This window comes from Solibacillus sp. R5-41, assembly GCF_002736105.1.
GTDB lineage: Bacteria > Bacillota > Bacilli > Bacillales_A > Planococcaceae > Solibacillus.
Genome location: NZ_CP024123.1, coordinates 1,854,802 through 1,912,472, shown reverse-complemented (window position 1 = coordinate 1,912,472; position 57,671 = coordinate 1,854,802). Strand labels below are relative to the sequence as shown.

Here is a 57,671-nt window from a genome sequence, read left to right as displayed (position 1 = left end):
TGATAAGGGGAATTTATTCCAAGATTTTTCTAATTCTACATTATTAAATACTTCTTTAGGATTTCTTCCTTCGTAATATTGTATTTCACCGTTATCTGTTTCAATCGTATATAAAATTGAATATTTGTTATTTTCAACAATAAAATCTATTTCTTTAAGATGTTGAGATAAATAAGAAATAGTATTTCTTAACTCCATCCCTACATATTTATTCCATATAAATAAAATTCTTTCTACTCTCTTATCTAGATTTTTCTCTTGAAACAATTCGTACCAAAAATCAGGTACTTGACTATGATCAATTGTATTAATCTCATTACACAATACCAATTGCACATTCTTCCTATATTTTCTCAGAAATTCAATTTTATTATCCACCTTAATACCTCAATTTCTTTATCTTGTCTATTTTTTTCAGCTTTTCACAGTGCCTATCTTATAGGGGACAATTTAGCCCCTAATATCTCTCACCGTTCGAATGTTCATTTCTGTTATTTGCCCTTTGAAAAGACACCGAACGCGCTGTCCATCCTTTGTTTGATAGAGCTCGATTCTATCGAAACTGCAAGTCCCACCCCCAGCGAGTAGAATCATACCTATCAAATCTAGACCTTGTTCGAAGTCATCATCATCATCGTCGTCTTCAGTCGTTGTTGAGATAGAAACTGGCGCTTTAATCGAGCCATCCATTTCTACGATTTGACCTTGAATATCGGTGATGCCATCGAGTACAAGACTGCTCGATCCGCATGTGAAATGGAGTGAGTCACTTGTGATCATGGCGATCATTTTGCCCGAGAACGTGATGTCATCACTGGCTGTTAAAATGATTGGATGATTGCTGTGGACTTCAATGCCCGTCTCTTGATGTATTTTTAGGTAGATGAGTAAATAAAACAGCCAGTAATAGGGATGAACCGCTAACTGGCTGTCAATCAAAAATGTTATTGTTGCATTCTATATATTGAGCTAACTTAATCTGTGAAATTGTCACATGCCAAATTAAGACTCTCCTAAGGTTCCTTTTATTTATTATAAATAGACATGCAAGTACTAACCCTTTCTTAATCCAGTCAAATTGTACGACCTCTTAATCAGTCATCCATTGATGTGTATCTCATTTTCTTGAAATAATATTATTCTAACGAAAAAATAAATTTAATTATAATATTGTATATATTTCCCGCTTAGAGGAATATTTTCATTTTCAAGTATTTCAAACTGTAATAGTTTCGTTTTATTTACTAGTTCCTCAATGAATAAAGCATAATAATCACCAGTAGTTGGATAAGAAAATAAACCATATCCTTTTGATGAAATAATTTCGTTTACCTCTCTAATCTTGTCGGGTAAGAACTCATATTCAAATTCACCAAGCTGCTCAAGTTCTTCTTGTGAGGCAAGTTCAATACCATGGTTGAATTCGTAATCTAAGATGTAATTCACTATCTCATAGTCCTCTTCCCCCTTATAATCAAGATAGAGGAATCTCTTAGTTGACATCCCATATTCTAATATCCATGCATGAAAGTCTATTTTTTTGTCTAAGTCATCTAGAGCATTCTCCAAATGATCCGTCTTGTCAAAAATGATAGATACGATTTCTTGAAATTGCATTTTGTTTCCCTCCCATAAAAGGCTATTTTAGTTTTGAAAAAGTTCGCCATATCGATTCGGAATATAATCCGGATAATTCTTCCGATAAAAACCATCTATAAGTTTTAAGAGAGGATCCCATTCAGGGTATGGTTCGGGATCACTAATTATCATTTTTGCTTCAGGTGTTTTCATTAAGAAATCATCAAATTCTTCTGGAATAGGTAATCTGCGTTTTTTCCTTACGAAAAGTAAAAATAAAATTTCATAGGGGTAAAATCCGTATCCAAAGTCCCCAAATTCAATAGACTCTCCTAGCTCTGAGGCTAAAATCGAATGAAACACAGACATTTTATCAATTAAAGTTTTGATTTCATCTAGCTGAGGTGTTTCCCAGTGTTTTAATACTTCCGTATAAACATTTAATTCTTCCGGTATTAAGCCATGTTCTAAATCCATTTTTTTAAATTGTTCTTTCACAGCTTTATGAAGATTTTGGTTTGTTCCAAAAATGGTTTTGTTTCGAGACTGCAAATAAAGCTCTAATAAAAACCACGTATGTTTGTTCAAATCATTTGCATTCATCCAACGGCTATCAAAATGATCTACAATAAAATTAAATAATATATTCTCTTCCTTTTCCCATCCAAACATTGTGAAATGAATTAAGGTCATAATTGCTTCTCTAAAAGTGTATTTGACAAACATTTTAGGATATCTACTTTTATAAAGACTTTGTGCCATGCACTGATGGAAAATAACCATCATAATTTTTTTTAATTCATCTGATTTTTTCTCATGATTTACAAGTACATCTCTCTTCCATTTAGAAAAATTATGTGATTCTATTGAATCTAAATCTATTAATAAAATATGGTCCTTTTCAATATCATTCAACGTCACAATTTGAGAAATTCTATTAAAACTATCCATATACTCTTCTTCTACATCCTCAAACTTTATTCCCTCAACAAAATTTTTACAATATCTTTTATATGATAATTGCAGTTTTTTGGGATTCAACAATATATTCACCTCAATTAATCAAGTTGTTTATTCCAATCCAGGATTTTCTTCTTTTAATTCATCAAATTTCTCTCTAAAATCAGAGTATCTTGAGTCGTTACTATTAAGCATTTTCGAGAAGTAATCCTCACCACCCAGCTTTTGTTTATCAGAATAGGTAAAATTCGCAGAGTCTGAAGCTTTTGATTCTATCATTGTGGATTTGGCCGCTTTTTTCGCTGTTGATTTGACCGCTTTCTTTGCTACATTCGCGACACTTGGGATACTGCCGAGGAAACTAGCTGCCTTGCCTAAAAATCCTTTGCCTTTCCCTTTCTTCGCCATTAAGCACCACCTCCTGCAAGGGAATCATACCTATCATATGTATACCTTGTTCGAAGTCATCATCATTGTCTCCTGTGGATGGCGAAATGAGAATGGGTAAATTTAGACATCATAAGGAGAGTTGAGGTCTATTCTTGACCATTACTTTCGATTTTGACTATCCTGAAATAAAGTAATTTATTTATAATTATGGTTAAATTTAACTCATATCAATTGTACCTTCCATATAAAGGGTTTTCAAGAGGTATTACTATTCTATTATTAACAAATGGTTTATTCAACACTGCGTAACGTCTAAACTATAAAAATGAGCTTGAATATAATTTCAAGTTCATCAATAATAGGTTATTTTTATTACCCTTTCTATTTTTCTTAAACGCCCTTATACATTTTGGTGGAATCATCATCTATCAGGTGATCCGCACTCTATAATACCAAGCCCCTAAAAAAAATAGCGGCAGTCAGATTACCCAACTACCACCATTTTTTCATTCATTTAATTTACATCTTGAAGGGGAACTTCATAAATAGCGCTAATATCCACCTCATTTGGTACCAAAGCATAATAATTCTGATCATTATCTAATATAAATTGAACCAATTTCGTTTCTGTATTCCAATAATTTTTTTTATTTGAATCGTAATCTTCCAAATCATCTTTATAATCCAATTGCAATATGCAGCCTTTTTCAACCATCGCAAAAACAATTAAACTTCCTAAAAGATTTTTCCCCTCATTTTCTTCTTCATATTCCTTTAATAAGAACCAAATTTGCCCTAACCCAATCGTTTTTTTGTATTTTTCATAAAAACTACGATTATCCAGCTCGTTATAATCTTGTATCAATTCATTAACAAATGCGTGCCATATTGGTGGAATAATCTTTTCCAATAAGGGATTATTATCAATTCCTTCTATTACTTCATCTAGCTCCTCAATCTCTTGTTCATTGTTGTAGTCACTTAGGGAAATTGGCTTGAATTTCATAGAATTCTTGTAATGTGCCAAGTCATATGGATAGTGATTATTATTTATTAAGCTTGTATCATCAAGTTCTAGTATCTTTGTTATTGCTGCTGTTTCAAAGCTCCAAAACCCTACATACCCAGGTTCTTTATGTGCTTTTTTCCATTCATAGTCATAATGCCCTTTAAACCATTCTTTCTCCATATACGTTTGTAATCTTTTAGATGCTTCTTTCTTATCGGTTTGCGCAAGATCTATAATTTCCCTTGTTTTTGCGTACGGATTTTCTTTATCATACTCATTGGCTATTTTTGTATATCCGATATCACTAGCACATAATAAAAAATCAATCACTGCATCGTTTATTTCTTTTTTCTCAACTACCTTACTTATTCTTTCTATGTTCTTTTTATCCGTTTCTAAAAGGATTCCTAAGGAAATTGTCCACAGCAGACTTAAATAGCCAACTTCCCTAGTCCCTGTATGCTCTAAATCATCCAGGGCATTATGAAAATCCTCTTCGAATGTACCAATGTCATCCCCTAAAGAATATTTTGCCCTAATATCCTCCATCTCATATTTAAAAGTCCTTAAATATCTTGCCTCTATAATACTGTTATTGTCTATGGATTTTCTTTGAATACCATTTTTAGTATCCTCCTCCAGATTTCTAATATCCTGCCTTTTTTCAGCAATAAATTCTTTATGATATTCAATTCCTTCTCTACATTTTTCTTCTATACATAGATGATCCCTCATGATATATAATTCCTCCTTGCCAATTAAGGCCATTCTCCAATTATTTCACCCTTAGCATTTAACCTAAATGTTTTTACACTTCCACTACTATCGACCTTTGATAAGACTCCTTCAACCTCATTTTCATCCAATGCGTCCTCAATCTTATCTGCCAGTTTTTGGTCTCCGCCAACAGCTTTCAAAATTCTACTTTTTTCAGTTTTTGTACCTTTCAACCACTCATTTGACATTTGTGGTCCATCTCTAGGTGTCTTACTTAATTGTGAACTACCAAACTTAGCTTCATCAATAACATATTTAATATTGGAATCTGGATTTTTATTTTCATATAATCCGTCAATCCCTTTTACTATTTTATCATTTATGCTTGATGGTGCATCCCTTCCTATTGGCTTTAAGTCATACCCAGCTTCTTATAAACTTTCATTGTTTAATAGGTTATCAAATGATTTTATTTCTCCAAAATTACCCTTTTGTTTATTTGTAGCTGTTTTCGCATCAAAGTCAGCCACATTAGTTTTTTTACTCCCATTACCCGTACCCTATGTTGTAATCTTAAAAACTATAAATAAAAAAAGTCACCCGTTTATAACCTTATTAAACTACTTCCTTAGTCCCTCCGACATGTAAAATGTCATCTCGCCCGGTTATCTTACTTTTCATGCTATCCAGTATTAAACATAATGCCTTGATGGTACAACCATCATAAACTATTGATTTTCATTAGCATTTTTAATGTCGTCCAAAGCATAAATTTCTCACCAAAAACAAAAAGCACCTGTTGCCTTTAGTTGACAATCAAGTGCTTTAAGTTCATCTGTTTTTAAGTAGCATAAATTTTATAATTTTTATAGTAACGGTATGACACCTTTTTTTATCGTGCCAAGTATTTCATTAATACTTACGAGCTTGTATGAGTCGTTATTTTCATATACATTCCATGTGTTTATATACATCACCCAGTAAAATGTCATCTCGCCTATTCTCGCTCTTATTGCTTTACTATAAAAATAGCATCTCTTGATGGTTTAGCCTTCATGAGTTATTAATTCAAATTCAAGGATATTTTTAACTGTAAGCAAATTAAAAAGTAGTAGCTTGCATTGTACCTTTGTATTTCGCCACAAGCTTTGTCATTCTCGTGTGTAAATATAAATCGAGTAGTAAGTTAGTAGCTTCCTTAATTAAGTCACTGCAACCAATCTCGTATGTCTGCTTACCTTCACGGACTGTTGATTTTTTAGACAGAGCTCAAAAGGTAATGGAATACAACTTTAATAAACGATTAAATTACCTTCTGGCCATCCTCCATCCCAACCACAAGGAAAATTACCAGACTCATAGACTTTTAATAGTTCAAGGAAGAATACTGGTCTGTGGTTACATTTCGAGTAAGTAGATTCCATAATGGCATTTAAAATATCCCATTCCACACAATCAATAAACACTTTATCAAGTTCATTCTTTTCTCTATAGTTCTCTATTTTAGGTATTATCTCTTTTTCTACAAACATTCTGGCCTCTTTAACTATACTGTTCCACTTGGAGTATTGGTCACGATATTTATTGTGTAAAAAAACAGTTAATTCATTACGTGCTTCTAGGGTTGTTTTTTCCCAATTTGAGTCCTGATAGTTTCGCATAGCTTCTTTCCAATTATAAACCTTTGTATAACTAATCTGCATTTCATTTTGCAAGGTCTGTCCACAATTAGTCAACCAATTAATTTGTTTAATTCTATTAAGAATATCTTGGTCTATTTCCACTTTAATCCCTCACTTTAAAAATTATCTCTTCTTTTGATTAATTCTTCCTGGAATCCTCGGTACTGGCTCTCCACCTAACAGTCCATACTCTCCCTCTGTTTTACTGCTTCTTTGGCAATTTGCATAGCCTGTTCTTGAGTATATCCAGAGGCTTTTAATGAGTCAACCACTGCCTTAGTGTATTCAAGGTTCGTTGGAGTTTCACCATTTCTATCCCCACCCCTTCTAAATTGATTCCAGAACTGTTCAAGACTTTCATGAGCATTATAATGTGGTGAATCGACATCTTTAAAGGCATCTCCACCTAATTTTGTTGACGCACCTTCTTTAGTAGGTATCTTTTCTCTATATGCCGCATCTTGATTTAAGTGATGAGCTTGCCCAGTTATAGTTTTATTTTTTTCAAAACACCATACTTATCTACAACAATATTACCCGTACCCTATGTTGTAATCTTAAAATCCGCTAATAAAAAAACAATCATCTCCTGTAGCCCACCTGTGAAGTCATTTATTAATTTAGATAGATTTAATTCCTTAAATCCTATACCTATTATTTCATTAATTTTTGATAGCTGATTAAAGGTGCTTTCATCCCTGTACCGAAAACAGGTTCAGTCCCAGTTGACAATCAAGTGCACTAAGCTTGTATGTTTTTAAGTAGCTTAAATTTGTAAGATTTATATTAACAGTATGACACCTTTGTAAGTCATCACTACTACTGCATTTAACTTACGAGTTTGTACGGGGCCGTTAATTGATTCATAAGTATCCCCTGGATTAACCTTATTGTTTTTTACCAGTTATCAATTCCTTCTTGAAATATGTCTATTACATAGTCATCAAATGTATTATATCTTGGGTGTAAATCTGCCCCCCACCTTTCCCAACTATATATTCTGTCATCATTAATATCTGCACAATACATACATCTAGCAAATTCTCCCGAGTCCTCTAAAACAATTAAGTTCATACCCAACCCTAATTTTCTCCATCTCTCTGTTGCATCAACTACAGATGCTCCTAAATTACCCTGAACACCTTCAAACTCAACTCCACATATTCCTCCCGAACCATATTTTTTTATAAAATTGCGATAACTTCGAGGAAATTTAACTCTAAGTTTTTCTTCAGCCTTATTAATATATTCTTCTAATACTTCTCCAAAAAAATCATCTTCTTCACCATAATTTTCGATCATCTTAATAATTCTTTCATCCATAAATTAAACTCACTCCTATTATTCACTAGCACGCATTTTCCAATAGTTACTTCTAAAGTTATTATACATTTTTTCAAGTTCTGGATTATTTCTAAAACTCTTTCCATTTTCAACCAAACCATGTAGCGTCGAATCGTATTTATCATGAGTTAACTCCGCAATTTCAACCATCCCACCAGGTTCTTTTTGAATTAAATGGTGTAATTCAACTTTACTTTCTACCCCACCCTTCACAATATATGGAGAGTTACCCTTTTCCATTAATTTTCCATTCGACTTTCCTAGTGCCTTCGGATTATTAGGTACATAATTTTTATCAATCTCAATTTGGTACACTCTTCTGGATACATCTACTTCCTTTCCACCAACTTTAACTGTTCCTTTTACTTCTACAGCAGTATACTTGTCAGCTAGCCAATCTAACTCAATTTGTTCAGAAGATAATTTTCTAGATTTAAGCACCGCAACTTTACCCTTACCCTTATCAAGACTCTTCACATACTCCCCAAGTTGATCAATATCTTTCTGATTAACTTTTTGGATTTCCTTAGCCTTTTTAGTATCATTGGCTACTTCAAAAACCGTCTCCAAAACTTTTTCAAAATCTTTTAAGTTATCTAGTTTTTTTCCACCTTTTACTAACTTACCAGGGCCTACTAATGAAAATGTTGCCTCAAGGCTTTCTCTAGGTGTAGAGTTTAAATCCGTCATTTTGGCAAGGTCCTTACCAAGGAGCTCATTAAAGAGTGTATAACCTAAGATTCCAAATGGAGCCAATCCATCTATTGTGCCTGAACCATTACCACCTAGAACTTTTCGCATACCTTCATACGTAATTTGATCATCTGATGGAATAGGATTTTTGAGGTTTTCTTCAATTAATGCTTGTAGTTCGGCTTCACTTGTAATTTCCTCTTCGATTTCTGTCGACTCAGGGCGTTCACACGATAAGCCCTGGTAGGACGTTGTGTTCGTATTGACGCTTGCGACGAAAATATCCACCATAAACTGAATTTGTTCCGTAATAGATTGGAGGAGGCTTTCCACTAGCACTACTGCTTGTGTTTGCAGCATATCAAACTGCACGAGTTTTTCGATCGTTTCATCTTTGTATTTGATGGCCTCATCACTAGCTCTGACAACGCCTTCTTCTTGTAAGAAGGGGAGGGAGACGATATCCGAGACCGTTTGCATAATGGCATTGGCCTCATTGGTTAACTCGATCGTTGTTGTCTTTGCACGAATGAGCCCTTGTACTAGCTCATTTTCTAAAAGCTTTTCCGGCTGACAGGACGGTCGACCAATATAATCCGCATTTGGGTGTATGCATGGTACTTCAATTAATAGAAACGATTGTTAATAAATTATATAACTGATGAATTTAGCCTCATATTTGGTACTAGATTAAAAACCACCTTAAAAGGTTTTTAGCCCATTAAGGTGGTTATTATTAGATTGCTTTTAATACTTCATCTAGCTTAGATAGTACACTACCGTATATTCTTCTTACTTGTTCATGATTATTAATGATCGTCAAATTTCTTTACCAGTTAAATTATCAACAAATTTTATTTTTCCATTTTCAGAAACTAATTGTAAGTCACTACCTATTGGGAGCTCGTATATTCCTAGAATGGCCGGTTCAATATTTGCTACAGTATTAAAATCACATACTACTAAATTATCAGGATTATTAATGTAATCATCATCATCAATTTCTGAAAAAAATCTCCAACCATTATCCACAACATCCACAGATTTCTCTCTCAATATCCATTTCAATCTTCCTGTTTCATTTATTATATTTTTTGAAACAATACAAGCCCCAGCTTTTTTAATAAATTCAATAGGTTCTTTTTGATTCATATTTTTCCATCCTTTCAATTAAACTTGATCTATATGGGAATTTTCTAGCGTATTCAATAGCTGTAAATCCTGTACTATCTTTAGAGGTTAAATCTAAGTTTGGTTGAGAAAACCACAAATTATATAACTTTTCTAATTCTTCATCTGATTTATTTAATCGAATTATATAAATTAATGCAACTTGACCGTTTCCATCTTTCTCATTAATATTAACACCCTTTTCTATAAGTCTTTTACATAATCTATAAGTTTCTTCTATGTCATTTTTTCGTTGCCCTAGTAAAACATGCAACACAGTTTCATCTTCACTATTTTTACATAATACATCGATATTTTTATCTAATAAGAAATTACTAATCTCATAGCGTGAAGGTAAGTCAGTATTTGATAACGAAAAGAATATCAAACTTTTCCCATCAAATACTTTTTTTTCATCTTCATCTTTGTATGCTTTTAAAAATTCACTTGTATTTTTTAATTTTGCAATTAAATCAATTTTTATTGTCAGCACCCCTCTTAATTATTCTATTTTATGACTCCTATTAGTACTAGGTAATTCTGGACGATAGTTATCAGGATTATTATACCAATCACGAAGCTCTTTTGGTGTTAACTCTTCGTTTAAATATCTCTTATGCATCTCAGAATATTTGTGTTCTGGAAGATGCCCCATATCCCAAACATTTTTTCTAGGTTGACCAGGTTCCCACTCAATTACTTTTTCTGGATAGAGTGGATCTCGCACCAATCCATCTGGCCCTTTTGCTTTCTCAAAAGTTTTTTCTGGAACATTCTTCCTAAATGATGGTCTACTTTTAGGATCTAAATAAGGTCTGTTATCTATAACTTCAGTGATTTGTCCTTCACCTTTAATAGTAACAGATCCATTTTTCGCAATGACCTTTTTGGCACCATCCTCACCCGTACCCTTAGATATAAAACCAAGCCACACTAAAGAAATAGTGGCAGTCGGATTTTCCAACTGCCACCATTTTATCATTCATTCAATTTAACTTACTTCATATCTTGAAGGATAACTTCATACATAACTCTAACATCTACATTAATTGGTACCAAAGCATAATAATTCTGATCATTATCTAATATAAATTGAACCAATTTCGTTTCTGTATTCCAATAATTTTTTATATTTGAATCGTAATCTTCCAAATCTTCTTTATAATCCAATTGCAATATGCAGCCATTTTCAACCATCGCAAAAACAATTAAACTTCCTAAAAGATTTTTCCCCTCATTTTCTTCTTCATATTCCTTTAATAAGAACCAAATTTGCCCTAACCCGATCGTTTTTTTGTATTTTTCATAAAAACTACGATTATCCAGTTCGTTATAATCATGGATCAATTCATTGATAAATGCGTGCCACCTTGGTGGAATCACCTTTTCTAATACCGGATTATTTTCAATTCCTTCTATTATGTCAAGCTCCTCAATCTCTTGTTCATTGTCGTAGTCACTTAGGGAAATTGGCTTGAATTTCTTTGAATTCTTGTAATGTGCCAAGTCATAAGGATAATGATTGTTATTTACTAAGCTTGTATCATCCAGCTCAAGAATCTTTGCCAGTGCAGCCGTTTCAAAGCTCCAATATCCTACATATCCAGGCTCTTTATGTGAATTCTTCCAATCATAATCATAATGACCTTTAAACCATTCTTTCTCCATATACGTTTGTAACCTTTTAGATGCTTCTTTCTTATCCGTTTGCGCAAGATCTATAATTTCCCTTGTTTTTGCGTATGGATTTTCTTTATCATACTCATTGCTGATTTTCGTATATCCGATGTCACTAGCACATAGTAAAAAATCAATTACTGCATCATTTATTTCCTTTTTCTCAACTACCTTACTTAATCTTTCGATATTCTTTTTATCTGTTTCTAGTAAGATGCCTAAGGAAATTGTCCACAGTATATTAATATAACCTGCTTCTTTTTTTCCTGTCTGCTCTAAATTATCTATGGCATTTTGATAATCTTCTTCGATTGTACTAATGTCATCCCCTAAAGAATATTTTGCACTGATATCATCGATTTGATGAATAAAACTGTTTAAATATCTCGCTTCTATAATACTTAGATTATCTTTAGGTTTTCTTTGAATACCTTTTCTTTCATCTTCTTTCAAATTTTCTATCTCTATCTTCTTCTCAGCAATATATCTTTTATGATATTCAATCCCTTTTCTACATTTTTCTTCTATACATAAATGATCCCTCATTATTTTCGACTCCTTCTTGCCCCGTTATCAAGGCCAATCACCTATTATGTCACCATCTTTATCTATTCTAAACGTTCTAACATTACCATTACTATCAACTTTTAATAGTACTCTTGCTATTTTATCATCATCCAATGCGTCAGTAATCCTTCCTGCTAATTCCTCATCTCCATCAACAGCTTTCAATATTCTACTTTTTCCCGTTTCCGAACCTTTTAACCACTCATTTGACATTTGTGTTCCATCTCTAGGTGTCTTACTTAATTGTGAACTACCAAACTTAGCTTCATCAATAACATATTTAATATTGGAATCTGGATTTTTATTTTCATATAATCCGTCAATCCCTTTTACTATTTTATCATTTATGCTTGATGGTGCACCCCTACCTATTGGTTTTAAGTCATACCCAGCTTCTTTTAAACTTTTATTGTTTAATAGGTTATCAAATGATTGTATTTCTCCAAAATTCCCCTTTTGTTTATTTGTAGCTGTTTTCGCATCAAAGTCAGCCACATTAGTTTTTTTACTACCATTACCCGTACCCTTAGGTATAAAAGCAAGCCCCTAAAAAAATAGCGGCAGTCAGATTACCCAACTACCACCATTTTTTCATTTTTTTAATTTACATCTTGAAGGGGAACTTCGTACATATTACTAATATCTACAGCAATTGGTATCAATGCGTAATAATTCTGATCATTATCTAATATAAATTGAACCAATTTCGTTTCTATATCCCAATAATTTTTTAAATATGAATCGTAATCTTCCAAATCATCTTTATAATCCAATTGCAGTATGCAGCCTTTTTCAACCATCGCAAAAACAATTAAACTTCCTAAGAGATTTTTCCCTTCATTTTCTTCTTCGTATTCTTCTAACAAGAACCAAATTTGCCCTAATCCTATCGTTTTTTTATATTTTTCATAAAAACTACGATTATCCAGTTCGTTATAATCATGGATCAATTCATTGATAAATGCTTGCCACCTTGGTGGAATCACCTTTTCCAATGCCGGATTATTTTCAATTCCTTCTATTATAAGAAGCTCCTCTATCTCTGGTTCTTTGTTATAGTCACTTAAGGTAATTGGCTTGAATTTCATTGAATTCTTGTAATGCGCCAAGTCATAAGGATAATGATTGTTATTTACTAGGCTTGTATCATCCAGCTCAAGAATCTTTGCCAGTGCAGCCGTTTCAAAGCTCCAATATCCTACATATCCAGGCTCTTTATGTGAATTCTTCCAATCATAATCATAATGACCTTTAAACCATTCTTTCTCCATATACGTTTGTAATCTTTTAGATGCTTCTTTCTTATCCGTTTGCGCAAGATCTATAATTTCCCTTGTTTTTGCGTACGGATTTTCTTTATCATACTCATTGGTAATTTTCGTATATCCGATATCACTAGCACATAATAAAAAATCAATTACTGCATCATTTATTTCCTTTTTCTCAACTACCTTACTTAATCTTTCTATATTCTTTTTATCTGTTTCTAGTAAGATGCCTAAGGAGATTGTCCACAGCAGACTTAAATAGCCAACTTCCCTAGTTCCTGTCTGCTCTAAATCATCTATGGCATTATGATAATCTTCTTCTATTGTACTAATGTCATCCCCTAAAGAATATTTTGCCCTAATATCATTTAGCTGATGTGTAAAATTCCTTAAATATCTTGCTTCTATAATGCTTGGATTATCAATAGGATTTCTTTGAATACCTCTTCTCTCATCTTCTTTTAAACTTTCTATATCTTCCTTATTCTCTACAATAAATTCTTTATGATATTCGATTCCTTCTCTACACTTTTCTTCTATACATAAATGATCTCTCATTACTTTCGACTCCTTCTTGCCTCATTATCAAGGCCATTCTCCTATTATTTCACCATCTTTATTTATTCTAAATGTTCTGACATCACCATTACTATCAACTTTTGATAATACTCTTTCAACTTTACCAACATCCAATGCATTGGTAATTTTTTCTGCTAATCGTTCATCACCATCAACAGCTTTCAAAATTCTACTTTTTTCAGTTTTTATACCTTTCAACCAATTATCTGACATTTGCGGTCCGTCTTTAGGCGTCTGACTTAATTGTGAACTGCCAAACTTCGCCTCATCAATAACATATTTGATACTTGAATTCTTATTCGCATTTTCGTATAATCCGTCAATCCCTTTTACTATTTTATCATTTATGCTTGATGGTGCACCCCTACCTATTGGCTTTAAGTCATAACCAGCTTCTTTTAAACTTTTATTGTTTAATAGGTTATCAAATGATTGTATTTCTCCAAAATTCCCCTTTTGTTTATTTGTAGCTGTTTTCGCATCAAAGTCAGCCACATTAGTTTTTTTACTACCATTACCCGTACCCTTATTCTCTATCTGCTTTTTAGCCAGTTCGGTATTTTTTGTTGTATTCTTGCTGCCAGTGACGATGCCAGATGCAAATTTACCGCCACGTACAGCTCCTTTAACTAAACCTCCGCCAAATACAGCCGCAAATCCTACGCCTCGTTCCCAATTTTCTAGCTTGCGATTTGTAAACATTTCTTTTCCGGTGGCAATCTCAATTCCCGCTTTTATATTGCCGATTACCGGAACAAAGTCCAAAACTGCCGAGGCAACTCCCTTATATCCTCCTTCTTTAAAGGAAGTATAGGTGTAAGCAATTTTGCCTCCCACTTTTTTCATAACCTTTTTCGTGTCTTTAACAGCTGCTTTTACCTTCTGACTGGCTTTTTTGACAGCTTTCTTCGTCTTCTGAGCGGCTTTTGTGACAGCTTTCTTCGTCTTTTGAGCGGCTTTTTTTGTTGCCAGTACACTCTTCTTCGCCACTTTCTTAACCTGTTTAACTATTTTGCTTTTGGACAGATTGTTCGCGGTTTTACGAGCTTTTGTATAAACTTTGCCTAGCTTTTTCTTTGCTTTCTTTGCTTTCTTTGCTACATCTCCGACGCTTGGGATACTACCGAGGAAACTAGCTGCCTTGCCTAAAAAAAATCCTTTGCCTTTGCCTTTCTTCCCCATTAAGCACCACCCCCAGCGAGCGGAATCATGCCCATGACGTCGAGGGCTTGTTCGAAATTGTCATCATCGTCGTCTTCAGTCGTTGTTGAGATAGAAACTGGCGCTTTAATCGAGCCATCCATTTCTACGATTTGACCTTGAATATCGGTGATGCCATCGAGTACAAGACTGCTAGATCCGCATGTAAAACGGAGAGATTCACCTGCGCTCATGGCGATCGTTTTCCCTGAAAATGTGATGTATCATCACTGGCTGTTAAAACGATTGAATGATTGCTGTGGACTTTAATGCCTATTTCTTGATGTAGTTCGAGGTAGATAAGTAAATAAAACAGCCAGTAATCGGGGTGAACTGCTAACTGGCTGTCAATCAAAAATGTTATTGTTGCATTCAATATATTGAGCTAACTTAATCTGTTGAAATTGTCACATGCCAAATTAAGACTCTCCTAAGATTCCTTTTATTTATTATAACTAAACAAGCAAGTACTAACCCTTTTTTAATCAAGTCAAATTGTACGACCTCTTAATCAGTCATCCATTAATGTGTATCTCATTTTCTTGAAATAATATTATTCTATCGAAAAATTAAATTTAATTATAATATTGTATATATTTCCCGCTTAGAGGAATATTTTCATTTTCAAGTAATTCAAACTGTAATAGTTTCGTTTTATTTACTAGTTCCTCAATGAATAAAGCATAATAATCACCAGTAGTTGGATAAGAAAATAAACCATATCCTTTTGATGAAATAATTTCGTTTACCTCTCTAATCTTGTCGGGTAAGAACTCATATTCAAATTCACCAAGCTGCTCAAGTTCTTCTTGTGAGGCAAGTTCAATACCATGGTTGAATTCGTAATCTAAGATGTAATTCACTATCTCATAGTCCTCTTCCCCCTTATAATCAAGATAGAGGAATCTCTTAGTTGACATCCCATATTCTAATATCCATGCATGAAAGTCTATTTTTTTGTCTAAGTCATCTAGAGCATTCTCCAAATGATCCGTCTTGTCAAAAATAATAGATACGATTTCTTGAAATTGCATTTTGTTTCCCTCCCATAAAAGGCTATTTTAGTTTTGAAAAAGTTCGCCATATCGATTCGGAATATAATCCGGATAATTCTTCCGATAAAAACCATCTATAAGTTTTAAGAGAGGATCCCATTCTGGGTATGGTTCGGGATCACTAATTATCATTTTTGCTTCAGGTGTATTCATTAAGAAATCATCAAATTCTTCTGGAATAGGTAATCTGCGTTTTTTCCTTACGAAAAGTAAAAATAAAATTTCATAGGGGTAAAATCCGTATCCAAAGTCCCCAAATTCAATAGACTCTCCTAGCTCTGAGGCTAAAATGGAATGAAACACAGACATTTTATCAATTAAAGTTTTGATTTCATCTAGCTGAGGTGTTTCCCAGTTTTTTAATACTTCAGTATAAACGTTTAACTCTTCCGGTATTAAGCCATATTCTAAATCCATTTTTTTAAATTGTTCTTTCACAGCTTTATGTAGATTTTGATTTGTTCCAAAAATGGTTTTATTCCGGAACTGCAAATAAAGCTCTAATAAAAACCACGTATGTTTGTTCAAATCATTTGCATTCATCCAACGGCTATCAAAATGATCTACAATAAAATTAAATAATATATTCTCTTCCTTTTCCCATCCAAACATTGTGAAATGAATTAAGGTCATAATTGCTTCTCTAAAAGTGTATTCGACAAACATTTTAGGATATCTACTTTTATAAAGACTTTGTGCCATGCACTGATGGAAAACAACCATCATAATTTTTTTTAATTCATCTGATTTTTTCTCATGATTTACAAGCACATCACTCTTCCATTTAGAAAAATTATGTGATTCTATTGAATCTAAATCTATTAATAAAATATGATCCTTTTCAATATCATTCAACTTCACAATATGAGTAATTCTATTAAAACTATCCATATACTCTTCTTCTACATCCTCAAACTTTATTCCCTCAACAAAATTTTTACAATATCTTTTATATGATAATTGCAATTTTTTGAGATTCAACAATATATTCACCTCAATTAATCAAGTTGTTTATTCCAATCCTTTACTTTTAATTCCTCTACACCAAATCCTGTTTTCGTAATTTTGATATCTGTTTCTATCCTAATAAAATCAAATTCTAACCCTGAATTCTCCCTCTTTAATTTTTTATATTGGATGCATAGAAACAATTATGATTATCGGTAAGCTGCATAGGGTTTGAATGTATAAGATATTATCTAAATATATTGTGCACAAAAGTAGAAACCTCAATAGAAAATTTCTCTATCGAGGTTAATAAACATTATCCATTTAAAAACTGAGGCAAGTTTTTTATCCATTCTTCAAAGCTTGTATTATACTCTTCAACATCAAAATCTTCACTATAATAGTAATATACAGGTGATTTTGGACTGTGTTTCGCACTTATACAAAAATAATCACCGTTACCAATGTCTAGGAATGGAATCAAATTTGCATCCCACATGCCATTATTTTTCTCATAATCATAAACAAATGTTATTAAATCATTACCATTATTTTTCCCTGTTGATACATTTAGAATGCCTGGCAACACATATTTAGACATTGCTATAAAAAAACTTATAAACTCATCACTAAATTTACAATGGAATTTATTCTCGATTATATTCCAATCATTCAAAGAAGGGGAATCTAAAGTATCCCATTCTCTATCTAACACTTGAGATAAAACCGTCTCTACTTGATCATAAGTCATGTTAAGTTACCTTCCTCTCAAAATTTTTATATACCTTCACCTGGTAGTATTTATTCACTTCCTCTTTTTTTATAGTGTTCAATTATTTCTTTTTTCTCTGACTTGGCGTTAATTTTGATTTTTCTGTATGTCTTGTGTGGTTACCTCCACGTCGATGTGTGTATATTCTTCTAATTCATCGAATACTCCACCTTCGGAGATAGGGATTTGTCCTCTGTGATGTGCCTCGATATTTTTATCCCCATGGATTCTTTTTGTTGTTGGACCATCGCCACGACGCATCCTTATTACTTCGTCAATCGTTTTAAACTCATAGCGAACAGGTGGAACAGACATATCTGGATTTGGATTTGGATTTGGATTGTTTAAAGGACTTAATGGCTTTGTAGAGTCAACCTCGATTACCCGATCCATTAGTTTTAAGTTTTGCAGTTGAATTCGTCTGTTTTTTGTATTACTAGCTGGTGCTTGATTTGTGTTCGATTTCTTAGTACTTTGCTGTTGGTTACGACTTGACGGATTCTTATCTTTTGATTTTGTAGTCGTAGCTGACTCTGTATTTTTATTTGATGGCTTCGGTAAGGTGATATTGTCATTGGCTCTAAGGGTAAGTGGATGCTTACTGTGCATCTCTATCCCAATTTCCTGATAGAGATTTAGGAAGACGGATGAGAACGGGAATGGGTTACTACGTGAGTTCTTTCCGAAGAAAACTATTTTTGATGGAGTCACAACAACTCAGTTGAATCAAGCACTCATTTTAATTAATTGTCGATTCACGAAAATGCCTTGGTTGGAAAACTCCAGACTAGACATTTCAAGAAGAACTCTTGCATATAATTTGACAAACGGTCATAAAAAATTTCAAATAACAAAAAACAGGTAAATTACGGTGGTATCAAACCATAATTCACCTGCCACTTACAACCACATCGTATAATTTAATTAATAAAATTCAAACTTTGGAGTTTATGCAAACAATACGAAAAGATATTCAAATAAGAATTACATGGGTTAAATATGTTATAGATTAAACGATGATTTTATTCGTTAGTTGACAGCCAGGTATTCAAAGTGCAACATCTTGGTATCCTACCCTAGCTACTTCTTCATCTATTAGACGAATACCTACCCCATTTTCTATGTCCCATGTACAATCGTATGTTAGTCCTATATATCTGCCTTCAAATCGTCTAGCAGATGGAACATAAATCCCTACTAGCCTAATCATTTCAAAAAGCTGATCAATCGTATCAATTAGAGGATAATTTTCATTATAAGAAATATCATATCCAAGCTCATGTCGTTTTTGTTTGTAATAATCTAAAATTGGTGGCAAAATGCTATATTGTACATGTCCCCAATTTTGTATTAAAGAATTATACGAATTATACTGTTTTTCACTAAATTCACCATCTTCTTCACCATCTATCATCAAAGCTATATCGGCTTCTTTTCCGCAATATTCAATGATAGTATCTCTACTCCAGACATAATCATATTCAAGCTCACCAAAAACTGCATCATTTATTTTCATTTTGTAATTTCCCCTTTCTATTTAGCTGCAAATCCTTCCGGCTTAAACGCTCCTGCATTTATCTCTCCTACACCGCCAAGATGTCCAAATTTGCTATTTATTTCTGATGGTACAAGTTGGATCGTCTTCACATCATTTAATTCATGCCAGGTTAACTTGTATTCTTCTCGATAATCTGCAATGTCTCCTGCTTTAATTTTCCCAGGAGTCATTCCAAACTTGTTTGCCAGCTCAGGCGAATTGTTAAGTTGTTCAGCCAATTTTTGATCTGCTTGTTTAAAGTTAATAGCTCTCGCTTTTGTTCCGTTCTTGCCAATCCCACCTACCATGTGGTCAATTTCGAATTGTGCTTTTGCTACTGGTGAAAAATCAGGAACAGCATTTTTATATTGGATACCATCAATATCAGCTTGACCCAATATCTTTTGTATTTGAGGGTCTGGCGGTGGTTTAAGCGTACATAGAGATTCCCCTCGTGCTCCTTTAAATTCGACAGTTGGGTTATTTGGTGCAGGTGTTTGATTGTATCTATTTTTATATGAACTGGCAAATTTAGTTTGCTTAAAGGCGGGTGGAATATTAGTACCATTTCCCGTACCCTTAGTCTCTGCCTGCTTTTTAGCTGGTTCTTTATTTTTTGGCGGTTTTGATTCTGGAGTTTTCCCATCTAAAGACTTGGCTACCGATGTTGAATTTTTTGTTGTATTCTTGCTGCCAGTGACGATGCCAGATGCAAGTCTACTGCCACGTACAGCTCCTTTGACTAAACCTCCACCAAATACAGCCGCAACTCCTACGCCTCGTTCCCAAGTTTCTAGCTTGCGATTTGTGAACATTTCTTTTCCGGTGGCAATCTCAATTCCTGCTTTTATATTGCCGACTATCGGAACAAAGTCCAAAATTGCCGAGGCAGCACTCTTATAGCCCCCTTCTTTAAAGGCAGTATAGGTGTGAGCAACTTTCCCCGCCACTTTTGTCATGACCTTTTTCGTGTCTTTAACCGCTGCTTTTACCTGCTTACCAGCTTTTTTGACTGCTTTCTTCGTCTTTTGAGCGGCTTTTTTCGTTGCCAGTACACTCTTCTTCGCCACTTTCTTAACCTGTTTAACTATTTTGCTTTTGGACAGATTGTTCGCGGTTTTACGAGCTTTTGTATAAACTTTGCCTAGCTTTTTCTTCGCCTTCTTTGCCTTCTTTTTGACTTTCTTTTTGGCTGAACTTGCTGCTTTTTTGGCTTTTTTTGCCGTCGTTTTAGCCGCCTTTTTCACTTTTTTCGCCGTTGACTTGGCGACACTTTTTGCTTTTTTGGCTGTCGACTTCGCTGCACTTCCCGCCTTTTTCGCTGTTGATTTAACCGCTTTCTTTGCTTTCTTTGCTACATCTCCGACGCTTGGGATACTACCGAGTAAACTAGCTGCCTTGCCTAAAAACCCTTTACCTTTCCCTTTACCCTTACCTTTCTTCGCCATTAAGCACCACCCCCTGCGAGGGGAATCATGCCCATGACGTCTAGGCCTTGTTCTAAATTATCATCATCATCTTCCATTGCACTGGACACAGAAACAGGGGCTTTAACGGAACCTTCCATTTCAACAACTTGTCCCTGTATATCCGTAATGCCATCAAGAACGAGACTGCTAGAACCACACGTAAAGCGCAGAGATTCCGTTGCACTCATGGAGATAGTTTTGCCTGCAAAGGTGATATTGTCATTGGCTTTTAGGGTAAGCGGATGCTTACTGTGCACCTCAATCCCACTTTCCTGATGAAGCTGTAAAAAGACAGCGCCTTCCTTTGCCGTAAATGTCACCGATTGTGGGTCGAGCTTCATGTCTTTACCTCGTGGTGTGCCCCAGTAAGCGGTTTTCGGGTCGGCTGTTTTGGGATTCGTATCCCCGCCCTTTCGAATACTGTGACGGGCAATCGCTGTTTCTTCCCGATGCGTTGGAAAGGCAAGGTGGACGTTATCGCCTATTTCAGGTGGACTGTAAAAGCCGCTATGCCCCTCTGCTGTATATGGTGTTGCAAGATTAAACCATGTCGCCTCGTCCTTCTTTTGCGTCTCATCAATTGCTAGGTGGAGTCGCACTTGGTCCTTTTTAACCTCTAATACCTTCCCTTCGATAGATACACCTAAAAGTGACGGAATATTCAGTCTCCCTTGGCGAATACCAGCCTCCGACAGTAAATGATACTCATAGGTAAGGACACCTTTTTGCATGCGGGCGATTGACTTTACCACAACAAGCTCCTTGTTTTGTATGAGGACACGGTCACCAAGTGCCAGTATTTTTTTCGATTCAATCACATAAGATACCGTATCCCGCTCTATTATTGGTCGTTCGCTGTCATTGTGTAGCGTATGTAAATACACGGAGCGATCCTTGCCAATGGTATAATTAGTAGCCGATAGCTTCTCTACTTGTCCTTCGGGTAGACCAAACCACAGCTTGGGCGTTTCGGCATCCACTGCAGGGACGAGCACAGTACGAAAATGGGAGGCCATGCGCTTTAAAAACTGCCATTCTGTCTCCTTATATTGTAATACAAATTGCTTTAGAGTAGTAGCTTTTGAAGTCATATCAATGACATCGGCGCCCGGATAGTCGGTAAGTACTTTCGTAATCATGTCGCTATATGTCATTTGCACATGTTGAAAAGAACGTGATGTTGGTTTATAGTCCAAGCGAAATGAAGACGATAGTGCCTCCAGCTCGATTTGGTAGATACCTCTTACCATCCGAATAGCAAGTTCTGCTACATGCCCTTTAAAGAGTGGTCGGACACGTTGCCCATCCTTCAGTTGATAAAGTTCAATCAAATCTGTACTGCTTGCAAGTTTCATACAACTATCTTTCTTTTCTTCGGGGATTACCCCCGTAATACACAACTTTGCATGGTCGTTGACGGTTTGAATCAGGCTGATATCATGCAATGTTTGGACTTCGTAGGGGGATACGAATTCGAGCTCACCGTACCCAATTACTTCATCACACTTGTTCACATGAATTCCCTTCTTTCCTCAGGGATGATCGCCAATTACTTATTCCTGGCCATCATCTTCTACTTTGATTGTCCCGCAATAGAGACACATATTGATAGATTGATTGATGAGCGCGGCGAAATTCTCCACCAATTGATCATCTTTTCCGTTTATCCATGGCATCGTGACAACAGGGGTGCAGGGCATAGGTGTTAGAACGCCATTATTCGCCGTAGTAGCTGCTGCGACCGTAGGGTTTGCTAATGTCTGACATAGGCCGAAGGGTTGGATATTGACATTGGGCTTAAAATCCATCGTGTTCATCTGTGCTTTGTTCTTCACATAAACACCATGGCTTACAGGCATCTTTAAAATGCTTGTTTGATCACCCTGTGAACAAGATAATGTGGCACCTGCCACTACATAGCTGCGCTGCTCATCACCTTTTGTTTGCATTTCTTCCGACATCGTGAATCACCCTTTCTTCTAAAGAACTATCAGAAAATGAGGATCTCGTCTTTTTTCTCTTGTCCTTCTTCATACAACTCTATATAAATCATTTTTTTCTTACTATCCTCTAACTGACCAATAGAGATTTGTAACACCTGCTTTGTATTTTCTCCTCCCATGCGATAGAAATGACCGTTCCATCTTCCTGTCACTTTTTGCGCATCAGATGCTACGATTTCCTCTACATAGGTTAAGTCACCTAAATTGCTTTGAAGCGTGCTTCCATCTGCGCTAACTTTAAGCTCCGTAACGATTGTAGCTGTTGGATTTTGAATCGTTGACTGCTCATCAGTTTTTGTAATAGTAATATCGCTATCGCCAATTTTCCCAAGGATAAAGTGCTGATCCGCTTCCTGTAAAAACTTATACTCTTCTTCTGTAATACCTAGTTTTTCATCGTAGGGAAGCGCTTCTCCTTCTGCTAGCCCGCCCAGTGTTTCTGAATACCATGCTTGATTTTTCGCAATAGACACCTGTATCGTTTCTGAAATCTTTGTCATTTTTTCATTCAAATCTGCTGGAAGACCGATTGTCATCACATCGGCTTTGAATGTACCTTCTTCAAAACTTTTTGCAAGATTAGATTTACTATTATCTACTTTTTCTGTGGCTGCGTTTTCCTGTCCAGCTAACTTCTCTTCTTTCTCACCTTTTACAGCTTCATCTGACCCACAACCTGCAAGTACTACTGCTGCAAACATTACCGAAATCCATCTTTTTTTCAAAATATTTCTCTCCTACCTTTGATTTTTTAGGTTCATCACCAAAAGTGAGGGTTGACATTTAATTATTGATTTCCGTTCCGGCTGGCCCCCCAGAAAGCGCCCAGCCGGAACGAAAAATCAACCCCAAGTTATGTGATGAGCCTTTTTTTACTATATCTAGTAACGAAAAACTGCGCTCCATTTCCCTTCGGTTTGTACTTTTGACAATCGAATACCTCGAAATGCACGGCGTAGTATACTTTCTGCGAGCTCAATATTGACGATGATATAATCCTCTTTAATACCGTCAATTTTAAAAATGGTATACGGAGCAGCTAATGCCTCATCAATGACGAGCTTTTTCAGCGTACCGTCCAGATGAAATTCTGTTTGAGCTGACAGGCAGGAAACTTTTGGTGGAATGATGAGCCAATATAGCACTTGACTTAATTTGGGTAAATCCATTAACACAACCGATTTGAACTGTAAGCGCGGCTCATATTTTCCCACTAATTGTTTAACCGGACCTGAAAGCAGCGGGACTGGCTTTTCGATAAAATCGATATAGTCATTTGCACGCTTATCTAACACTGGAAATTGACGATCAATCGCCTCCAGCTCCTCCATTCTTTCGGCTGTCAGTAATTCTTTCTTGATGACTTGGGATATGCCAACTGGTTCTACAGCATTCGAAATACGCTCATCCTGAGATAGAATAAAATAGTTCATCTTCGAGTCTCCTTTTTAAAACATCTACTTCCAAATGACATTTGCGGTTTGAAATGGATCTAGTTTTAGATGATTTCGTGCTTCAATAGAGAACACTGCTTTGTCTAAATTAGCGCCTACAAAATACGTATTTTTTACATTTGCCCCTAAAAAACAAGCACCTTTTAAATCTGCCAATTCAAAATTTGCTCCTTCTAAATTTGCTCCGTTAAAACGTACTGGTAAGTAACCTGGCATTTCCCTCTTCTCTCGATCAAGAAGCCCACTTGCCCCTTTCACATGTTGGAAATTGGCACCCTGAAGCTGGCTATTGCTGAAATCTGCTTCATGTATAGCACTAAAGCTTACATCTGTTTCGATCAGCAGGCTTTCTTTGAAATTAGCGCCAATCAGCATGCAATCCCGCATTTGACTATGCGACAAATTCGTCTTATGGAAAAATGCATAGCGTATGTCTAAGCTTTCATAGTTCCCACCGGATAAATTTAAATTACTAAATACCTCATATGGATATTCGTCCTCTAACTTTTGGTCAAGCCAAGCCTTGATTTCTTCCGTATCCTTCGGTGAGAAATCATCACTATAAACAACTTCACTTATATCCATATACTCACCTATACGAATTTCCACTGTTACAGCTCTTTCCAGTGCTAAGTATTCTGGGCATCTAATGATGTCAGGCAGTGCGTACCTTGCAAGGCTAATGATATACTGATGAAAGTGTGCAGCTTCCATTAACTTGATGCGCTCTATATCTGCTTGTGAAATCGCACCCATAAATGTTTTGCTATACATAGATAACTCTTCTATCAATTGCTCTAAAAAACGAAATGCCCAGCTCACATCATAGGTAGCTAATATAGGGTGTAGGTCAAAGAACCAATCTTCATCTGTTCCTTCTACTAAATAGCGATGGCTACCACCTAGTAGCTCTGATCGTAGCATGGAAAAGACGATATGTCCGATTGGTCCTTTTTGCTGTTCGGCTTGTTCCTGTTGCAACTGAAGACAGATGTTTAGAAAGGATTCTTTAAATTCTTCGGCAAGCTCATCTTTAGAACCTTGAAAATAATCTTCTAATGCCAATAAATATTTCAGCCGTCTTTTTTCTACTTCTGTTTCATAGAAATGCTGTAAAATTCCCTCCGCTTGCATATGCATCTCCTTCTTTCTCTTAGTTCAGAACGTCAAGAATAAGGCTGTTAATTGGCCTTTACTTCCTTCCCGAAAATTTGAACACTGCCATCCATCGTTATTTTACTTTCTTTGCATTTTAATGTAATTTCTTCCTCAGCAGACAAAATAATTTTCTTACTAGCGTTTAGAGAAATGTCCGCCTCGGAAATGAGTTTAATTTCCTTCTTGCTAAAAATTTCGATGCCGCTTTCTTCATTTAGACGGATAAAAATATCGCCATCCTGTGCCGTAATGACAATTTCCGTTGGGCTCATCTTAATTTCTTTACCAAAGGCCGTTCGATAGTACTTAGTAGAAGGATCATCCAGCTTATTCGTTGCACTACTATCTAAATTTTTGCGAATTGAACTACTTGCAAGTCCCTCTTCCTCTTTATGGGTCGGGAAATATACGTGGACAAAATCATTGATTTCAGGCATACAATACCATCCGCTCTGTCCTTCAGCCGTATATACAGTCGCGTACAAGAACCAATGTGCTTTCTCTTTATCTTGTTTTTCATCGATAGTTAGATGGGCCTTAATATGATCCTTTGCCACCTCAAGCACTTTACCCTCAATGGACAGACCCGAAATATTAGGGTTAAATATTTCACTTTTATTCATACCATTTTTTGAAGAAAGGGTATAAATGTGCTTGAGCAGCCCATCTTTCATAGACGTGTATGCTTCACAAACATATAAAGTTTGTTCATTAAAAGTTACATGGTCTCCAATAGTTAGCACCTTATCAGTTTCCACTTCATAGTACAGAAAATCATTTTCCTCCATACCATCATTACCATTCTCTGTATAGAGTAGATATTCTGCTAATTTTTTCCTTGTTGTATAGTGATAGTCTTCGAGTTTCCCTTTGGCACTGCCCGCAGGTACACCGAAGTGAAATTTAGGTGTATCAAAGGTCGACGCAGGTACTAGCCCTGTATTAAAACGGGATGCAAGTCGCTTTAAAAATTGCCAATCTGTTTCTCGATATTGCATAGTAAACTTTTCTAATTTGCCCCCTTTTGTCGCCTCATCAAGAATATCGAGACCAGGATATGGGGGACTTATTAGTTGGAACAAGGATGAATAAGTCATCTCTTTATTTTGATAGGATCGACTTTGCTTCTTGATATCGAGTTGATAGGTGTTTGTAGCAGCTTCGACTTCAATATAGTAGATTTCCCGAACCGCACTTACTTTTATCGTTAGAATCATGCCTTTAAACAAAGGTATGGGGGATCCAGAATGATCTAGCTGATTGACTTCAATTGCCGAATTCGCTTCAGTCATTTCAACGTATTTATCCCTAACTTCCTCAGGCACGATGCCAGTAAAGCGTAAAGTAGCGTGCTCATTTATCTTCTTTGTTAGCGTAAGCTCTTGAATGCTAACTAGCTTAAATGGAAGTACCTGCAAATTATGATAGGCAGTTACGGATACACTCATAACTGTACCCCTCCTTTCCTTCCATTAGGAGCAAATTGAAGTGTTTCCATCATGGCCCTCGCTAAAGATCGCCAAGTCTCGATATCCTCCTCCATACAATTGAAGGTACCGATAAGTGCTTGGCCTTCAATAGATGCAAAGAACATTAAATTGAAAATATCGCCGTCTATAGCAGGTGTAATCACTTCTATAAAGCCAATTGTTTTTTCATTAATTTCTATCACACCCGTGTCTAGCCATTCTGCTGAAGGCTGGGCTTGCTCAAGAATGTCGATCATGTCTTCTTGAAACTCAGCAACTTCTGCTTCTGATAAAGCATTTTTTGTCATATTGAACGCTAGATTGATAGTTGACGAGTCATCTGTATAAATAGTGTTCGGTCTTCGTTCTGAAGGGTACTTGAGAAATGCCAATTCAGGTAGCATGATTGAAAATAACTTTGGCATTCGGAAAGTAATCTTCCCTTCCAATACACTTTGGTCAATTACTGGAATATTCTCACCGTCTATATGCACAAAGGACTGGTAAAGGTCTATTTTTTGTAGCTCTGGTTTAGGCTCCTGCTCATTTTCTGTTAAAGTCGATTGATTTTGTGTTATTTCATGATTTTCTTGTTCTCGCATTTCATTTCTAAGCGCAATAATCTTTTCATCTAAAAACTTCAACCCACTCACCTTCCGTTTCTTGAACGTTTTTTACAGCAGTCTTTTACACTTAGTCGACAATCATACGCTTTGGTCGTGCTTGATTATTTGCTGTCAAACGGGCACCCGTTTTAGTTTCTAATAATATTCGACTTAAATATTTATGAATTTGTAGATTCGTATACTCTTGGTATTCCAAACCTAGACGATTACTTACATAAAAATCAATGACATCTCGTTGTACACGATCTTGGTTTAGGCACTCTAGCGCAAACGCTATATCATAGGCGTTAGATGGACGATTTTTTAAAAGCTCTTGCGCAAAATATTGTAAAATGATTGGATGATATGTACTTTTATGAATGCCCGCATACTGACAGTGAATATAATTGACTGTATTATATTCAGTAGCAAAATCCGAAAAATCTATATGCGCTGAGCGTAGGCTGGACCCAGGTTTTAATTTGAAACGACCTAATTCTAGCTCATTGTGAGTAGGCTCCATTAAGTCATCTAAGACAATGTCTGTCGTAAAAGTTGTAAAATCCAATTCATTTACTTCTTCAGCAAATCGTATTTTCAGCATCAATTCTTTTCCTGTCGCCTGATAAGGAAGTTTATGGTCAGTAAGAAGCATATAAATTCGGTTATTATACTTCACAATTCCCTGTGTAATCACAAGCATAGTTTCAGATACAACAACATTGACCCCAGCAATAATGCCATTTGAGTAGTCTTGGAAATACAAATCTAAAAAGTCCCTAGAATAGTCTCGAATATTCTCAAGCATTTCTCGCTTTAAAATCCTGCCTTTTAGGAAATGCGGATATCGATTGGCAAACACTCCTTCACTCACCCCTTCCCTCTATTTTTACCCTGTTTTACTTTAATCCATCAAAGAAATCCAGCTCTGATAAATCAGTTTCAAAAGCAAAGAATTCTTTACTGCCTATAAATAGCTGTTCATCTCTTCTAGCTACTGGCACAACATGGAATCCCCAGTGAGCTTCTCCTGCAAATACAAAAAACTTAACTTCCCCGTTAACAATGGAATCTGTTTCATCTTGTGGAATTTTATCTTGATAGTAAGCAGCGATGTTCTCGTAAAGAACTGGCGCATAATCTTCTTTCCGATTGAAGTAAATGTATTTATGTGTGGCGTGATTGTCACTGCCACTTAGGAAAAATTCAACCTCCGTCACACCCCATGGGCGAGAAATTGTACCATGAATTTGGTTCAGCCGTTCGAGACTACTAATAAGCAGTTTTTCCTGACGATTATGTGTAAAGGCACTTACTGCATATGGCACACCAGGAGCATGATTCGTGACATCTGTTTCAATCATGCCAATCTTTTTGGCATTCAAATAACGCAGCGCTCCTCTTAAACAAGAAAGCTTCAATTCTGGCACTTTCCCAATGTTTTCAGCCTTTTGTCTAAATTCAATGCTTCGTCCTGGTACAAATTCTTTTAAAGCTTCTCTAAATGCATCAATCTTACACGATTGACCTGTGAGCTTAATGATCGAGTATTCTGACAACTGACCATTCTCATAAAACTCCTCCAAAAAGTCTCTAACAATATCATAAATATCAGCCTTGATTAAATGATTGATTTCTTTAATATTGAAAAATACATTTGGATAATCATAGACGTCTTTAAATTGATTGTTTTCCAATAGTGATAAACACCATCGTTCAACAGCTGTTACATTTAGGTCACTATCCTGATGCAAATCATTTTCTGAATAAAATCGACTTCTTAAAATACCTGTCTTACGGAAGAATTCCTTTTTCATCTCCTCCGCCATTTCCCATAAAAAGTAATAATTATTCCTAACGCGCAAGTATTCATCACGCGTGCGATTTTCATATTCTTTAAAGCGTGTAGGAATAATGTTCCCTGCTTCTATAAAGGCAGATTCAAATTGTTCATAAACAGCTTCTAATCCAAAATCATCAACATGCCTATAAATATCCTTTCCAGGAATATCAATTAACGCATCAATATCATAGGCATTCTTTCCGCGGCTATAATAATTGGCAAAAACAATCTTCATGAACTGGAAGATACGATATGTTATATTATTTCCTCCAAAGTTTGTATCACCATTTTCATATGTCGTGTTAATCTCAATTTTATAAGAAATATGCCCATCCTCTATACGGAATTTACAAGAAGAGAGATCCGTCGTTCCACCTCCACAATCGATGACAAGTGCTTTATATTCCTTACCATCCATAAAGCTATCATTCTCAATTTGATTGGCGATGGTATTATAAAGTACTGCCATACCTTCATCTAGGGCATGGTCCGATTCTATTTCGTATTCGGGCAAAATATTATGAAACATTTCGATAAATTGTGTTTTTAACTTTACAGGACTAGAAATATGCAAATGCTTAAAGCGACATTTAAACTGATGCTCTGCCATGCGAATAATATAAAGCATAAATTCTCTTAAAATTTGGCTTCTTGGGACAAGCGCAGTATTTCCTTGTCCATCCATGATTTCTTCTAATTTTGAGTAATTGTTGACCCATCTTTTTATGCCTTGAAATTTTGTAGCAAGGCTCGTATAACTATTCTTTTTCATGATTTTCAGCGCATCATAACCAAAATGATAGCTCATCTGATCTGGATTCGAGCAATCAGCAACACTCATAACAGTAGGTACTACTTCTATCCATTCATCTTGATGCGTTTGCTCTAAAAATGTTACAAAGTTAATGCTATTGAGCTGAATTCTTTTATTTAGCAAGTCATGAGTACATGGAGAAGATACGTATTCACTATCTAAATAAACTCCAGCTGTTGTATTGGTCGTTCCAAAATCTATTGCAAGAATGGCATTTGTTGTTTCAAGCGGCTTTATTTCTAAATCCGGGATAGGAATTTTAAAATAATGGAGATTCGTTGGAGGAAGCGAATTCTCTTGATAGTATGTCTTATAGATGTACTCTGAATCCTGCTTTCTTAGGAAAATGAAACTATAATTCTTATTTTTTGTATCCCTGATTCCTATGTCTTGATCAGCTGTAAGGTAGTACAAATTTTGATGTTGATTGTCTTTTACTAAATTGAGAATGCCACATAACTCCTGACTCTCATTGACTAATAACACATTTGATTCCACTAGACGCCCACCAGTTTCTACTAGATACTTGTCAGGCTTATCAATTTTCATCCCTCTGTATATGCTCATTTTAGCGGGAATTTTTATCTCACCATTATCTGTTAGAGCAGTTTTTAAGTACTTTTGCATAGACGCTTCTACTCGTTCAAAGCCGCCATCCCTTTGCTCTTTTATTAGAAGACTCCCTTCAGCCCCACGGTATCTTAATATGGTCTGAATTAGCCTATCTCGTGGAAGTGTATTAATCAGTCCTGTGACAAGCTTCTCTTTATAGCAAATATTTCTGAGCTGGAAGGTTGTCATTTCCATTAATTCAACTCGTGTAAACGTCATATATTTCTTTTCTGGATAACTTTTATTCGTATGCAACTTAAATGAATATTTATTCACATCTGAACCCTCCTTCAATTTATTCAATAAAGGGCAATTCGATCGAGTTTCATTGTCTCCTCTACATCAATAATGCCAATGTGATTGTTCCAATAAACTTCCATATGAAATCCTATTGGTAAAAAAATTTCTTGAACAAGTTGCACTTTTAACTGATTAATCTCACATTGCTTTTGTTCGATATATACAAGTAATTCATCCTGTTCTTCAGATTTCAGGTAAATAATACAACCCTTGAAAAGCTTTTTAATCGTGTCTTTTACCAAATAAATTTCATCACCCGTTTGATATAACCTTAAAACATTTAACGCGATAATCTCTTTTTCCTTTTTTATAAATACCTGTATTTTATCGCGCACACTTTCTCCAAATACACCAGCTTCAATTTCACTCAGTACAAACTGAATGAAAAACTCCTTTTTATTCATTCCTTGCATGCGATCTATTTCCGCTAGAAAGTGAATTACAATATCAAAAAATACTTCTCTAAGTTCCGCTTCTTTATCATTGTCTAGATGAAATAAATTTTTGAATATTTCATGATACCGATAATAAGGATTCACTTCGACAACATTTTCCACAAAATGTGCATTTAAAAACTTAGGGCTAAGTTCCATATAAGGAGAAAAAGTTTTAGCTAGGGTAAATTTAATATCCGTTTTAGATAAACCCTCATCCTCAGCTCTTATTATCAAATCCCAAATGTAGTTCATACCCATGTACCTTCACATTTATATTCATAAAAATGTCTCTGCACTTCTGCAACAAAGAAACTGAGAATATCATTTGAAACAAAAGTATTCTCTTCGTTTTCTTTAAATAACAAAAGCATAACTTTTTTGTTGCTATGCTCACCAACAACATTGACTAAAAAAGGATTAATAGGATAACTGAAGCTTACGAGTTGAGTTGTTTCAACTATTTCCACATCTACCAATTCCACAGCTTTAGCAGCTTCAAAGGAATTGACAAGTCTAATAATTTCACCTTTAGTTTTTACACTAACAGCATAGTTGTTCACAAATTTATTCATAAATCTATCTATTTTCCGATTAGAAACAAGTTCATAATTTAGCTTACCTATCTTTTCTTTTTCAATATTGGCAATTTTCACGATTTTCCATATCCCTGATTTATCAAGAGGAGAGACCATCATTAACTCATCCTCTGACCGTTTAACATAACGAATATTTTCTTCATCTGCCTCAACTAGATAGCCATGTTTAGTACCAGTCTTGCGAATAGAAATGGTATGTTCATAATTTACTTTATCCGTTGCGGGAATTGGAAACCCTGTATTTTTTACCTCGAGCCTCTCAATATTCCATAAAGGGATCATATCTAATCGTTTTTTGTCGTCAAACTCCTCTAAATCGATTGTGAATTCAATAATTTCTGTTTCTTCATTTAATGGTGGGCAATCCAGTAACACAACATCAAAAAATTTATAGGCAAAGGGATTATTTACTGTTTTCCACGGAAGACCATTGACTTGAAAAATAGGGTAAAGTTTATCAATTTCCTCAATATAAGTTGTGTTTTGCTCCAAGCAAAACTTCACATCATAATGCCCTTCAGTAGTGAGTAGCTGACCAACAAAATGCCTTTTAAGGGCAAGTAGTTGTTTAATTTGCATCGAATCACACTCTAAAAATAAGGTAAGAACAGATACAGATTCATTTCGTCTAAATGAATCCAGTAATTGTTTCATGTTGATACGGTTGTTTTCAAGGTCTGTCGGGATCATCGGAAATAGGGAATCATGAATAGGGTCAACGTCTTCTTTTAGACAAAGCGTGACATAAATATCATGTTTGTTCTCCCAATCTTCAATTTCGTTAAAGACTCGTTCTTCTAGCTTTTTGTTCATTTCATCCTGATAATCGACTAAATTCATGAGCACACCACTTACAATATCTTTTAGTAATTGACGTTGCTCTAGGTTCTCTATTTTTCGTAATCGCTCAAACATAACCTCTTTCAGCATTCTATTTTCCCTCCAGTTGTGTATCATCATAAGTAGACTCTTCATCATCTAGAGGTGGTACAGCTGTATCATCAGCTGTTTCTGCTACTTGTCTTTGAGGTATTGGGTTTAACTTATCATTTGCATTCATTATCTTACGCTCTAAACCTAACACCTTAGCGAGTAAATCCGTCTCCTGATAAATTTCCTGCGCAAGTGTATAGTTTTCAATAGCTTTCATAAAATCTTGTCGGGCATAACTTTGGTCTCCATTTTTTTCCAAACCCTCAGCTTTCAATTCTTTTTGTTCCTTCTTTAGTTCTGCTACTTTTGCTTCAGCTTCTTCGATTTTCCCTTTTATTTCTGCTTCTCCACTAAACGAAATAGCTAGGGCCTTCTTTCTTGCTTTTTGGTAACTTGCAAGTGCACCATTATAATCTTCTGCATCAAATCTAAAATCGCCATCCTTAACAGCTTCAACAATTTGAACAATCGCTTCCATATTCACGATTTTTTGTTCAACTTCTTCTTCCCCGAAATTATTAATCAACTTTCCTTCTTTTTTCGCATTTTCATATTTCTCCATTGCTTCAGAGAATTTCCCTTTTTCGGCTTCTTGATCTCCATTTAAAATAAGTTGAGTAATTCTCAATTTTTTGGCAAGCAAATTTCTATGTACTGGATTTTTCACTTTTTTAGCTGCATTTCTTCCTTCACTATATTCCAACAAAGCGCCCTCATAATTTCCATCTTGAAAGTATAAATTGCCTGTCTTCTCATGCTCAAACATTTCAGCCGTAATTTCAGTCATTTTTTTAACTTGTTTAGCCTTATAAAAAAAGGCACTTCCTCCAATAATTAAGATCAAAATTAACGCTATCATAATCATTTTGAAATATTTCATATTTTTCTTGTTATTCTCTTGGTAAACTTTATTTGCAAAAATAGAAGCTATCGTATAATTGTTAACCACTTTCTTTTGTCTACTTAAAAGAACTTCTTCTAGTAAATTTGTATATTGCTCTGGATCTTTTAAACCCTCTAAAGCATCACCCATTTCAATGTCACTTACTTCTTCCCATACACCGGAAGTACAAAGTAATAGCACATCTCCATCCGTCAGCTTTATCTTCTTTGAAATAAAAGGTTGAAAGCTGTTTGGTTTTCCTAGATAATTCAATAGATTACTTCGCTCGTCATGTTGACTTATATCAATAGAGGTATCCATTTCAATTGCTAATTCTTGAGCTAGGCTTTGATCACTACTTTTATAAAATAGTCGTCCATTCCGAAAGTGATATAATCGTGAATTTCCTACAACAGCGAAAACCATTTTAGTATAATCTGATACAACTAGTACAATACTGGCTTTCAATCGCACTCTTAGGCTTTGTGCCTCCAATAATTCTTGAGCGTTTTTTATATACTTTTTTATTTGCCATCTGGACATAGATGGTTTTTCCATAAATTTTTCTAGTATACCTTTTACCACCAACTCTGCACTATTGACTTCCTGATCAGAATCTAATCCTTTTACTACAACCCAGCAGGCTAAATCATCTAACTCTGTATAAGCGAAATAATCCTTATTTTGCATAAAAGATCCTGCTTCTGACAAAAAGCTTGTTTTGAAGTCGCTATTTTCCTTTCGCATTTATATCCCTCCTTACACGATTGCCCGTTGTTTATCTCGAATCAGTTTAGTTACCATTTCTTCTCTAAAATCACGATGGTTGCATTGTCTTGATTTTTCAAACGCTTTTGTTCTACAGCTTTAATAATATTTTGAGCAATATTATACGGTTGAGAATGCTGAGTAAATATCATTTCCATTTCAACTTCAGTCAAACTGTCAGAAACACCATCGCTAAATAAACAAACTTTATCTCCTTTTTTTAATTGGATTGGTTTATTGCCTATATCTAAATTTTTAAAACCTTCATATCCTAAATAATTGACTAACCTTTTTTTCAATGGATTTTCTTGTACTTCTAACTTTGTTATTTCTCCTGAAACATATTTTTCTTTTAGTACAGATTCGAAAATATGTTTTTGATTGACTGCGATAAACTCACCATTCCTAAATATAGAGAGGATACTATCCCCTGCAGCTCCCCAATGTAAATAACCTTGTTCATCAATAACTGCGGCAACTAGTGTAGTTCCACCATTGGAGCCGTTAAGATTTTGAACAATTGTATTATTACTTAGTACTGCTGTTTTTTTAAAGAAAGACTCCATATTTTCAAGCTTATTTAGTTTCAAAAATTCTTGAATAAATGTAGTCACAGCAACTGTACTTGCCATTCTGCCATTCGCTAAACCACTTATTCCATCTGCTAACACAGCAATTGTTCCATTGTTTGATTCGACTGATGAAAAATAATCATCTTGTTCCTCTCGTCTCCCAATCGTTTGACCATTCCCTATTTCTATTTTTCGAATTTCTACTTTATTCGAAACGATATTTCTAATAATTAATAAAATTACGATTACAATGATACACACAAATACAATTAAGTATGGCACAAGCTTTAGCTCCATTTCCTTATCATTCCTCGCTTTGATTGTTTTCCCATTCAAAATGAACACCACATAAAGGAATAAAGAGGAACATACTGCTTCCCAACTGTATAACATCGTATGCTGCCAGTTCTGTAGGTGTATAAACAGCTTCATTATTAAGATAAGCTAAGCCCGATGCATCTCCCGGCAGTAAAAAGAAATTCCTTTTTTTAGGATCGTAAACAATAACAGCATGATTTCTTGCTGAAATGGTGTTGTCCCCGATAATTCGAATATGCATTTCCTCTGCTCTTCCAATAAAATTCTTTTCGGATAAAATTCTGTAGTCCCGTCCCATCTGTGGCCCTTCTATACAAACTAACCAGCCTGTTACAGGATTAACCCCATCTATCTCTCCAAGATATGGCATTGTTTTATCATCTTCTTCGACACCTACAAATGATTGTTTATTGAACTTAGACTCTTGCTCTACCATTACATTACAATAAGGGCATACGTTCCTATGCCTTCTTGAACTAAACATATGACCATTTGTACATCTAATCAAACTCATTATCTATATCCCCCATTATTGTTACGATTTTAGATTTACTTATTTCACCAATATCCGAGTATTTGCAATGTAAATTGTATCTCCATTATTTATGCGATAAGGACTTTCATGTCTTAATCTATTTTTAATTCGTTTATCTGCTTTTTTTATACCAACTCCATTAACAGAATCAATATCTTCTAAGTACCAGGCTTCTGAGACACAATTTAAAACCGCATGCTCATTACTAATTAGGGATTCATACTCTGTACCACTCAAGTTTATATCTACCTCTTGATTAGTTGTACTTTTACCAATAAGTAATGATGTTTTGCCTTGTATGTCCCATTCTCTTGCAATTTCGCCGTCTTGACTGAGAAGCACTAGCTTCTTAATACCTGGTCCTATTCCTCCATTTATATTATCTTTAACTATAATTTTCAGTATCCCATAAACGATTACTACTATACTAAACAGTGATCCAACCATAATTTTCAAAAGAGTGTCTTGTTTCAAAACAAATACAATCATAAATAGAATAATTATTACAATTATGGCGTCTATGATTATTATAGCTATTTGTATATCTCTACTTCTCTCATGTATTTGTGTGTCAATAGAGTTATTTGTTCCAGACATCAGCTCGGCTCCTTTCTTATTTCTGTATGTATACTGAATAACACTTTATTAGATAAACTCTTATTTTTTAAAAAAACGCTCAAATAAATCTGTTGTATCGATTGGATTTTTCTTTTTTGGTTGATTATTTAAAGTAGACATTTCTTTTGTTTTTGGATTAAAACCAAAAAAATGTTCAAAGTTTTTTTCGATATTATTCATGTTAAATTCTTGCTTTTTTACAGTAGATTGTTCCCTGCTATTTCCGTTAGTTCTTTCATCTAAGTTAGACTTACTTTGTGCAGCTTTTTCAAGTCGGGTATCATAATCTTTTCTAGAAATAGCATCTTTCAAAACTTTATAGGCTTCTTGACCTTCCAAAAAAATCCTTTCTGATTCCTTACTTCCTCCATTAACATCTGGATGATGCTTTTTAGACAATTTTCTATATGCAGCTTTTATTTGATCTTGAGTTGCATTCTTACTAATTCCCAGAGTTTCATAGTAATTTTTCATTATTTTTCATTCCCATTAAATAAGATTATTCAAAATAATCTAAGGAACTATATAGTCCCTTAGATTATTTGATGTGCAAATATCAAAGCATAGTTTTAGACTGCGTAGCCGCCTTCAATTTTCGCTAAGTCAGTCTTATCTTTCTTCTGTTTAATAAAAATGAAGAACTCTCCGATGCCCTCAGTGTCTCCAAATTTTTCTGAATAATCGACCACAAACGCATTTGGAAAACTAATTTTTCTGACAACTTGGTCGGCTGCAATGACTTCTAATGTTACTTTACGATAACAGTCAGCCTTTTCAGCAGGTACTAAAGACCATAATCCCAACTTCATCGTATCATCTGAATTATCGCCATCTGTTGCAGTAAGGATTTTTCCTTTCACTTTTAAAGTTGCTCCAACATCTGTAGATCGAGCATTAGAGTCATTCGGAGTATCTGTTTCATACTCAACTGTCATAATACTTTCTAAACCTAATTCAATTGCTTCAGAACCTTCTATTTTTAAAACAAAGCCCATTTCTATTTCCTCCTAATTTTATGTTTTTGAATCATCCCCAAATTCCCTTTGATAAAGTTAGATTTCCCATTTTGATGCCTTGATTTCTCAATAATTTATTTGATGAGAAGTAGCAAAATTGAGAAATACGTAATTTCTACCATTTTAAATTTAGAAATAAATCCATATTTATGTTAAAAGATTTATTTGGTAATAAATCTTAAACACACATCCAATAATGTGATTAATTAATATAATTACAGGTGGGAATCTCTAGGCCTTAACAGCACTTGTTCCTTTTGTAATCATGACTTCAAGGTTCTTCACATTTCCATTAAACACTAAGTCTATTTGGCATAGACTTGTCTTTTCATCAATAATGTAGCCGATATCGTCTCCATCTTGAATCACAGAATTTACATATCCCTTATCATTCAACCACTTACTTTTTTGGCTACTCGGGTTATTACTGAAGAATCGAACAATATTTTCATGTTTAAAATCACCTGATTGAAATCTAAGAATTCTCTCAATATATGTGCTCACTTGAGTTTTGTAGATTGAATCGAATCCATCTTCCTCCATCGCTAAGCTTCTCGCTTTATACACTGTTATACGCTTAATGTCTTTATCTTGCAGCTGTGCATTTTCTGAAGAAAAAACAAAACCGAAACTTTTATTGTTAATTGCATCTTTAATGTTATTCGTAAACCCAGAAATCTCTTTTGCCATTGTTGTCACGGCTCTAAGTGAGTTATCTCCCGCTTCAATATCAAAACGTACTCCTGGATAAGTCTTCTTCACATTGCGGAATGATTCTTTTAAATACTCAGGGCATTGATAAGCAGAAACAATTCCTGCTGCTACATAACTAGCTCCGACATATACGCCTTCAATCCATAATTTTAAAATATCCTCTTTTTCTTTAGAAAGTCTTGCCCCATTTTCGGTTGTTTGCATTCTAGTGTCAATGATAACTCCAGACTTGTCTTTCGGAATAATAGTAAAATTAGGGAGACATGGAATTGCAAATTCACTGTATTCCTTTCTTAATAGAGGAGTACACTTATCAATAAGACGATCTATACCTGCTGTTGCTATACCGTTAAAAGTTGTTTCTTCTTCCGCCATGAAGTTAAAGAATACTTGGATTTTAAACTCTTTTATGGCATCCAGTAGCAGAGACAAAGATTCCATTGTATTGCCTTCTTGTTTTGAAACTTTTTCATTACCTTTAAAACGAGATCTAGTTACTTTTAAATTACCGGATGCTTCTAATTCAAGTGCCGGAACAATGCCATACCAAACAGTGTCTGTAAAATCATTTTTGGAGTTTACAGTATTTAGGTACGTACTCAGTCTCAGCAAGTTATTACTTTTAACAAGCATGTCCAATTTTGTATTCGTTACAAGCAGAGAAGGCTGCATCCCTCTATTTTTGGTAGCATACTGATCAAAATACATTTTTACTCCCAATAGTTTTTCAACCAAAGGTTTTACTGTCTTTACAAATTCATCTTTTGCATCTTTATAGAATTCTAAGTATGTATTGTAATTCTGAACCTCTGTTTCGACGTCAAAGTCCGCTATCACTGTTGGTAATGGAGAGAAAGTTCTAATTACTAAATCTTTCACATATGAAGATGGAGATTCTGTAATAGATTCATAATCTTCTTCAAAGACCGTACTTAAACCATAATTACTATTTTCTTCAATAACCATTAGTTCAGAATTATTATTTTGTGGTGCTTCGATGATCTTTAATTCGCCCGTTTCACCGATAGTAAGTGTCCCTATTTGTAACTTTTCAGAATCATCTTCTTGCTGATTAGCACCTAGTAGAAGCCTCGTTTTTATATCTTCAATAGCTAATGGTAGCATCGCCATGACGTTATTATAGTTTCTGCTTGCTACTTCAAACATTAAATTTAGCTTATCTCCTGTATCCAGCTTTTTAGGATCTCCTTCTTCTAACTTGTCATATTCCCCATATAAATAGTGGATTTCTTTTCGTACTTGTCGAATATCATCCATCACTTTTTTAGGTGAAATCATATCTAAAAGATTTTCAAATTTAAAGTCTACATTAGCAATACCTTGACTTCTTTTCGTATCAATTAATGTGAATAACATGTTTAAAAAATCATTATTTTGATCTATAGCAATTTCTGAAATGCAATCCTCTTGAATTCCTTCTGGTTTCTTTAGTGTATACATCACTTTTTGATTCGTTGCATTGTAGAATGAATAGACTGTTGGAGAAAACTTATCTAAAAATTCGTCGAAGCTTTTCACAAGAAGATATTGATTAATTTCTTTTATCTTCTCATCACTAAGACTGTCAATTCCTTTTACATCCCCAACAAGCGTAATTAAATCCAGCTTTTCAGGATTAATTTCCTCAAAGAGCATTGTTCTGTTTGTTTGATTGATAATCTCCATTTAATCGGCTGTAAAATCCTACAGCCATCCCTCCTTTAATAACTAATTTAGATTAAAAATAATTTTTATAAAACATAATCATTCGTAATAACGTTTTTAGCTACAAATCCAATATTAACTAAAACCATTTTAAGACTATAAAGTAATTAAATGGTATTAATAGGTACAGAAACTCTTTATATTCCCACGCTCGACAAATGTCGCCGTACTAATACATCGACTTTCAAACAATATTCAGAGAGGTTTAGGCAATATTTGATTCTAGACTAATAACAATCTGTACACATGTAACTATACAACACACAATATAATTGTCAATATTTACAATAGAATATATTCCCATTTAAAACAATTTAATCTATAATTAGTGCAAAATAACCATTCTAATTATATTTACGAATTATGTGCAAATAGTTGTATAAACATTGATTTTACAACGTTAAACAGCTCACGGATTAATGTTTAGTCATCCGTAAGCTGTTAAATTTTTTAGCCATTAAATTGTAAAATGATTACAATGATTTGTTTTTTTAAAATAAAGTATTATAATCATCAAGCTAATACTTTATTTTATTGATTATATTTTCCGACAATATAGTCATTACTAGAAACTTTAGCGAAAAACATCTTTTTTTCGCATGTACGTCTAGACTCCACATGATTGTCTTAGACATTACTGAACTCACTTTTTTATTATATTCCCTTATATCTTTTAGGCTATCCTCAATTACTCTTTGTGGTGCATCCATTGGTACAACATCTGTGAGCGAATAATACAATGTTGCAGCTATACTATAGATATCTGTATATACCCCCTGCTGAGTTTTGTCGGAATATTGCTCAAGTGGAGAAAATCCGGCGGTCGTAAATACATTATGATTCGTGGATGTTTTGTAATATATTGCGGAACCAAAGTCAAGTAACTGTGGTCTTCCCTTTTTATCTATCATTATATTGCTTGGTTTAATATCTCGATGAAGTATGCCTTTTTTATGTAGATAGTACAATGCATCAATTAAAGGGAGAAATATACTTTTATTCAACTCATTTCTATTATCTAATTGATATTTTTTTACATATTGATTTAAAGGTATACCCTCGAAGTATTTCGTGATAATGTAAAAAGAACCATTTTCTTGAAAATCATCTACATACTTAACAATATTTTTATGAACTATTTGCTGTAAAATTAGAGCCTCTTGCAGAAAATTCCCCTTAAGTTCTTCAAATTTTCGCTTTGTAGAAGGGAGACGGTTAATCACTGTTATATTATCTAAATCACGTAAAGCAATTTCACTTGGATAGAACTCTTTTATAATAAGTTCCTTTCCTGTATATGTATTTTCCCCTTTATAGACAATTGACAGCTTACTAGAAGAAATAATCTTATTTATTTTATATGTATTTTTTAGAACAAAGTTTATTGGTAAACTTATTTCGGACTGAATAATATTCATTTGCGTTCTCTACTTTCTTTTTTATCAATATATTGTGCATCTATCTTTTCAGGCTGACAATCCCCTTGGAATATATGAGTTCTTTATTTTGGGACTATCACTGTCCAAACAAAGTATAATTATTTTTCCATTTTTGAACTTTGGCCATAGTTCAATCTTGTTTTCTTTGGTCAAGTAAACATGTATTCCGCATTGTATTCCTTATCCGCTTCCAATGGTTTCACAAGATACGTTTTCGCTGATGCCCCCCATGCATCGGTCGATTGTCTATCTACCACAGTAATATCAAAATCCAATTTTGACTCAATTTGCTGAACTTACTTGTATCTTAACCGACTGCCATGTAAATAATCCGCCCACCCCCTAGAAGTACCATTCCTATGCCAATAAACTTACTCCTCTTTGAAGAATCTCTTCTAATTTCCAGCATTCCCCCGTCCTTTGTTCCAAACTCAATCCAACTTTATAGTAGTCTCTTATTGATGAAATGCCCTCATTTTTTCAATAATTAATCATAATAAAAACCCCGGAAAGGAAATAAACTACTGGAAAAATAATAAAAATCCAATTTAATCCCTGCAAAATCCGTACCAAAGCACTGGATTTCTTTTCAGTAAATTTTTTAATGTATATTAAGGAGATTAAACCAAATATAGGTGTTGAAAGCTCCCAACCTCCTCCATAATGGGGTTCAGAGGCATCTATTATATTTTCAATCAGAAATGAAAGGAAAATAGTATTCAAAACTAATAAAATCAATGGAATCAATAAGTTAAACTTTCTTGAAATCATATCCACAATCCTTTCTTATTGCTATTAACTGGCTAATTACATTACTAATAATTTTGCTTTTAGTAAAGTGCATTTCTATTGAATGTGTGACATTTTCCCACAAATGTTCTCCAATAAAATTTCATGTACAAGTACTTTTACCTAATGTTACATAGTATTACGTCTGCTTAATTTTAGATAAAATAACCAGGAACGAACCTGCCATTTACACACTCCTATCAGCACATTTTCAAGGATTTCACTATGCTGTGTGTGTTCCTAAGACTTGATCATATAATCAGGGTCAATTATATATGGCACATCTGTCAAATGAACTACCATCACATGGATACCAGTATTTTCGAAAACCTCGATAGGTTCCTTATAGCTCTTGCCAATACTATTAGTCGCATTTCGTACAAGAGTAACAACAGGGGGGATGAACAATTCTAAGAAAATATTTTGCTGTTTTTTATATAGAATAACGAAAACGACAGATAAAGTTAATCCAATCATTATCTGCAAAAGAAACACAAAACTATTTGTATTATCAGAAAAGTAAACTATAAAACCTACTACATACAATAATAAGGGCAATAGCAAGAGACCGATAAACCTCAATTTCTGATTCACGATTAAACCTCTTTCAACTAGTACAAAGCCGGTCAGCAAAATGGACTAAATCTGCTTCTCACCCGGTCGTTTCTTCAATAAAGATAGCATCAACAAAGCTTTCAAACTCCTGCTCTTCTTCTATAAATGGATAATGATTACTTTGCTCAAATGTTGTCAAAGTTGCATGAGGAATTAAGTTAGCCGCCTCCACAGCAAAGTCATGCGGACATTGTGCATCATATTTGCCTCCAAATATATATGATTTCACCATAGTATTCGGTAATTGTGGACGCAAATCGAAATGAGGTAATTCTACATAAGAAAAGTAATCTAATCGCTTCGATACCGTCTTGCCGCTGCTTGGACGGCTGATCATATTGTCAAAGCTTTCTTCTTTATATAGCGACATTAACGACCATTCTTTATTTCCAGCCTGTCTTTGCTCTAATTTCGAATTTGGATTGCCGAGCATTTCAATAATTTCGAGAATTCGCTTGTTGTTGGGATTTTCTTTACAATAAATACTTGCTGGATGGCGCATATAATCCGATGATGCACAAAGGCCACCCGCCACGATGTATTGTAAGCTTTGAGGTGCATGTATCGCATACGTTAGCGCTAACATGCCCCCTGTCGAATTTCCTGCAAATCCCCAATTTTCGAAGCCTAACTTCTGCCGAATCGCTTCTAAGTCTGCCACGCTATCTTGCATACTAAAATTGTATATAGATGTGTCATTTGTCGAATGCCCACAGCCGCGCAAATTGACTAAATACACTGTGCAATAATCCGCAAACATACTTGCAAAACGACTTCCTCTTTCGTTAAACTCGCTATATAAATGCGTCACACAAATCGGCTGTCCTTGTCCCGTTTTAAATATTTCAAACGTCCCACGCGCTGTTTCAATTAGCTGTTGTTCCCATTGCATGAAAATTCCCCATTTCTATCGTTTGTTAACTTAGCTTTTCTATTGCGGCATCTATATCTTTCCAAACATAAACAGCTTCTTCAACCACCTTCCCACCAATGGTTAATTGGACTGACTTCACATACTCTGCACCATAATTTTCATAAAAGTAGCGCGTTTTATTATCGGCTAAAACGTCTACGTAAATGGTTTGAAACTGTCTCTCCTTGAAGGATTCCATCATTTCTTTCAATAGCTTTTTGCCAATCCCCTGCCCTTGATACTGTTCTAATAAATAAATCGTAGTTAGGTCACTTGCATTTGCTACTAAATTCGTCTCCCTTGTGGAACCATCTGCAAAACCGATAATCTCACCTTGTACATTTTCTGCAACCAATACGACATTCTTCTCAACGGCAATATTTTTTTTCCATAACACTTCCCGATTATCATACGAAAGGTTATCTAAAAAAAATTGCGGCAATATTCCTTTGTATGTAGTACGCCAGCTATCTACATGTACTTTTGCAATTCCTTGTGCGTCTTGCAGCGTTGCTTTTCGAATATTCATTGTAGTCACCTCGAATAATAATTCTTTCGTAAAAAGGCACTTCATTAATACCTTATTTTACCACCTACTCGATTTTGGGACTATCTAAATTTAACTCCACAGCAAACTATTCTTTATAATCAGCTTTAAATAGGAGTTGCAGTTTGATGGATAGCCACAAAAAAAGTTTGCAAAAATCATTACGATTTCACAAACTATTCCTTGTATTTATCATAAACAAAACTCGCTAGGACTTTCGTAAAAAATCTTCTATCCGCTTCACAAGGTGCTCTCTGTCATACGAATGATATAGGATACTCGATAAGCGCACTGGATCCCCGAAGAAAAAACGTTCATAAAGTGTTTGTCGTGTACCGAAGCTACTCATCGTTAAATCCCAAGCGAGTCTAAATTTTTTCACCCGCTCCTCTCCACCATCAAGAGCAGACTGTAAATACTGCTCTAAATCACCTGTATCTGCATGAAATGCCTTTTCAGTTGGGATTGACATTAAACCACTTGCACCAAGCAATTGAATTATTTCCGTAAAAGTCGGATAAACCTTAGGAAAAACTTGGATCGCTACTTGCAGTGTCGGATGATCTGGTCTCAAATAGCCGAAGCCATCTCGCTTTGCTTCTTCCTCTGACTTTAGCTGAAACGCCTTCATCGTTTCTAAAGCAACAATCACCTCGACTACTTTTTGCTGTACATGCTGATAATCGCCAATATGAATCGTATCGACAATCGATTGCACAACCCCTAACACAAATTCTGTCTTGGCAATTTGCCGCGACAATACTTGATGTAAGGTAAACGCTTGAAATCCACTTACATTCATAAACTGAGTAGCTACCGCAATATTTTCGTAGTAAAATACGCGATTCCAAGGTACAACAACGTTATCAAATACGACAATCGCATCCATTTCTTCAAATCGAGCACTTAATGGATGATCAAACGTGGACGCTCCTCCGACAAACGATTGTCTGCAAAGAAACTTCAACCCTGCTGTATTACTCGGAATCGAAAAGCAAAAGCTCTTTTCTTCATCATAGCCATTTGTCGATATCACTAGTAACTCATCGGTAATCCCACCTTGAGTAGCAAGTAACCTAGCCCCTTTAATGATTAAACCTTGACTCGTTTTATCGACGATTTTTGCTGCAATTGTTATTTCTTCATCTTCAAAATAGAACTTTTGTCGATTTACTTGTGGCTCGATAAAAGTATGGGTCATCGTCAGATCATGTTCACGTGCATATTCATAAAAATGAAGTAAATGCTCCGGAAAACAATTCGACTTTTCTTTCAAAAAATCCGCTGCTGATGCAAGTGCCATTAATGTCGTATTCATATAATCCGGGCTTCTTCCCATGAAACCTTGATGCGATAACGCCCATTCTCGTGCCGCATGTCTCCGCTTCACTAAATCTTCCTTCGTTATTGGCTGTAAAAACGACATCCCGACTTGTTCCCCACTTATTGGGGACAAATACTGCATCACGTCTTTTAACTCATTTCCATGTTGTAAATCATATAGCTTTGCCTGGCTTTGCATAACCCCTTTGAATGCTGGATGGTCCGAAACTTTCCCCGTCACAACCTCTCCGTCTATCGAAATATATGTCTTCAACGCATCTATACGTTCAATATACTGTTGCCCAGTCATTGCTGACATACACATACCCCCTAAACTTCACCGATTACTTTGTCGTCATTTAATATATGACCTTCCGGGATTATGCGTTCCAGCCTCATTTGTGCCGCATAATAGCCACAAGTAAAGATTTAGCAAGGCTATTCAAAGAATACTCACCGCCTTTATTCATTAGCATGAATGTTCGTTTGACCGCAAAAAAAACAGCAACGCTAACTTAACAACTACTAGCGTCACTGTCCGTGTCATCCATTTGATTTTTCCAATGCGAGCTTCATCCCAAAGCCAATTAATACACTACCTGTCAGCACTTCAATGACTGATTGAGTTACAGGACGTTTCATGAAATTGCGGATAATCCCCAGTAAAAATACATAGAAAATAAACCAAAGCAACGTCAACACCGTATAAATGATGCCCATCAATAAAAATGACCAAAACGGCTCACTGCCTGGTGCTAAAAATTGCGGTAAAAACGTAAGGAAAAATACCGCAACTTTCGGATTCGTCACATTCGTTATAAATCCTTGTTTAAAAAACGAACTGCCATTTGCAACTACGACTGTTTCTTCATCCACTTGATTTTTCTTTGTACGCATATTCATTAGCGTCCGAATCCCTAAATAGCAAAGATACGCTGCACCGACATATTTTATAACCGAAAATGCAACGGCTGATTGCACAATAATGGCCGACAAACCCGCAACCGCTGCAACTGTATGAATGACTAAGCCAATACACGAGCCGATTAACGTTTGCATACCCGCTGTTCGCCCGCCGACAACTGTATTTTTCGTCACAATCGCCGTATCTGGACCAGGCAAAATAATTAATAACACACATGTAATAATAAAAAGCGACATATTGACCATAATTATTCCCCCTTCAGTTAACTTCCCCTCTAAAATAATCTGATTTTTTAGATTATAATGGATGTTTTTTTTTAGCGCAATGGTCTTTATCTTTACTTTCAGAAAAATACGTATGGAATAAGGGAGTGCCCGTATCGATAACCTGTAGTAACAGTCCAGCTTCCTTGTTAGTCAAACACACTACCACAAAATAATATTTGTTAATAAATTACACCATAACGCAATATTGATTATTCTGTTGCATTTGGAAATGTGTTACACTTCATTTAAAAACTGATTATTTTGTTTTTAAAATAACCAAGCATATGAGTAAAAGTAGAGGAGTGATTCAATGAAAACCAATATTGAAGATCACATTACCGATGTTATGATTGAAAATGACTTTTCAGGAACAGTTCTTGTCAAAAATGCTAAAAAAACATTAACAAATAAAAGTAATGGTTACGCTAATCGTTCAGAGGATATAATAAACAGCTCCGATACAAGGTTTGGAATAGCGTCTGGTTGTAAATTATTTACAGCTATAGCAATTTGTCAACTTGTGGAGGATGGGCTTCTTTCCTTTGATACAAAGTTAAAAGATTGTCTTAATATTTCTTTTCCTTACTTTGATAAGGATATAACTATTCATCACCTATTGACACATACAGCTGGAATACCTGATTACTTTGATGAGGAAGTTATGGATGATTTTGAAGAGTTGTGGATTAAGAACCCGATGTATCTCATAAGAACTTTGGAAGATTTCTTACCATTATTTCAGAATCAATCAATGAAATTAAAAGTAGGCGAAAGATTTCATTATAATAATGCGGGATATATTTTACTTGGACTAATTATAGAACAGACAAGCCAAGTTAAATTCGCTGATTACATTCAGGAAAAAATATTCAAAAAATCCAGGATGGCTGACTCAGGCTATTTTGAATTCGATTCATTACCACAAAGGACAGCATTTGGGTATATTGATTTCCCTAATGGTACTTGGAAGACGAATATTTACTCATTGCCCGTAAAAGGTGGTTCAGATGGTGGAGCGTTCGTAACCGTGAATGATATGGCAAATTTATGGGATGCACTAATAAATAATCAATTATTAAGTGAAGAAAACACTCACCAGTTACTTACACCTTATATTAATACACGTGATGATGGGAATGGCTTTTATGGTTATGGCGTATGGATTGAGAAAAATGAGAATGAAATTTTGAAATATCACATAATGGGCTATGACCCTGGTGTTAGTTTCCATTCTGCGTTTTATCCTAATACATTAATTAAAACAGTAATTTGTTCGAACAAGTCGGACGGAGCATATGGCATTATGAAAGAAATCGAGAAAGATCTATTAAAGTAAACATCATTTAGCTTTGTGTAATAGTGTACTTAAGCAATCGGGTCGCTTTCGTGTAAAAACAAAAAGAAATCGCAATTTTATTTATTACATTCTCGATAATACAAAGAAGAACTTATGGGCACCTGTTTTGAGGTGTCCATTTTTTTAATCGTTTCGATAATAACTTCAATTGTATGAGATTCTAGAGGACTCACATATAATAGAAGACACCCTATCACAATTTCGAAAACCACGCATTATCATACGTTTATTAATACCTCTTGAACTGTCTATAGCAACCACCACAGAACGAGTCCCCCTTCCTTGCTCTAGCATTTTGCCATCCATACATCCACTCTTTTAATCTCAACGTCTACCATCTAGTACAACGAAAAGGAAGCCATTTTAGCTCTCATAAACACGGTTAATCGCTGAATCCTATAATATTAAGTTGCGTTTAAAACTTTTGAAATTTGCTCCTACTTTTTTCATAATGAATGTTATTGTATTAATTTTTGCCATTAATAATTCCGTAATAAACTAAATTCTCATATTTACCGTCTTTTATTATATGCTCTTTTAAAACCCCTTCTTTTTCCATACCAATCTTCTCCATAACTTTTCCTGACGCAGGGTTTGATGAGAAATATCTTGCAAACACTTTATGCATTTTCTTTTCTTCAAATGCAAATTGTAAAATTAATTGCGCTGCCTCTGTGGCATAGCCTTTTCCCCAATATGGCTCACCAATCCAATATGCTAGCTCTCCTTGGTTAAAACGTTTATTGTTCGATAACGCAATTGCTCCATATACTTCGTTCGTTTCCTTATCTGTTACCGCAAACTCGTAGGAATTATCCTGAATATAATTATCGTAATGATTTTCTATCCATGATAACGCATCATTTTGGCTATATGGATATGGTAAATATAATGTATTTTTATAAATATTATAGTTATTGCAAAGGGTCGTTACCTTTGCTGCATCAGATGTTTGAAATAATCTAAGGATGAGTCTTTCAGACGTAATGATGTTTTTTACACGATTATATGCCATTCAACCTTCCCCCTATTTCCAATTTGTACAATTCACTCTGAGTTTCGACGAATATTCAGAGTGTTCTAATTTTATAACTATACGTCTAATAATGCACTAATAAAAATAATGTTATATACATTAAGTTTTTTGCCACTTTCTTCATACTAATGCTTTTCTAAAGTGCGATACCTTTCATTATTTCGTTTATTAAATCATTCAAGTTTTCAGTATCACTGGTTAGAGGTGATTTTTCCACTATAATTTTAATTTTATTTCTCTCCTGAATGGAAGCAGTCAATCTCATTTGGTTGCAGTAACCACTCTCTAATTTATTATGCTATAATTCCTTAATTAAAGGATTTTTCACTCAATAAAGGATGGATAGGAGAAGAATTATATGAAAACAATTAAATTAATCAAGCATGATAATCAATTTGCATATGATATTCACCGCTTATCACAAGCCTTAGAAGTAAAAAATGCACTTGGGTTACCAAATCAGACGATTGAAGATACAAAAAATTTCAATCAAAATATGATAGATGAAGAAAAAGAAGGGAAAACTGTTTCACGTCTAATCTTAAATGAAGAAGGAAAATTAATTGGTATCACGACTTTAATGTTTATTGATCGTACAAAGAATAGTTGTCATATCGGTAGTTGGATTGGCTATGAATATTGGGGAGAAGGTTACAATTTACTTTCAAAAATAGCCATATTAAAAATAGCATTTTGCGAACTTCAATTAGATATCGTCTTTGCAGGTGCGAGAAATATAAATATACGTTCGCAAAAAGCCCAACAAAAATTACCCTTTATAAGATTGAACGTCGAAAATGATTTCCCACAAGAACATAAATTTCTAGAAAAAAAACAGAAGCAACCATGTGTCCTCCATGCTTTTCATAAAAATGATTTTATTCAGTTTATGACTGAATGATCCATTTTCAGCAATCAAAAAAATAACCATCCAACCTCAATCATAAGACTTGTGCGCATGAGGGGAAATTTTGTACAGATGAACACTTCTTTGAAATACTCCTGAAGAGGCTAAGAAATCGAATGATGGTTGAAGTTACGAGCGTGCAAAAGAGCCGACTACCCGAATAAAAATCAGTTAGTCGGCTGTTCCTCGTGAATATCGAAAAGGTACAAATTTGTTACATTTCGAGCTAATGATTAAGTGACATTATGGGTTTCTTCAATTAATCACCGTTTTCCCATCTTTTATAAGTGATGATGTACGTTTTGGTTGAACAATATGCGCATCTGGATGCACTTTGCCGGTCATGAGCTCTGCTAAAATTTTTGAACCGAGCATACTACAAACGGTTCCATTACCTCCATAGCCAAGCAAATAATAATGATTCTTTTTTGTTGGATGTTCCCCGATAAAAGGTAAACCATCGATTGAGTCGCCAAACGTTGCACAGTATGAAAATTCTATTTCAATCGGAAGGTCCGGGAAAAGCGCTTGTGCCTGTTTTTTCAATTGATCACAGCGCTTGATAATTAGCTTATCTGAATGAGGGACTTCCGCTTGTTCTTCATCAAGCCCACCTACGATGATTCGGTTATCTACCGTTGTGCGTAAATAGAGATACGGATTTTTTGTTTCCCAAATTAGGGCGTTTTCATGCCAAATAGGAGATTGAGCAATAGGCTTCGTGACGATGACATACGAGCGGTTAATGTTTGCGCCTACTCGTTTTCCAACTGGTGGCGTTTCGTAACCAGTCGTATATAAAACTTTATCCGCTTGGAAATCACCTTTAGACGTAGCAATAAGCAATCGCCCATTTCCATCGCTAACCCCCGTAACATCCGTATATTCTACTAGATGAACACCCATCGATTCGACCAACTGCCAAATGCCGTTAACGAATTTGTAGGGTTTCTCATATTTCTTCATGTGATTGATTACTAATTGTCCTATTAATAAGGCGCACCTTTGCCTCAAAACCTACTGAATGAAAGGTATATTTAGCAAGTTAAAAAACAACAGGCAATTTCGTTACATATTTTATTTTGTTCAAAAAAAATGATTGTATGTACGTTTAAAGCGTGCATGCATTTTTAATAAAGCTACCTTCTTTAAGATAATAATCTTTGTCTGAGTACGTCGTCACGCGAAAAACAAACCCAGATGAATATATTTTCAAATTGGGTATTATTGCGATAATAGGAAGAAATATAAGGGTCTAAAGTCTATAAAGTGGGTAAATTTTTTTGAAGCATTATTGTGAAGGAGTTCAATTAGTTAAAAGAGAATTGGAATATAAGTGATTATAAAAGTCTTTGGAGGGGATAATGATGGATTGTAAAAAGGTTAAAAAAGTTTTTAAAGTTATAGGCATAAAAGGAGTTGGAGCTTTTGTTAATTTTGGTACTGAAGTTCCTAAACTTGCCAAGCAATTTCTAACTCGTTTAGATAAAATTGAAAATCATTCGGGTATTGAAATAGCTCTTTTCGAACCTAAAAGAGATGCTAACCACTTGGAAGGTCACTATTATGTAGGAGTAATTGTTAATGAGTCTATAAAAGAAGTTCCAGTTGGGATGGATTATATCGAAATTTCTCAAACCTATATTACGACTAGGGGGAAAATAAATAATATTGATAACTTACATGACCAATTATTAAAATGGGCAGATGATCAGGGTTATAAAAGGGATTTAGAATCTCATATTGTTGAGACCTATCATCCAATAGAAAATAGCGAAGAAGAAGTAGAGATTTATTTACCCGTCCATCTTTAAATAAAAATCCAGTTGCTTTACACCTAGCTGTATACTTATAGGGTGCTTTAGTTGAATAAGGCGTTGATATAATCTCTATTTTTATGATGGCACTTTATACCCGGTACAAATAATTAATGATGCCCATTGAGGAGTCGATTTTGTCCCATGTGTAAGTAAGAGTATTACTTTTCTTAAAGTAAAAATAATACTCTTTTTATATTTTTTGTAGTATTAATTTCATAAACTCATTCATAAAAAAACCTTTTTAAAATAGCATTTATTTTGTTCAACGACACTTAGTACCATAAAGAGGATCCACCTCTTAATGTATTGATATTATGAAAATCGGATAATTTAAATGTTTATAAATTTATACTATTTTTCCCCCTTCTTTAGACTTAAATAAGATGATACGAGAAAAATCAAATAAAAAAGACCGGGCAAAATTAATGAGTACCTGGGCTTTTTCGTTTTATATGAGAGATAGTTAAACGGTTTTAGAAAACTGCTTTGCAACTGCCTGTACTTCTTCTATTTTTTCAGGCTTTAATATATTTATCATCTTAGGGATAAACTGTTCAATATCAGCTTTTGTGAAAGTTCCTTCATCTTGTTTCTTAAAGTTTTCAGCAAGTATTTCTTTTGCTTCATCTTCCTTGCCCTCTTGAACTCTTTGTAAAATAAAATTTAAAAACATTTCTTGTCCTTGCTTATCCATTCCGTGTTACCTCCTGAAAAAACTAATCATAAACCATTTTGATATCATTAAATCTTATTATACCAAAACGTATTTTGTCAAACAAAATTACCCACTTTTTATGACCAAGAATGAAATGGGCTTGCCCTTATTTATTGAATGTACGATTAATAACAGCAGCTTGAAAACTTAATTGTTCAGTTTTGTTATAATTAAGCGTCACCTAAATTAAAGCAAGAGGAGTCGTAGCTTTTGTCACTGCGGCTTTTTGCTTTTGAAATTTATTAAAAACTTTTATTGCATTAATTTTTCCATAACAGCCCAAACTTTATTGAATGTTGTACAATTTTTATAACAATTAAGTGTTAATGCTTGTTCTTTTTGAGTACCTCGTCTCACTAAACGAAATCCCCTTTTTTCAAGGTCAGCGATAGCCATATCCAATTCTTTGTCACTCTTCCGTTGTATTGGTGGTAATCTAAATACACCATTGTGATCTGATAAACGCTTGTACATCCATTCATCCCCCTTTAAATATAATTAGCTTAGCGTGAGCAATGTGGATGTATTTTATTCTAATTATCCCTTGAAGTTAGCATTCAATTATCATGGTGAAATTTACATATAAATGGACATTTTAAACAATATCTTTCGCAAGTATAGCATCATGCTTATTAGCAAATAGTAATAATGGTGTGATAACACCAAATAACTTCGACGGAGGGATTTTTTATGAACAACATTCGTGAAGGTTTAATCCCAACTATTCTAGGTTCTGCTGTTACTGTGGCTGGAATTGCACTAAAGCAAAAAAGCAATTCTAATAACATGATTGCACACACTGTATTCGGGTTCGGTTTAGCGCACATCGTGTTGGGTGCAATTGACCTTGTAGAACATCGTCGTTAGTAATCGGAGAGCACAATTTGTGCTCTTCTTTTGTTTCCAATTGCTTAACATTTTTGGCATAATGTGAAGTAATCAAATCAATCCACAATGTAAAACATTTTTCAATTGTGTTATCCTTTTATAGGTTATTAGTCTAAGTATTGGGAGTTAGACAACCTCTGTAATTGATTCCTGTTCCACTATCAACGCTTACAGGCTCATTAAATGCTTCTAAGAGGTTGCTACTGTCAATCTTCTTTGTTACATATTCACACCACTAACCATTAATTCCCTGTGTTACAATTTCAATATATAAAAAAAATTTCAAGTTAGTTTTAGGAGGGGAGTATGGAATTTCTAATTGTATTTTTAATTTTACCTATTATAGTTCATACTGTTTCATCAATAAGTTATATGTTTTTTAAAAAATGGTTCATCGCACCATTAATAGTATTTAGCGTATTAACAATACTAACGTTTACAACATTTGGTGAAACATTCTTCTTTTGGGTGATTATTTTTACGATTTTCTCGATTATCACTAGTATTATGACCACTAAAAAAAGTGAAAGGACTTGTGCGTAAAATTACATGCAAGCCCTTTTTTTAGCTTCTTCAATCGACTTTAGAACAATCCATGTGACCAATCATCCACTTTAACTCGATTCCTCTCAATGCTGTTTTGTAGCTCTCGCTTTGAGTTGCTTCTTCTCATTATCAAGATTCTTCCCATTCCACTTCCAATTTACAGTTTCCTTAACGGTCATATAATGTAATCGCAACCGCTATCGTGTGTATCGCCTGCGGTAACGGTCAATCTCCTTTGTTACACATTTCCCATTTCTCTCCCATAAAAAAACCACTATGTTATACTTGCTATTGTGAATTGAATTTGAAATTAAAGCATTTGGAGAAGTTGAAGCACTTTTTAAAACATTATTCGACAAAGCAGAGAAGGATTATATAAATCCTGAACATGTGTTGGTAAAATAAAAATACATGTAAAAAAAGAAAGTTGTAAAATTTACGTATTTAGGATAAAGGAGATAAATATTAATTATGTGGGAAACTTTATTAGGTATCTTGATTGCATTTGCAATACCCCTGTTTTTTTTCTTAATAGCGTATTTTAGTTTTTATTACTTATACAAAAAAACAATTAAGCCAAAAGTATTTAAGAATAATGAGTTAGAAAACGAAATAAATATATTAAAACAACGTGTAAAGTTACTTGAAGAGAAATTAAGAGAATTATAAAATACAGATATATTTTCTAAAATATTATTTCCGATACAATAACTTATTCTTACATCGTCATCAAGATAGGACTTGTATGTACGATTTAATCTCTTCACACGCAAGTCTTTTTGTTATGCCCTCACAGGCTCTACACTTGCTCTAAACACTTTTATTAGAGCATTAACTGACTTTCCAAATGCTTACACTTCTCCATACCTATATTTAGGAATATCTTACACTATATCAAACAACTGATTATTCAGTTATTCAACTAAAAGACAAGTTTCTTCAATAAGCAGAAATGGAGATTTATTATTCAAGGGGGTTGACTATGGTAAAAATACTAAAGAAAAATATACAATCTTCGCTTATTTTTTTCATAATATGTATTATATCTCAATGGTTATTTCTTGATGGCATTAAATTAGGACAGATTATAGGAATTTCAATTTTATATTTCTTTATTGGTATATTTGTCGATTGGGCAAATATACCATACGAGTGGAATAAAAAATAGGCCATGCATTTATGATTGAACTTGATATATGCAAGTCCCTTTCTTCTACTGTCTCAAGCATGGCTCTCATGAAGTCCCCTTTGAGCGCTGTTAGAACAGGCATCAACAATTTATGCTTCCATAAAAATTGATTAGTGTAATCACACCTTAGCCCCTATCCACTATCGTTAAGACCTTAGTTTCTGCATGAAATCCTGTGTATATAATCATTCACTTTAATCAATGACACATTTTTACTTATGTTTCGCTGCCGCTTCGAATCCTTTGATTTTGAAAACATTACTATCTATGTTGATAGAACATTACAGTATTATAAGGAGCAATAGCGATTCGATTCTTCTTGGATTCCACAAAAACAGGTGAAAATCGCCTTGTATACTCTCCTGAAAGCCTTATGAACGAGTTACAAGCTTACATTGAGCTAAAACAAAAGAAGTTATCCAAACTTGGAGATAAGTTCAACCCAATTTTAGATAAGGATAGAAAGTCAATTTATTTGATGTTCACAAAGGAAAACGGTTTTCATAATCATCCTGATCGTATGAGTAACCAGTGGAAAGAGATTGTCCTTCAATACAACTTACCATCCATTTCGTTTCATGGATTACGACATACATTTGCTTCTTACATATTGTTCAAAGGAGTCAATATTTTAAGGTCATTCAGGAGCAGTTAGGACATGCTACAATACGTGAAACACTTAATACTTACTCTAATGTTGCCAAAGAACAAGCGAGTGAATTATTCGACTTACTATAAATAAAAAATACCCAACAAGCTCCGATATTTTCGGTCCCTCATTGAGTATTTTTTAATGCTATTTATTTGTTTGGACACTTATGGCCACTTTGTAAAATTTGGAATCCCACAAATCCTTGCTGTACTTAGTCTTGAATCGCAGCTTCTAACGCAACAATCTAAGTGCTTGTTGCTCAGTTCTTGTAACTTTCAATCTCATTTGTTACACATTTTCCATTTCGATTCCAAATCACAATTTGCTATGTTATAATTTCCATATAGATAGAATTTTCAATCACTTAAACAAAGATGTATTTATAAATAATGGATGAGGTGATTGTATGGAGCGATTTGAACTTTCCTTTAAAAATAAAGCAGTGAGAGTGTGGTTTTACACTGTATTACCTGCAACTATATTAACTATTGTCCTTGCTATTATTTTGCCCTATGAGCAAAATAGATATGTTTCATTAGGTTTATCACTAGTTACAATCTTATATTTTGTTTGGTTTTTGGTTTATACTAAAAAGAAACGCAAATAAAATTCAAGTGCGCTACTATCACCTTTTCGGCACTCAAAACAGTAGCCCATTACACTTCAATCTAGGGGCTTGTGCGCATGAGCATTACTTATGTACACAAGTCTTTTTGTTACGCTTCCCTCAATCATTCCCGTAGATTCACACATGGCTATATAGCAACAATTAAATAGCCTGTGTGAATTGGATTCCTCTGTTCCACTATAGACTTACACATCTCTCTACACCAATATTTGTAAATGTGCTACACTATATACTAAACAACTGATTTTTCAGCTACTTTAATGGCGGACAGGTTTGTTTAATAATGTTTTAATTTAGTGACATTTTAAAGGAAAGAGAGGTGGTTAAAAATGTTTTATGCCACTTTGTTAATATTATCAATTGTCATTGTTTATCTTTCCTTTTACCTAACCGTCGGAAATAAGATGAAAAGAATAATATTTGGGATTATTTTAATACTATCTCCTTTTACATACCCATTAACTTTCACCCTGACAATGGAAATAAAACCTGAATGGGACACCTTAGAAGTTTTAGTCCTATGCCATTTAATTCTATTGTTAAGCGGGATTCTAGTAGTAATTGTAGGAATTTTCACTAAAAAAAAATCAAATACAAACAATGAATGAAGAAATGTTATTGAACTAACAGGCGCTTAGTTTAATAAGAACAGGACTTGCGTTTATAATTGATTTCCATATATGCAAGTCCTTTTGTTATGCTCACATAACAATCACAAAAACGCTTCTTAGAATCAATCTGTAAGATTAATCCATTTGACCAACTATCCACTTGAACAAATCTCGATGCATCTCAATGCTGTTTTGTAGCGCTCGCTTTGAGTTGCTTCTTCTCCTTAGCAGGATTCTTTCCATTCCACTTCCAATTTACAGTTTCCTAAACGGTCATTTAATGTAATCGCAACCGCTATCGTTAGCACCTACATCTACCTATGTAAATATCCAGCTATAATCATTCACTTTAATCAATGAAACATTTTGACCTGTGTTTCGCTGCTCTTTCATCTAATTACTCTTTGGTGCAATTAATACAGGTTTATGGTGTGATTCATCAAGCATTAGTAATTGATTAGATTAGTAACGAGCGAATTAGGTCTTGTCGTATCGCCTGTGGTAACAGCCAATCTTT

The 57,671-nt window shown here is 34.6% G+C and carries 58 protein-coding genes and 5 pseudogenes (1 of these 63 running past the window's edge); 9 read left to right on the top strand and 54 right to left on the bottom strand.

What is annotated here, in order from left to right; translation table 11 throughout:
• The 23 genes and pseudogenes from CSE16_RS09160 to CSE16_RS21835 all read right to left on the bottom strand — a co-directional run.
• Positions 1-378, bottom strand: the 5' portion of a protein-coding gene (locus CSE16_RS09160; RefSeq protein ID WP_099423615.1) for an SMI1/KNR4 family protein. Its footprint begins 321 nt before the window's first position; 378 of the gene's 699 nt are visible here — the first part of the coding sequence; the start codon lies at positions 376-378; its stop codon lies beyond the left edge, outside the window.
• A 72-nt stretch (positions 379-450) separates the two neighbouring features.
• Positions 451-780, bottom strand: coding sequence for a hypothetical protein (locus tag CSE16_RS09155; RefSeq protein ID WP_157764777.1), 330 nt, complete (start codon positions 778-780; stop codon positions 451-453).
• A gap of 378 nt (positions 781-1,158) precedes the next feature.
• Positions 1,159-1,617 (bottom strand): DUF6630 family protein, encoded by a 459-nt coding sequence (locus CSE16_RS09150; RefSeq protein WP_099423613.1) that lies wholly within the window; start codon positions 1,615-1,617, stop codon positions 1,159-1,161.
• A 27-nt stretch (positions 1,618-1,644) separates the two neighbouring features.
• Positions 1,645-2,622, bottom strand: coding sequence for a hypothetical protein (locus tag CSE16_RS09145; protein ID WP_099423612.1), 978 nt, complete (start codon positions 2,620-2,622; stop codon positions 1,645-1,647).
• Between the two features lie 27 nt (positions 2,623-2,649).
• Positions 2,650-2,946, bottom strand: coding sequence for a hypothetical protein (locus tag CSE16_RS09140; protein ID WP_099423611.1), 297 nt, complete (start codon positions 2,944-2,946; stop codon positions 2,650-2,652).
• A 496-nt stretch (positions 2,947-3,442) separates the two neighbouring features.
• Entirely contained in the window at positions 3,443-4,672 is a 1,230-nt protein-coding gene (locus CSE16_RS09135) for a PoNi-like cognate immunity protein (protein ID WP_099423610.1), read from the bottom strand.
• Between the two features lie 23 nt (positions 4,673-4,695).
• A pseudogene (locus tag CSE16_RS22180) lies at positions 4,696-5,196 on the bottom strand (cytoplasmic protein); the annotation flags it as partial.
• Between the two features lie 750 nt (positions 5,197-5,946).
• Entirely contained in the window at positions 5,947-6,438 is a 492-nt protein-coding gene (locus tag CSE16_RS09120) for a hypothetical protein (protein WP_099423609.1), read from the bottom strand.
• A gap of 795 nt (positions 6,439-7,233) precedes the next feature.
• Positions 7,234-7,659, bottom strand: a complete 426-nt coding sequence (locus tag CSE16_RS09110) for an SMI1/KNR4 family protein (protein ID WP_099423608.1) — start codon at positions 7,657-7,659, stop codon at positions 7,234-7,236.
• An 18-nt stretch (positions 7,660-7,677) separates the two neighbouring features.
• Entirely contained in the window at positions 7,678-8,964 is a 1,287-nt protein-coding gene (locus tag CSE16_RS21845) for an HNH/ENDO VII family nuclease (protein ID WP_256376320.1), read from the bottom strand.
• 228 nt (positions 8,965-9,192) lie between these two features.
• A complete protein-coding gene (locus CSE16_RS09100; protein ID WP_099423606.1) occupies positions 9,193-9,525 on the bottom strand; it encodes a DUF2185 domain-containing protein in 333 nt (110 codons plus the stop codon).
• Positions 9,503-10,036 (bottom strand): ankyrin repeat domain-containing protein, encoded by a 534-nt coding sequence (locus tag CSE16_RS09095; protein ID WP_099423605.1) that lies wholly within the window; start codon positions 10,034-10,036, stop codon positions 9,503-9,505. Before CSE16_RS09095 ends, CSE16_RS09100 begins: the two co-directional genes overlap by 23 nt.
• Before the next feature lie 9 nt (positions 10,037-10,045).
• Positions 10,046-10,507, bottom strand: a complete 462-nt coding sequence (locus tag CSE16_RS21840) for an HNH/ENDO VII family nuclease (RefSeq protein WP_253896215.1) — start codon at positions 10,505-10,507, stop codon at positions 10,046-10,048.
• A 32-nt stretch (positions 10,508-10,539) separates the two neighbouring features.
• The gene (locus CSE16_RS09085) at positions 10,540-11,766 is read right to left on the bottom strand and encodes a PoNi-like cognate immunity protein (RefSeq protein WP_099423604.1); all 1,227 of its coding nucleotides are present in this window, start codon (positions 11,764-11,766) and stop codon (positions 10,540-10,542) included.
• Between the two features lie 27 nt (positions 11,767-11,793).
• A pseudogene (locus tag CSE16_RS09080) lies at positions 11,794-12,315 on the bottom strand (hypothetical protein); the annotation flags it as partial.
• 71 nt (positions 12,316-12,386) lie between these two features.
• Complete coding sequence (locus CSE16_RS09075; RefSeq protein WP_099423602.1) at positions 12,387-13,613, bottom strand: PoNi-like cognate immunity protein; 1,227 nt, start codon at positions 13,611-13,613, stop codon at positions 12,387-12,389.
• 27 nt (positions 13,614-13,640) lie between these two features.
• Positions 13,641-14,141: pseudogene (locus CSE16_RS22175) on the bottom strand (cytoplasmic protein); the annotation flags it as partial.
• Positions 14,142-14,249: 108 nt separating this feature from the next.
• A pseudogene (locus tag CSE16_RS22170) lies at positions 14,250-14,480 on the bottom strand (pre-toxin TG domain-containing protein); the annotation flags it as partial.
• A gap of 335 nt (positions 14,481-14,815) precedes the next feature.
• Positions 14,816-15,028 (bottom strand): hypothetical protein, encoded by a 213-nt coding sequence (locus tag CSE16_RS09065; RefSeq protein ID WP_099423600.1) that lies wholly within the window; start codon positions 15,026-15,028, stop codon positions 14,816-14,818.
• Between the two features lie 381 nt (positions 15,029-15,409).
• The gene (locus CSE16_RS09060; RefSeq protein ID WP_099423599.1) at positions 15,410-15,868 is read right to left on the bottom strand and encodes a DUF6630 family protein; all 459 of its coding nucleotides are present in this window, start codon (positions 15,866-15,868) and stop codon (positions 15,410-15,412) included.
• 27 nt (positions 15,869-15,895) lie between these two features.
• Positions 15,896-16,873: a hypothetical protein gene (locus tag CSE16_RS09055; RefSeq protein WP_099423598.1), complete on the bottom strand. Its 978-nt coding sequence runs from the start codon at positions 16,871-16,873 to the stop codon at positions 15,896-15,898.
• A gap of 280 nt (positions 16,874-17,153) precedes the next feature.
• The gene (locus CSE16_RS09050) at positions 17,154-17,588 is read right to left on the bottom strand and encodes an SMI1/KNR4 family protein (protein WP_099423597.1); all 435 of its coding nucleotides are present in this window, start codon (positions 17,586-17,588) and stop codon (positions 17,154-17,156) included.
• Positions 17,589-17,696: 108 nt separating this feature from the next.
• Positions 17,697-18,218, bottom strand: coding sequence for a hypothetical protein (locus CSE16_RS21835; protein WP_253896213.1), 522 nt, complete (start codon positions 18,216-18,218; stop codon positions 17,697-17,699).
• A gap of 28 nt (positions 18,219-18,246) precedes the next feature.
• Between CSE16_RS21835 and CSE16_RS21830 the strand changes: the two are divergent.
• Positions 18,247-18,400: pseudogene (locus tag CSE16_RS21830) on the top strand (IS30 family transposase); the annotation flags it as partial.
• Between the two features lie 257 nt (positions 18,401-18,657).
• Here CSE16_RS21830 and CSE16_RS09040 read toward each other — a convergent pair.
• The 27 genes from CSE16_RS09040 to CSE16_RS08905 all read right to left on the bottom strand — a co-directional run bounded on the left by CSE16_RS09040 (position 18,658) and on the right by CSE16_RS08905 (position 46,784).
• Entirely contained in the window at positions 18,658-19,125 is a 468-nt protein-coding gene (locus CSE16_RS09040; RefSeq protein ID WP_099423596.1) for a DUF6985 domain-containing protein, read from the bottom strand.
• 17 nt (positions 19,126-19,142) lie between these two features.
• The gene (locus CSE16_RS09035) at positions 19,143-20,594 is read right to left on the bottom strand and encodes an HNH endonuclease (RefSeq protein ID WP_157764776.1); all 1,452 of its coding nucleotides are present in this window, start codon (positions 20,592-20,594) and stop codon (positions 19,143-19,145) included.
• A complete protein-coding gene (locus CSE16_RS09025; RefSeq protein WP_253896212.1) occupies positions 20,594-22,129 on the bottom strand; it encodes a phage baseplate assembly protein V in 1,536 nt (511 codons plus the stop codon). The genes CSE16_RS09035 and CSE16_RS09025 overlap by 1 nt, the downstream gene beginning before the upstream one ends.
• A gap of 39 nt (positions 22,130-22,168) precedes the next feature.
• Positions 22,169-22,576, bottom strand: coding sequence for a DUF4280 domain-containing protein (locus CSE16_RS09020; protein WP_099423594.1), 408 nt, complete (start codon positions 22,574-22,576; stop codon positions 22,169-22,171).
• 29 nt (positions 22,577-22,605) lie between these two features.
• Entirely contained in the window at positions 22,606-23,343 is a 738-nt protein-coding gene (locus tag CSE16_RS09015) for a hypothetical protein (RefSeq protein WP_099423593.1), read from the bottom strand.
• Positions 23,344-23,499: 156 nt separating this feature from the next.
• A complete protein-coding gene (locus CSE16_RS09010) occupies positions 23,500-24,051 on the bottom strand; it encodes a serine protease (RefSeq protein WP_099423592.1) in 552 nt (183 codons plus the stop codon).
• Positions 24,052-24,075: 24 nt separating this feature from the next.
• Positions 24,076-25,206 (bottom strand): pentapeptide repeat-containing protein, encoded by a 1,131-nt coding sequence (locus CSE16_RS09005; RefSeq protein ID WP_099423591.1) that lies wholly within the window; start codon positions 25,204-25,206, stop codon positions 24,076-24,078.
• A gap of 47 nt (positions 25,207-25,253) precedes the next feature.
• Positions 25,254-26,678 carry a hypothetical protein gene (locus CSE16_RS09000; RefSeq protein WP_099423590.1) on the bottom strand — a complete coding sequence of 475 codons (1,425 nt, stop codon included), beginning with the start codon at positions 26,676-26,678 and terminating at the stop codon, positions 25,254-25,256.
• Complete coding sequence (locus tag CSE16_RS08995) at positions 26,675-27,352, bottom strand: hypothetical protein (protein WP_099423589.1); 678 nt, start codon at positions 27,350-27,352, stop codon at positions 26,675-26,677. The genes CSE16_RS09000 and CSE16_RS08995 overlap by 4 nt, the downstream gene beginning before the upstream one ends.
• A gap of 40 nt (positions 27,353-27,392) precedes the next feature.
• Positions 27,393-28,178: a DNA and RNA helicase gene (locus CSE16_RS08990; RefSeq protein WP_253896211.1), complete on the bottom strand. Its 786-nt coding sequence runs from the start codon at positions 28,176-28,178 to the stop codon at positions 27,393-27,395.
• Between the two features lie 25 nt (positions 28,179-28,203).
• Positions 28,204-30,849, bottom strand: coding sequence for an acetate and sugar kinases/Hsc70/actin family protein (locus CSE16_RS08985; RefSeq protein ID WP_099423588.1), 2,646 nt, complete (start codon positions 30,847-30,849; stop codon positions 28,204-28,206).
• A 23-nt stretch (positions 30,850-30,872) separates the two neighbouring features.
• Positions 30,873-31,568 carry an iron-dependent peroxidase gene (locus CSE16_RS08980; protein ID WP_099423587.1) on the bottom strand — a complete coding sequence of 232 codons (696 nt, stop codon included), beginning with the start codon at positions 31,566-31,568 and terminating at the stop codon, positions 30,873-30,875.
• A complete protein-coding gene (locus tag CSE16_RS08975) occupies positions 31,559-32,821 on the bottom strand; it encodes a normocyte-binding protein (RefSeq protein ID WP_253896210.1) in 1,263 nt (420 codons plus the stop codon). Before CSE16_RS08975 ends, CSE16_RS08980 begins: the two co-directional genes overlap by 10 nt.
• A gap of 16 nt (positions 32,822-32,837) precedes the next feature.
• Positions 32,838-34,469, bottom strand: a complete 1,632-nt coding sequence (locus CSE16_RS08970; protein WP_253896209.1) for a PP2C family protein-serine/threonine phosphatase — start codon at positions 34,467-34,469, stop codon at positions 32,838-32,840.
• 50 nt (positions 34,470-34,519) lie between these two features.
• Positions 34,520-35,359: a PP2C family protein-serine/threonine phosphatase gene (locus CSE16_RS08965; protein ID WP_099425795.1), complete on the bottom strand. Its 840-nt coding sequence runs from the start codon at positions 35,357-35,359 to the stop codon at positions 34,520-34,522.
• Positions 35,360-35,366: 7 nt separating this feature from the next.
• Positions 35,367-35,894, bottom strand: coding sequence for an FHA domain-containing protein (locus tag CSE16_RS08960; protein ID WP_099423586.1), 528 nt, complete (start codon positions 35,892-35,894; stop codon positions 35,367-35,369).
• 39 nt (positions 35,895-35,933) lie between these two features.
• Positions 35,934-36,512: an FHA domain-containing protein gene (locus CSE16_RS08955; protein WP_099423585.1), complete on the bottom strand. Its 579-nt coding sequence runs from the start codon at positions 36,510-36,512 to the stop codon at positions 35,934-35,936.
• Between the two features lie 60 nt (positions 36,513-36,572).
• A complete protein-coding gene (locus tag CSE16_RS22040) occupies positions 36,573-37,007 on the bottom strand; it encodes a DnaJ domain-containing protein (RefSeq protein WP_099423584.1) in 435 nt (144 codons plus the stop codon).
• A gap of 95 nt (positions 37,008-37,102) precedes the next feature.
• On the bottom strand, positions 37,103-37,528 hold the full coding sequence (locus CSE16_RS08945; RefSeq protein ID WP_099423583.1) for a membrane-associated protease 1: 426 nt from the start codon (positions 37,526-37,528) through the stop codon (positions 37,103-37,105).
• 252 nt (positions 37,529-37,780) lie between these two features.
• Positions 37,781-39,949, bottom strand: coding sequence for a transcriptional regulator (locus CSE16_RS08940; RefSeq protein WP_099423582.1), 2,169 nt, complete (start codon positions 39,947-39,949; stop codon positions 37,781-37,783).
• 557 nt (positions 39,950-40,506) lie between these two features.
• The gene (locus tag CSE16_RS08935) at positions 40,507-41,406 is read right to left on the bottom strand and encodes a serine/threonine-protein kinase (RefSeq protein WP_099423581.1); all 900 of its coding nucleotides are present in this window, start codon (positions 41,404-41,406) and stop codon (positions 40,507-40,509) included.
• 501 nt (positions 41,407-41,907) lie between these two features.
• Positions 41,908-42,198 (bottom strand): hypothetical protein, encoded by a 291-nt coding sequence (locus CSE16_RS08930; RefSeq protein ID WP_099423580.1) that lies wholly within the window; start codon positions 42,196-42,198, stop codon positions 41,908-41,910.
• Positions 42,199-42,456: 258 nt separating this feature from the next.
• The gene (locus CSE16_RS08925; RefSeq protein WP_099423579.1) at positions 42,457-42,810 is read right to left on the bottom strand and encodes a hypothetical protein; all 354 of its coding nucleotides are present in this window, start codon (positions 42,808-42,810) and stop codon (positions 42,457-42,459) included.
• Positions 42,811-42,868: 58 nt separating this feature from the next.
• Positions 42,869-43,723, bottom strand: coding sequence for an alpha/beta fold hydrolase (locus CSE16_RS08920; RefSeq protein WP_099423578.1), 855 nt, complete (start codon positions 43,721-43,723; stop codon positions 42,869-42,871).
• 25 nt (positions 43,724-43,748) lie between these two features.
• Positions 43,749-44,273 (bottom strand): GNAT family N-acetyltransferase, encoded by a 525-nt coding sequence (locus tag CSE16_RS08915; RefSeq protein WP_099425794.1) that lies wholly within the window; start codon positions 44,271-44,273, stop codon positions 43,749-43,751.
• A 226-nt stretch (positions 44,274-44,499) separates the two neighbouring features.
• Positions 44,500-45,933, bottom strand: coding sequence for a 4-hydroxyphenylacetate 3-monooxygenase, oxygenase component (hpaB, locus tag CSE16_RS08910; protein ID WP_099423577.1), 1,434 nt, complete (start codon positions 45,931-45,933; stop codon positions 44,500-44,502).
• A 224-nt stretch (positions 45,934-46,157) separates the two neighbouring features.
• Positions 46,158-46,784, bottom strand: coding sequence for a LysE family translocator (locus CSE16_RS08905; RefSeq protein WP_099423576.1), 627 nt, complete (start codon positions 46,782-46,784; stop codon positions 46,158-46,160).
• 331 nt (positions 46,785-47,115) lie between these two features.
• Between CSE16_RS08905 and CSE16_RS08900 the strand changes: the two genes are divergently transcribed.
• The gene (locus CSE16_RS08900; RefSeq protein ID WP_099423575.1) at positions 47,116-48,141 is read left to right on the top strand and encodes a serine hydrolase domain-containing protein; all 1,026 of its coding nucleotides are present in this window, start codon (positions 47,116-47,118) and stop codon (positions 48,139-48,141) included.
• Between the two features lie 487 nt (positions 48,142-48,628).
• Here CSE16_RS08900 and CSE16_RS08895 read toward each other — a convergent pair whose 3' ends face one another.
• The gene (locus tag CSE16_RS08895) at positions 48,629-49,177 is read right to left on the bottom strand and encodes a GNAT family N-acetyltransferase (RefSeq protein ID WP_099423574.1); all 549 of its coding nucleotides are present in this window, start codon (positions 49,175-49,177) and stop codon (positions 48,629-48,631) included.
• Between the two features lie 379 nt (positions 49,178-49,556).
• Here CSE16_RS08895 and CSE16_RS08890 point away from each other — a divergent pair, with 379 nt between their 5' ends.
• Positions 49,557-50,099 carry a GNAT family N-acetyltransferase gene (locus CSE16_RS08890; protein ID WP_099423573.1) on the top strand — a complete coding sequence of 181 codons (543 nt, stop codon included), beginning with the start codon at positions 49,557-49,559 and terminating at the stop codon, positions 50,097-50,099.
• A 261-nt stretch (positions 50,100-50,360) separates the two neighbouring features.
• Here the strand turns inward: CSE16_RS08890 and CSE16_RS08885 are convergent, their stop codons facing one another.
• Positions 50,361-51,071 carry an NAD(P)/FAD-dependent oxidoreductase gene (locus CSE16_RS08885; RefSeq protein ID WP_099423572.1) on the bottom strand — a complete coding sequence of 237 codons (711 nt, stop codon included), beginning with the start codon at positions 51,069-51,071 and terminating at the stop codon, positions 50,361-50,363.
• 401 nt (positions 51,072-51,472) lie between these two features.
• On the opposite strand from CSE16_RS08885, the gene CSE16_RS08880 reads away from it, so the two are divergent.
• Positions 51,473-51,919, top strand: coding sequence for a GyrI-like domain-containing protein (locus tag CSE16_RS08880; protein ID WP_099423571.1), 447 nt, complete (start codon positions 51,473-51,475; stop codon positions 51,917-51,919).
• A gap of 469 nt (positions 51,920-52,388) precedes the next feature.
• On the opposite strand, the gene CSE16_RS08875 is transcribed toward CSE16_RS08880, so the two are convergent.
• Entirely contained in the window at positions 52,389-52,619 is a 231-nt protein-coding gene (locus CSE16_RS08875; RefSeq protein ID WP_099423570.1) for a hypothetical protein, read from the bottom strand.
• Between the two features lie 273 nt (positions 52,620-52,892).
• Positions 52,893-53,114: a hypothetical protein gene (locus CSE16_RS08870; protein WP_099423569.1), complete on the bottom strand. Its 222-nt coding sequence runs from the start codon at positions 53,112-53,114 to the stop codon at positions 52,893-52,895.
• A 216-nt stretch (positions 53,115-53,330) separates the two neighbouring features.
• Here CSE16_RS08870 and CSE16_RS08865 point away from each other — a divergent pair, with 216 nt between their 5' ends.
• From CSE16_RS08865 to CSE16_RS08840, 5 genes are all read left to right on the top strand, one after another.
• Complete coding sequence (locus CSE16_RS08865; protein WP_099423108.1) at positions 53,331-53,507, top strand: asparagine synthase; 177 nt, start codon at positions 53,331-53,333, stop codon at positions 53,505-53,507.
• A 327-nt stretch (positions 53,508-53,834) separates the two neighbouring features.
• Positions 53,835-54,071 (top strand): DUF2651 family protein, encoded by a 237-nt coding sequence (locus CSE16_RS08860; RefSeq protein WP_099423568.1) that lies wholly within the window; start codon positions 53,835-53,837, stop codon positions 54,069-54,071.
• A 474-nt stretch (positions 54,072-54,545) separates the two neighbouring features.
• On the top strand, positions 54,546-54,743 hold the full coding sequence (locus tag CSE16_RS08855) for a hypothetical protein (RefSeq protein ID WP_099423567.1): 198 nt from the start codon (positions 54,546-54,548) through the stop codon (positions 54,741-54,743).
• A 313-nt stretch (positions 54,744-55,056) separates the two neighbouring features.
• A complete protein-coding gene (locus tag CSE16_RS08850) occupies positions 55,057-55,242 on the top strand; it encodes a hypothetical protein (RefSeq protein WP_099423566.1) in 186 nt (61 codons plus the stop codon).
• 1,079 nt (positions 55,243-56,321) lie between these two features.
• Positions 56,322-56,522 carry a hypothetical protein gene (locus CSE16_RS08840; RefSeq protein ID WP_099423564.1) on the top strand — a complete coding sequence of 67 codons (201 nt, stop codon included), beginning with the start codon at positions 56,322-56,324 and terminating at the stop codon, positions 56,520-56,522.
• Positions 56,523-57,671 lie beyond the last annotated feature (1,149 nt).

Coding starts and splice junctions, on each gene's coding strand:
- CSE16_RS08975 (WP_253896210.1), bottom strand. CDS start 32,821: ATGTTTGAGCGATTACGAAAAATAGAGAACCTAGAGCAACGTCAATTA.
- CSE16_RS08850 (WP_099423566.1), top strand. CDS start 55,057: ATGGTAAAAATACTAAAGAAAAATATACAATCTTCGCTTATTTTTTTC.
- CSE16_RS09060 (WP_099423599.1), bottom strand. CDS start 15,868: ATGCAATTTCAAGAAATCGTATCTATTATTTTTGACAAGACGGATCAT.
- CSE16_RS08930 (WP_099423580.1), bottom strand. CDS start 42,198: ATGATTTCAAGAAAGTTTAACTTATTGATTCCATTGATTTTATTAGTT.
- CSE16_RS09020 (WP_099423594.1), bottom strand. CDS start 22,576: ATGTCGGAAGAAATGCAAACAAAAGGTGATGAGCAGCGCAGCTATGTA.
- CSE16_RS09065 (WP_099423600.1), bottom strand. CDS start 15,028: ATGAGCGCAGGTGAATCTCTCCGTTTTACATGCGGATCTAGCAGTCTT.
- CSE16_RS09075 (WP_099423602.1), bottom strand. CDS start 13,613: ATGAGAGATCATTTATGTATAGAAGAAAAGTGTAGAGAAGGAATCGAA.
- CSE16_RS08915 (WP_099425794.1), bottom strand. CDS start 44,273: ATGAATATTCGAAAAGCAACGCTGCAAGACGCACAAGGAATTGCAAAA.
- CSE16_RS08920 (WP_099423578.1), bottom strand. CDS start 43,723: ATGCAATGGGAACAACAGCTAATTGAAACAGCGCGTGGGACGTTTGAA.
- CSE16_RS09110 (WP_099423608.1), bottom strand. CDS start 7,659: ATGGATGAAAGAATTATTAAGATGATCGAAAATTATGGTGAAGAAGAT.
- CSE16_RS08870 (WP_099423569.1), bottom strand. CDS start 53,114: ATGTACAAGCGTTTATCAGATCACAATGGTGTATTTAGATTACCACCA.
- CSE16_RS09100 (WP_099423606.1), bottom strand. CDS start 9,525: ATGAATCAAAAAGAACCTATTGAATTTATTAAAAAAGCTGGGGCTTGT.
- CSE16_RS09135 (WP_099423610.1), bottom strand. CDS start 4,672: ATGAGGGATCATCTATGTATAGAAGAAAAATGTAGAGAAGGAATTGAA.
- CSE16_RS08980 (WP_099423587.1), bottom strand. CDS start 31,568: ATGGGTATGAACTACATTTGGGATTTGATAATAAGAGCTGAGGATGAG.
- CSE16_RS09000 (WP_099423590.1), bottom strand. CDS start 26,678: ATGAGTGTATCCGTAACTGCCTATCATAATTTGCAGGTACTTCCATTT.
- CSE16_RS08865 (WP_099423108.1), top strand. CDS start 53,331: ATGAACAACATTCGTGAAGGTTTAATCCCAACTATTCTAGGTTCTGCT.
- CSE16_RS09155 (WP_157764777.1), bottom strand. CDS start 780: ATGATCACAAGTGACTCACTCCATTTCACATGCGGATCGAGCAGTCTT.
- CSE16_RS08945 (WP_099423583.1), bottom strand. CDS start 37,528: ATGGGCTTTGTTTTAAAAATAGAAGGTTCTGAAGCAATTGAATTAGGT.
- CSE16_RS08965 (WP_099425795.1), bottom strand. CDS start 35,359: ATGGAGCTAAAGCTTGTGCCATACTTAATTGTATTTGTGTGTATCATT.
- CSE16_RS09005 (WP_099423591.1), bottom strand. CDS start 25,206: ATGCAAGCGGAGGGAATTTTACAGCATTTCTATGAAACAGAAGTAGAA.
- CSE16_RS08955 (WP_099423585.1), bottom strand. CDS start 36,512: ATGTCTGGAACAAATAACTCTATTGACACACAAATACATGAGAGAAGT.
- CSE16_RS09140 (WP_099423611.1), bottom strand. CDS start 2,946: ATGGCGAAGAAAGGGAAAGGCAAAGGATTTTTAGGCAAGGCAGCTAGT.
- CSE16_RS22040 (WP_099423584.1), bottom strand. CDS start 37,007: ATGAAAAATTACTATGAAACTCTGGGAATTAGTAAGAATGCAACTCAA.
- CSE16_RS08860 (WP_099423568.1), top strand. CDS start 53,835: ATGGAATTTCTAATTGTATTTTTAATTTTACCTATTATAGTTCATACT.
- CSE16_RS08880 (WP_099423571.1), top strand. CDS start 51,473: ATGGATTGTAAAAAGGTTAAAAAAGTTTTTAAAGTTATAGGCATAAAA.
- CSE16_RS08855 (WP_099423567.1), top strand. CDS start 54,546: ATGTGGGAAACTTTATTAGGTATCTTGATTGCATTTGCAATACCCCTG.
- CSE16_RS09085 (WP_099423604.1), bottom strand. CDS start 11,766: ATGAGGGATCATTTATGTATAGAAGAAAAATGTAGAAAAGGGATTGAA.
- CSE16_RS09040 (WP_099423596.1), bottom strand. CDS start 19,125: ATGAAAATAAATGATGCAGTTTTTGGTGAGCTTGAATATGATTATGTC.
- CSE16_RS21835 (WP_253896213.1), bottom strand. CDS start 18,218: ATGCACAGTAAGCATCCACTTACCCTTAGAGCCAATGACAATATCACC.
- CSE16_RS08970 (WP_253896209.1), bottom strand. CDS start 34,469: ATGCGAAAGGAAAATAGCGACTTCAAAACAAGCTTTTTGTCAGAAGCA.
- CSE16_RS08875 (WP_099423570.1), bottom strand. CDS start 52,619: ATGGATAAGCAAGGACAAGAAATGTTTTTAAATTTTATTTTACAAAGA.
- CSE16_RS09050 (WP_099423597.1), bottom strand. CDS start 17,588: ATGACTTATGATCAAGTAGAGACGGTTTTATCTCAAGTGTTAGATAGA.
- CSE16_RS09150 (WP_099423613.1), bottom strand. CDS start 1,617: ATGCAATTTCAAGAAATCGTATCTATCATTTTTGACAAGACGGATCAT.
- CSE16_RS09010 (WP_099423592.1), bottom strand. CDS start 24,051: ATGAACTATTTTATTCTATCTCAGGATGAGCGTATTTCGAATGCTGTA.
- CSE16_RS08840 (WP_099423564.1), top strand. CDS start 56,322: ATGGAGCGATTTGAACTTTCCTTTAAAAATAAAGCAGTGAGAGTGTGG.
- hpaB (WP_099423577.1), bottom strand. CDS start 45,933: ATGTCAGCAATGACTGGGCAACAGTATATTGAACGTATAGATGCGTTG.
- CSE16_RS08960 (WP_099423586.1), bottom strand. CDS start 35,894: ATGAGTTTGATTAGATGTACAAATGGTCATATGTTTAGTTCAAGAAGG.
- CSE16_RS08900 (WP_099423575.1), top strand. CDS start 47,116: ATGAAAACCAATATTGAAGATCACATTACCGATGTTATGATTGAAAAT.
- CSE16_RS08890 (WP_099423573.1), top strand. CDS start 49,557: ATGAAAACAATTAAATTAATCAAGCATGATAATCAATTTGCATATGAT.
- CSE16_RS08940 (WP_099423582.1), bottom strand. CDS start 39,949: ATGGAGATTATCAATCAAACAAACAGAACAATGCTCTTTGAGGAAATT.
- CSE16_RS09035 (WP_157764776.1), bottom strand. CDS start 20,594: ATGGCGAAGAAAGGTAAGGGTAAAGGGAAAGGTAAAGGGTTTTTAGGC.
- CSE16_RS08885 (WP_099423572.1), bottom strand. CDS start 51,071: ATGAAGAAATATGAGAAACCCTACAAATTCGTTAACGGCATTTGGCAG.
- CSE16_RS08895 (WP_099423574.1), bottom strand. CDS start 49,177: ATGGCATATAATCGTGTAAAAAACATCATTACGTCTGAAAGACTCATC.
- CSE16_RS08905 (WP_099423576.1), bottom strand. CDS start 46,784: ATGGTCAATATGTCGCTTTTTATTATTACATGTGTGTTATTAATTATT.
- CSE16_RS08935 (WP_099423581.1), bottom strand. CDS start 41,406: ATGAATATTATTCAGTCCGAAATAAGTTTACCAATAAACTTTGTTCTA.